This window comes from Salinilacihabitans rarus (assembly GCF_024296665.1).
Taxonomy (GTDB): Archaea; Halobacteriota; Halobacteria; order Halobacteriales; family Natrialbaceae; genus Salinilacihabitans; species Salinilacihabitans rarus.
The window spans coordinates 3,480,736-3,536,321 of record NZ_CP100762.1; the positions used below are offsets into that span (position 1 = coordinate 3,480,736).

Annotated in this window: 53 protein-coding genes, 1 tRNA gene and 1 pseudogene (1 of these 55 running past the window's edge); 26 read left to right on the top strand and 29 right to left on the bottom strand. The window is 66.1% G+C overall.

The genetic code is table 11. The features are described 5' to 3' along the window. Window positions 1-14: 14 nt before the first annotated feature. Window positions 15-512: a Mov34/MPN/PAD-1 family protein gene (locus NKG98_RS18235; protein WP_254767552.1), complete on the bottom strand. Its 498-nt coding sequence runs from the start codon at window positions 510-512 to the stop codon at window positions 15-17. Between the two features lie 153 nt (window positions 513-665). On the opposite strand from NKG98_RS18235, the gene NKG98_RS18240 reads away from it, so the two are divergent. Both NKG98_RS18240 and han read left to right on the top strand, forming a co-directional pair. Next, complete coding sequence (locus NKG98_RS18240; RefSeq protein WP_254767553.1) at window positions 666-1,775, top strand: glycolaldehyde reductase; 1,110 nt, start codon at window positions 666-668, stop codon at window positions 1,773-1,775. An 80-nt stretch (window positions 1,776-1,855) separates the two neighbouring features. Next, window positions 1,856-3,763 carry a Hef-associated nuclease gene (han, locus tag NKG98_RS18245; RefSeq protein ID WP_254767554.1) on the top strand — a complete coding sequence of 636 codons (1,908 nt, stop codon included), beginning with the start codon at window positions 1,856-1,858 and terminating at the stop codon, window positions 3,761-3,763. Here the strand turns inward: han and NKG98_RS18250 are convergent. From NKG98_RS18250 to NKG98_RS18260, 3 genes are all read right to left on the bottom strand, one after another. Then, on the bottom strand, window positions 3,684-5,495 hold the full coding sequence (locus NKG98_RS18250) for a phospholipase D-like domain-containing protein (protein WP_254767555.1): 1,812 nt from the start codon (window positions 5,493-5,495) through the stop codon (window positions 3,684-3,686). The two genes, han and NKG98_RS18250, sit on opposite strands and share 80 nt — an antisense overlap. A gap of 31 nt (window positions 5,496-5,526) precedes the next feature. Then, window positions 5,527-7,014, bottom strand: a complete 1,488-nt coding sequence (locus tag NKG98_RS18255; RefSeq protein WP_254767556.1) for a HEAT repeat domain-containing protein — start codon at window positions 7,012-7,014, stop codon at window positions 5,527-5,529. 108 nt (window positions 7,015-7,122) lie between these two features. Next, entirely contained in the window at window positions 7,123-7,884 is a 762-nt protein-coding gene (locus NKG98_RS18260; protein WP_254767557.1) for a protein sorting system archaetidylserine synthase, read from the bottom strand. A 128-nt stretch (window positions 7,885-8,012) separates the two neighbouring features. Between NKG98_RS18260 and NKG98_RS18265 the strand changes: the two genes are divergently transcribed. After that, complete coding sequence (locus tag NKG98_RS18265; protein ID WP_254767558.1) at window positions 8,013-8,453, top strand: cupredoxin domain-containing protein; 441 nt, start codon at window positions 8,013-8,015, stop codon at window positions 8,451-8,453. Window positions 8,454-8,492: 39 nt separating this feature from the next. Here NKG98_RS18265 and NKG98_RS18270 read toward each other — a convergent pair whose 3' ends face one another. The 5 genes from NKG98_RS18270 to NKG98_RS18290 form a co-directional block, all read right to left on the bottom strand. Next, window positions 8,493-9,134 (bottom strand): 30S ribosomal protein S3ae, encoded by a 642-nt coding sequence (locus tag NKG98_RS18270; protein ID WP_254767559.1) that lies wholly within the window; start codon window positions 9,132-9,134, stop codon window positions 8,493-8,495. Beyond that, entirely contained in the window at window positions 9,127-9,402 is a 276-nt protein-coding gene (locus NKG98_RS18275; RefSeq protein ID WP_254767560.1) for a KEOPS complex subunit Pcc1, read from the bottom strand. Before NKG98_RS18275 ends, NKG98_RS18270 begins: the two co-directional genes overlap by 8 nt. Next, window positions 9,399-10,553, bottom strand: a complete 1,155-nt coding sequence (locus NKG98_RS18280) for an exonuclease (protein WP_254767561.1) — start codon at window positions 10,551-10,553, stop codon at window positions 9,399-9,401. Before NKG98_RS18280 ends, NKG98_RS18275 begins: the two co-directional genes overlap by 4 nt. Beyond that, window positions 10,554-11,021 (bottom strand): 30S ribosomal protein S15, encoded by a 468-nt coding sequence (locus tag NKG98_RS18285; RefSeq protein ID WP_254767562.1) that lies wholly within the window; start codon window positions 11,019-11,021, stop codon window positions 10,554-10,556. Window positions 11,022-11,419: 398 nt separating this feature from the next. Continuing rightward, window positions 11,420-13,018, bottom strand: a complete 1,599-nt coding sequence (locus NKG98_RS18290; RefSeq protein WP_254769500.1) for a long-chain-fatty-acid--CoA ligase — start codon at window positions 13,016-13,018, stop codon at window positions 11,420-11,422. A 281-nt stretch (window positions 13,019-13,299) separates the two neighbouring features. Here NKG98_RS18290 and NKG98_RS18295 point away from each other — a divergent pair. Continuing rightward, a tRNA-Ala gene (locus NKG98_RS18295) sits at window positions 13,300-13,371 on the top strand. 268 nt (window positions 13,372-13,639) lie between these two features. On the opposite strand, the gene NKG98_RS18300 is transcribed toward NKG98_RS18295, so the two are convergent. After that, window positions 13,640-14,416, bottom strand: coding sequence for a hypothetical protein (locus NKG98_RS18300; RefSeq protein ID WP_254767563.1), 777 nt, complete (start codon window positions 14,414-14,416; stop codon window positions 13,640-13,642). Between the two features lie 107 nt (window positions 14,417-14,523). Between NKG98_RS18300 and NKG98_RS18305 the strand changes: the two genes are divergently transcribed. The 4 genes from NKG98_RS18305 to NKG98_RS18320 are packed head-to-tail and all read left to right on the top strand — an operon-like array spanning window position 14,524 to window position 21,069. Continuing rightward, the gene (locus tag NKG98_RS18305) at window positions 14,524-16,026 is read left to right on the top strand and encodes a type I restriction-modification system subunit M (RefSeq protein ID WP_425504418.1); all 1,503 of its coding nucleotides are present in this window, start codon (window positions 14,524-14,526) and stop codon (window positions 16,024-16,026) included. Next, window positions 16,019-17,404, top strand: coding sequence for a restriction endonuclease subunit S (locus NKG98_RS18310; protein WP_254767565.1), 1,386 nt, complete (start codon window positions 16,019-16,021; stop codon window positions 17,402-17,404). The genes NKG98_RS18305 and NKG98_RS18310 overlap by 8 nt, the downstream gene beginning before the upstream one ends. After that, window positions 17,397-20,354, top strand: a complete 2,958-nt coding sequence (locus NKG98_RS18315) for a type I restriction endonuclease subunit R (protein ID WP_254767566.1) — start codon at window positions 17,397-17,399, stop codon at window positions 20,352-20,354. Before NKG98_RS18310 ends, NKG98_RS18315 begins: the two co-directional genes overlap by 8 nt. Beyond that, the gene (locus NKG98_RS18320; protein WP_254767567.1) at window positions 20,347-21,069 is read left to right on the top strand and encodes a M48 family metallopeptidase; all 723 of its coding nucleotides are present in this window, start codon (window positions 20,347-20,349) and stop codon (window positions 21,067-21,069) included. Before NKG98_RS18315 ends, NKG98_RS18320 begins: the two co-directional genes overlap by 8 nt. A 22-nt stretch (window positions 21,070-21,091) precedes the next feature. Here the strand turns inward: NKG98_RS18320 and NKG98_RS18325 are convergent, their stop codons facing one another. Next, window positions 21,092-21,541 (bottom strand): SWIM zinc finger family protein, encoded by a 450-nt coding sequence (locus tag NKG98_RS18325; RefSeq protein ID WP_254767568.1) that lies wholly within the window; start codon window positions 21,539-21,541, stop codon window positions 21,092-21,094. Between the two features lie 263 nt (window positions 21,542-21,804). Here NKG98_RS18325 and NKG98_RS18330 point away from each other — a divergent pair, with 263 nt between their 5' ends. Then, entirely contained in the window at window positions 21,805-22,041 is a 237-nt protein-coding gene (locus NKG98_RS18330; protein WP_254767569.1) for a helix-turn-helix domain-containing protein, read from the top strand. A 379-nt stretch (window positions 22,042-22,420) separates the two neighbouring features. On the opposite strand, the gene NKG98_RS18335 is transcribed toward NKG98_RS18330, so the two are convergent. Further along, window positions 22,421-24,274 (bottom strand): hypothetical protein, encoded by a 1,854-nt coding sequence (locus tag NKG98_RS18335; protein ID WP_254767570.1) that lies wholly within the window; start codon window positions 24,272-24,274, stop codon window positions 22,421-22,423. A 249-nt stretch (window positions 24,275-24,523) separates the two neighbouring features. After that, on the bottom strand, window positions 24,524-25,531 hold the full coding sequence (locus tag NKG98_RS18340) for a tyrosine-type recombinase/integrase (RefSeq protein ID WP_254767571.1): 1,008 nt from the start codon (window positions 25,529-25,531) through the stop codon (window positions 24,524-24,526). A gap of 386 nt (window positions 25,532-25,917) precedes the next feature. Here NKG98_RS18340 and NKG98_RS18345 point away from each other — a divergent pair, with 386 nt between their 5' ends. After that, on the top strand, window positions 25,918-26,340 hold the full coding sequence (locus tag NKG98_RS18345; protein WP_254767572.1) for an SRA domain-containing endonuclease: 423 nt from the start codon (window positions 25,918-25,920) through the stop codon (window positions 26,338-26,340). Here NKG98_RS18345 and NKG98_RS18350 read toward each other — a convergent pair. From NKG98_RS18350 to NKG98_RS18365, 4 genes are all read right to left on the bottom strand, one after another. Further along, complete coding sequence (locus tag NKG98_RS18350; protein WP_254767573.1) at window positions 26,337-26,600, bottom strand: hypothetical protein; 264 nt, start codon at window positions 26,598-26,600, stop codon at window positions 26,337-26,339. The two genes, NKG98_RS18345 and NKG98_RS18350, sit on opposite strands and share 4 nt — an antisense overlap. 497 nt (window positions 26,601-27,097) lie before the next feature. After that, window positions 27,098-27,406, bottom strand: coding sequence for a hypothetical protein (locus NKG98_RS18355; protein ID WP_254767574.1), 309 nt, complete (start codon window positions 27,404-27,406; stop codon window positions 27,098-27,100). Between the two features lie 342 nt (window positions 27,407-27,748). Then, window positions 27,749-27,901: a hypothetical protein gene (locus tag NKG98_RS18360; RefSeq protein ID WP_254767575.1), complete on the bottom strand. Its 153-nt coding sequence runs from the start codon at window positions 27,899-27,901 to the stop codon at window positions 27,749-27,751. Window positions 27,902-28,157: 256 nt separating this feature from the next. Beyond that, the gene (locus NKG98_RS18365) at window positions 28,158-28,508 is read right to left on the bottom strand and encodes a DUF7344 domain-containing protein (RefSeq protein WP_254767576.1); all 351 of its coding nucleotides are present in this window, start codon (window positions 28,506-28,508) and stop codon (window positions 28,158-28,160) included. 233 nt (window positions 28,509-28,741) lie between these two features. Here NKG98_RS18365 and NKG98_RS18370 point away from each other — a divergent pair, with 233 nt between their 5' ends. Further along, window positions 28,742-32,083 carry a PAS domain-containing protein gene (locus NKG98_RS18370; RefSeq protein ID WP_254767577.1) on the top strand — a complete coding sequence of 1,114 codons (3,342 nt, stop codon included), beginning with the start codon at window positions 28,742-28,744 and terminating at the stop codon, window positions 32,081-32,083. Between the two features lie 89 nt (window positions 32,084-32,172). Here the strand turns inward: NKG98_RS18370 and NKG98_RS18375 are convergent, their stop codons facing one another. From NKG98_RS18375 to NKG98_RS18390, 4 genes are all read right to left on the bottom strand, one after another. After that, a complete protein-coding gene (locus NKG98_RS18375; RefSeq protein ID WP_254767578.1) occupies window positions 32,173-32,568 on the bottom strand; it encodes a helix-turn-helix transcriptional regulator in 396 nt (131 codons plus the stop codon). 269 nt (window positions 32,569-32,837) lie between these two features. Then, a complete protein-coding gene (gene surE / locus NKG98_RS18380; RefSeq protein WP_254767579.1) occupies window positions 32,838-33,644 on the bottom strand; it encodes a 5'/3'-nucleotidase SurE in 807 nt (268 codons plus the stop codon). Between the two features lie 86 nt (window positions 33,645-33,730). After that, on the bottom strand, window positions 33,731-35,233 hold the full coding sequence (locus NKG98_RS18385) for a small ribosomal subunit Rsm22 family protein (RefSeq protein ID WP_254767580.1): 1,503 nt from the start codon (window positions 35,231-35,233) through the stop codon (window positions 33,731-33,733). Continuing rightward, window positions 35,230-36,048: a prephenate dehydrogenase gene (locus tag NKG98_RS18390; protein WP_254767581.1), complete on the bottom strand. Its 819-nt coding sequence runs from the start codon at window positions 36,046-36,048 to the stop codon at window positions 35,230-35,232. The genes NKG98_RS18385 and NKG98_RS18390 overlap by 4 nt, the downstream gene beginning before the upstream one ends. A gap of 117 nt (window positions 36,049-36,165) precedes the next feature. On the opposite strand from NKG98_RS18390, the gene NKG98_RS18395 reads away from it, so the two are divergent. Further along, entirely contained in the window at window positions 36,166-37,212 is a 1,047-nt protein-coding gene (locus tag NKG98_RS18395; protein ID WP_254767582.1) for an NAD(P)/FAD-dependent oxidoreductase, read from the top strand. 11 nt (window positions 37,213-37,223) lie between these two features. Here NKG98_RS18395 and NKG98_RS18400 read toward each other — a convergent pair whose 3' ends face one another. The 4 genes from NKG98_RS18400 to NKG98_RS18415 all read right to left on the bottom strand — a co-directional run bounded on the left by NKG98_RS18400 (window position 37,224) and on the right by NKG98_RS18415 (window position 39,345). Next, window positions 37,224-37,466, bottom strand: coding sequence for a hypothetical protein (locus tag NKG98_RS18400; protein ID WP_254767583.1), 243 nt, complete (start codon window positions 37,464-37,466; stop codon window positions 37,224-37,226). A 55-nt stretch (window positions 37,467-37,521) separates the two neighbouring features. Beyond that, entirely contained in the window at window positions 37,522-38,703 is a 1,182-nt protein-coding gene (locus tag NKG98_RS18405; RefSeq protein ID WP_254767584.1) for a M24 family metallopeptidase, read from the bottom strand. Window positions 38,704-38,806: 103 nt separating this feature from the next. Then, the gene (locus NKG98_RS18410; RefSeq protein WP_254767585.1) at window positions 38,807-39,034 is read right to left on the bottom strand and encodes a hypothetical protein; all 228 of its coding nucleotides are present in this window, start codon (window positions 39,032-39,034) and stop codon (window positions 38,807-38,809) included. Between the two features lie 68 nt (window positions 39,035-39,102). After that, the gene (locus NKG98_RS18415; RefSeq protein WP_254767586.1) at window positions 39,103-39,345 is read right to left on the bottom strand and encodes a hypothetical protein; all 243 of its coding nucleotides are present in this window, start codon (window positions 39,343-39,345) and stop codon (window positions 39,103-39,105) included. Window positions 39,346-39,438: 93 nt separating this feature from the next. Between NKG98_RS18415 and NKG98_RS18420 the strand changes: the two genes are divergently transcribed. Beyond that, window positions 39,439-39,975, top strand: a complete 537-nt coding sequence (locus tag NKG98_RS18420) for an NUDIX hydrolase (RefSeq protein WP_254767587.1) — start codon at window positions 39,439-39,441, stop codon at window positions 39,973-39,975. A 182-nt stretch (window positions 39,976-40,157) separates the two neighbouring features. Here the strand turns inward: NKG98_RS18420 and NKG98_RS18425 are convergent, their stop codons facing one another. After that, window positions 40,158-40,340, bottom strand: coding sequence for a hypothetical protein (locus tag NKG98_RS18425; protein WP_254769501.1), 183 nt, complete (start codon window positions 40,338-40,340; stop codon window positions 40,158-40,160). A gap of 215 nt (window positions 40,341-40,555) precedes the next feature. Here NKG98_RS18425 and NKG98_RS18430 point away from each other — a divergent pair, with 215 nt between their 5' ends. The 6 genes from NKG98_RS18430 (at window position 40,556) to NKG98_RS18455 (ending at window position 46,238) form a co-directional block, all read left to right on the top strand. Then, window positions 40,556-40,888 (top strand): hypothetical protein, encoded by a 333-nt coding sequence (locus NKG98_RS18430; RefSeq protein ID WP_254767588.1) that lies wholly within the window; start codon window positions 40,556-40,558, stop codon window positions 40,886-40,888. Then, entirely contained in the window at window positions 40,881-41,744 is an 864-nt protein-coding gene (locus NKG98_RS18435; protein ID WP_254767589.1) for a hypothetical protein, read from the top strand. Before NKG98_RS18430 ends, NKG98_RS18435 begins: the two co-directional genes overlap by 8 nt. Next, window positions 41,745-42,524 (top strand): DUF8168 family protein, encoded by a 780-nt coding sequence (locus NKG98_RS18440; protein WP_254767590.1) that lies wholly within the window; start codon window positions 41,745-41,747, stop codon window positions 42,522-42,524. Further along, window positions 42,524-43,459: a hypothetical protein gene (locus tag NKG98_RS18445; RefSeq protein WP_254767591.1), complete on the top strand. Its 936-nt coding sequence runs from the start codon at window positions 42,524-42,526 to the stop codon at window positions 43,457-43,459. Before NKG98_RS18440 ends, NKG98_RS18445 begins: the two co-directional genes overlap by 1 nt. A 163-nt stretch (window positions 43,460-43,622) precedes the next feature. Beyond that, window positions 43,623-44,915 carry a 3-phosphoshikimate 1-carboxyvinyltransferase gene (gene aroA / locus NKG98_RS18450; protein ID WP_254767592.1) on the top strand — a complete coding sequence of 431 codons (1,293 nt, stop codon included), beginning with the start codon at window positions 43,623-43,625 and terminating at the stop codon, window positions 44,913-44,915. 57 nt (window positions 44,916-44,972) lie between these two features. Further along, entirely contained in the window at window positions 44,973-46,238 is a 1,266-nt protein-coding gene (locus NKG98_RS18455; protein ID WP_254767593.1) for an alkaline phosphatase family protein, read from the top strand. A gap of 124 nt (window positions 46,239-46,362) precedes the next feature. Here NKG98_RS18455 and NKG98_RS18460 read toward each other — a convergent pair whose 3' ends face one another. Beyond that, window positions 46,363-48,093, bottom strand: coding sequence for a vWA domain-containing protein (locus NKG98_RS18460; protein ID WP_254767594.1), 1,731 nt, complete (start codon window positions 48,091-48,093; stop codon window positions 46,363-46,365). Between the two features lie 158 nt (window positions 48,094-48,251). Here NKG98_RS18460 and aroC point away from each other — a divergent pair, with 158 nt between their 5' ends. From aroC to NKG98_RS18475, 3 genes are all read left to right on the top strand, one after another. Further along, window positions 48,252-49,406 (top strand): chorismate synthase, encoded by a 1,155-nt coding sequence (aroC, locus tag NKG98_RS18465; protein ID WP_254767595.1) that lies wholly within the window; start codon window positions 48,252-48,254, stop codon window positions 49,404-49,406. Window positions 49,407-49,613: 207 nt separating this feature from the next. Further along, complete coding sequence (locus NKG98_RS18470) at window positions 49,614-51,515, top strand: 2-oxoacid:acceptor oxidoreductase subunit alpha (protein ID WP_254767596.1); 1,902 nt, start codon at window positions 49,614-49,616, stop codon at window positions 51,513-51,515. Window positions 51,516-51,517: 2 nt separating this feature from the next. Then, window positions 51,518-52,453: a thiamine pyrophosphate-dependent enzyme gene (locus tag NKG98_RS18475; protein ID WP_254767597.1), complete on the top strand. Its 936-nt coding sequence runs from the start codon at window positions 51,518-51,520 to the stop codon at window positions 52,451-52,453. Between the two features lie 31 nt (window positions 52,454-52,484). Here NKG98_RS18475 and NKG98_RS18480 read toward each other — a convergent pair whose 3' ends face one another. After that, window positions 52,485-52,832, bottom strand: coding sequence for a hypothetical protein (locus tag NKG98_RS18480; protein ID WP_254767598.1), 348 nt, complete (start codon window positions 52,830-52,832; stop codon window positions 52,485-52,487). 143 nt (window positions 52,833-52,975) lie between these two features. On the opposite strand from NKG98_RS18480, the gene lrpA1 reads away from it, so the two are divergent. From lrpA1 to NKG98_RS18495, 3 genes are read left to right on the top strand one after another with little or no spacing between them, the layout of a single operon-like run. Continuing rightward, window positions 52,976-53,404 carry an HTH-type transcriptional regulator LrpA1 gene (gene lrpA1, locus NKG98_RS18485; RefSeq protein WP_254767599.1) on the top strand — a complete coding sequence of 143 codons (429 nt, stop codon included), beginning with the start codon at window positions 52,976-52,978 and terminating at the stop codon, window positions 53,402-53,404. 58 nt (window positions 53,405-53,462) lie between these two features. Beyond that, the gene (locus tag NKG98_RS18490; protein ID WP_254767600.1) at window positions 53,463-53,954 is read left to right on the top strand and encodes an SRPBCC family protein; all 492 of its coding nucleotides are present in this window, start codon (window positions 53,463-53,465) and stop codon (window positions 53,952-53,954) included. A gap of 48 nt (window positions 53,955-54,002) precedes the next feature. Further along, window positions 54,003-54,620 carry a nitrous oxide reductase accessory protein NosL gene (locus NKG98_RS18495; RefSeq protein WP_254767601.1) on the top strand — a complete coding sequence of 206 codons (618 nt, stop codon included), beginning with the start codon at window positions 54,003-54,005 and terminating at the stop codon, window positions 54,618-54,620. Between the two features lie 71 nt (window positions 54,621-54,691). Here the strand turns inward: NKG98_RS18495 and NKG98_RS18500 are convergent, their stop codons facing one another. After that, window positions 54,692-54,835 carry a hypothetical protein gene (locus NKG98_RS18500; RefSeq protein WP_254767602.1) on the bottom strand — a complete coding sequence of 48 codons (144 nt, stop codon included), beginning with the start codon at window positions 54,833-54,835 and terminating at the stop codon, window positions 54,692-54,694. 50 nt (window positions 54,836-54,885) lie between these two features. Between NKG98_RS18500 and NKG98_RS18505 the strand changes: the two are divergent. Beyond that, window positions 54,886-55,586, top strand: a pseudogene (locus tag NKG98_RS18505) (RNA-guided endonuclease InsQ/TnpB family protein) (it continues 597 nt past the right edge of the window).

Consider the following 55,586-nt stretch of genomic DNA (forward strand, 5'->3'; position numbering starts at 1 on the left):
AACGGTTGGCCCTTTCATCCGCGTAACTCCTCGTCGATGTCAGCCTGCGTGAAGTCGAAGAACTCCTCCGTGTCGGGCAGGTCGACGTCGAGGACGGTCAGGTTCGTCGGCCGTCCCTGCGAGTCGAACGCCTTCCAGTCGCCTCGCCGGTAGGGCGCGCCGACGATGACGTGGACGCTCCCGCGGCCGAACGTCCCGAGATCCGCGTCGCTCGGCCGGAGCACGCCGTTCGGGTGCGAGTGGATGCTCCCGAGCGCGTTCACGTCGTTCGGAATCGCGCTCGACCTGACCGTCGCGCTCACGCTGTTGGTCTCGGTCCCGGGGACGACGAGCACGTCCGTGATCACCAGTCCGTCCCGGTCGAGCCCCAAGTCCCGCGCGTCGGTCCCCCGGAGGAAGCCCATGTACTCGTCCGGGTGGCTCGCCTCGGCGGACTCAAGCGCGAACTCGAGCGTCTCCTCGGCGATGCCGAGGATCTCGCTCGAGCGAAACAGCGCGTCGAGCAGCCCCATATCACCGTCTCCGGGCTTGTGGTTGCTAAACGTTCCGGAAGGCGCGTCGGATATCGATTCCGCCGCCGCCGGGCGGTTTCTTGCCACAGGACCACTCTATATGACCCCTGCCGTCGTAGCTTCTTCCGGGGGACCACTCCTCCAGTTACTACCATGGCAACTTTCAGACAATTCGTCTCGCCGCCAACGTACGTACAGGGACGCGGCGTCCTCGACGAACTCGGAGACCACGTCGCACCGTTGGGGGACACGGCACTGTTGCTCGCCGACGAGGTCGTCCTCGGGATCATCGAGGACCGCGCGGTCGAGAGCCTCGAAGCGGCCGGCGTCGACGTCGCCGTCGAGGAGTTCCGCGGCGAGGCTTCGGCCGTCGAGATCGACCGCATCGCCGACGTCGCCCGCGACGAGGGGGCGGACGTCGTGATCGGCGCCGGCGGCGGGAAGGCCCTCGACACCGGGAAGGCCGTCCGCGAGGCCGTCGGCGGCGCGGCGGTCTCGCTGCCGACGGTCGCCTCGACCGACGCGCCCACCAGCGCGCTCTCGGTCGTCTACACGGAGGCCGGGGAGTTCGAGGAGTACCGCTTCTACGACGACCACCCCGACCTCGTGCTCGTCGACACGGCGGTCGTCGCGGCCGGTCCCACGCGGCTGTTCCGGTCGGGCGTCGCCGACGCGCTCGCGACGTGGTTCGAGGCCGACGCCGTCGCCACCTCCGGGTCGGAAAACGTCGTCGGCGGGGGGCCGACCGACGCCGCCCTCGCGCTCGCGAACCTCGCCTACGAGACGCTCCGGGCGCGGGCGGTCTCGGCCGTCACGGCGGTCGAGGCGGGCGCGGTCACCGAGAACGTCGAGTCGGTCGTCGAGGCGAACACGCTGCTGAGCGGCCTGGGCTTCGAGAGCGGCGGCCTCGCGGCGGCCCACTCGATCCACAACGGGCTGACCCAGTTAGAGGAGACCCACGACGCCACCCACGGCGAGAAGGTCAACGTCGGGACGATCAGCCAGCTCGTCCTCGAAGGGCGCGAAGACGCGTTCGTCGAGGACGTCGTCGAGTTCTCGATCGAGGTCGGCCTCCCGGTGACTCTCGAGGAGATCGGGCTCGCGGACCCGACCGACGACCAGCTACGGACGGTCGCCGAGGCCGCCTGCGCGGAGGCTGAAACCATCCACAACGAGCCGTTCGCGGTCTCGCCGTCGATGGTCGCGGACGCGATCGAGACGGCCGACGCGATCGGTCGCCGCGTCCGTGAGCGCCAGCACTGAGCGGGACGAGGCCGTCACCCCGCCCTCGCGGCAGTTCTTGGCAAGGGTTATACGCGCCCACCTCAAACGTCGGCCCAACGATGACAGATGAGTCCGCCGGAGGATCCGGCGAAGACGGAGGTGTTTCCGTCGTCTACGATCTCGACGCCGACTGTACCGTAGAGGACGTCGACGCCGGTCGGCCGTACCTCGCGGAAATCAACGGTATCGTCGACTACGGGGTGTTCGTCGACCTCTCCGACTCGGTCTCGGGGCTCGTCCACGAGTCCGTCCTCGAAGGGACCTACCGCGTCGGCCAGGAACTGGTCGTCGAACTCGAAAACGTCCGCGACAACGGCGACATGGCGTTCGAACCCGTCGACGTCGGCGAGGAGTACGCGGTCGAACCCGTCTCCCACGACTACACCCTGACCGGCACCGACCGCCTCGAAGCGAACGTCGCAGACCAGATCCACCTCGAAGGCGAGGTCGTTCAGGTCAAACAGACCGGCGGCCCGACGGTCTTCCACGTCGCCGACGAGCACGGGGTCGTCCCCTGTGCCGCCTTCGAGGACGCCGGCGTCCGCGCGTACCCCTCGATCGAAGTCGGCGATCTCGTGCGCGTGACCGGCACCCCCGAGCACCGCGAAGGGACGATTCAGGTCGAGGTCGACGGCCTCTCCGCGCTCGACGGCGAGGCCGAGGCCGACGCCCGCGAGCGCCTCGAGACCGCCCTCGAAGCCCGCGCCGAGCCCCACGACGTCGAACCGCTGATCGACTGGCCCGCCTTCGAGACGCTGCGGCCCGACCTGCGCGAGGTCGCGCGACTGCTGCGCCGGACCGTCCTCGAAGGGCGGCCGATCCGCGTGCGCCACCACGCCGACGGCGACGGGATGTGCGCCGCCGTCCCCGTCCAACTGGCGCTCGAACGGTTCATCGCCGACGTCCACGAGGACCCCGACGCGCCGCGGCACCTCGTCAAGCGCCTGCCCGCGAAGGCGCCGTTCTACGAGATGGAAGACGCCACCCGCGACCTCAACTTCGCGCTCGAAGACCGGGCGAAACACGGCCAGCAACTGCCGCTCCTCCTGATGCTCGACAACGGCTCGACGGCCGAGGACGTCCCGGCCTACGAGACGCTGGCCCACTACGACATCCCCATCGTCGCCGTCGACCACCACCACCCCGACCCCGAGGCCGTCGACGGCCTGCTCGACGCCCACGTCAACCCGTACCTCCACGGCGAGGACTACCGCATCACGACCGGGATGCTCTGTGTCGAACTCGCGCGGATGATCGACCCCGACCTCGGCGAGGACCTGCGGCACGTGCCGGCGGTCGCCGGCCTCGCCGACCGCTCGAAGGCCGACGCGATGGACGACTACCTCGACCTCGCCGCCGAGCAGGGCTACGACGAGGACCGCCTGCGGGACGTCAGCGAGGCGCTCGACTACGCCGCGTTCTGGCTGCGGTACAACTCCGGCGACCGGCTGATCCGGGACCTGCTCGAACTCGGCGACGCCGACGAGGAGCGCCACCGCGCCCTCGTCTCCTTCTTCGCCCGGCGCGCCCGCGAGGAGGTCGACGAGCAACTCGACGCCGCGATGTCCCACCTCGAACACGAACCCCTCGACAACGGCGCACACCTCTACCGGATCGACGTCGAGAACTACGCCCACCGCTTTACCTACCCCGCGCCGGGCAAGACCACCGGCGAGATCCACGACCGCAAGATCGAGGAGACCGGCGACCCCGTCATCACCGTCGGCTACGGGCCGGACTTCGCGGTCCTGCGCAGCGACGGCGTCCGTCTGGACATCCCCACGATGGTCTCGGAACTCGAAGCGGAGATTCCCGGCGGCGGCGTCTCCGGCGGCGGCCACCTCGTCGTCGGTTCGATCAAGTTCGTCAAGGGCAAACGCGAGGCAGTCATCGACGCCCTCGTCGAGAAGATGGCCGACGCCGACATCGACGAGGCCCTCTCGAGCGCGACCCCGCTCGACGACTGACCGCGACGCCCGCCTTCTCCCGACCGACGAGCGCGGCGAGCGCAAGCGCCGCGAGGACGACGAGCGCGAGTTCGACGGGCAGGGTCCACGTCCGCCCGTTCCAGTCGGCCTCGAAGACGGCCGCGTAGAACGACGCCGCCTCCGCCCCGCGGAGCACGAGCAGCACCTCGCGGTTGGTCTCGACGGCGCCGTCGTTCCAGTTCGCGCTGCCGACGACGGCGACCTCGTCGTCGATCACGACCCCCTTGGCGTGGATCTTCTCGAAGCGGTCGCCCGGTTCGACGAGCGCGACGTCGAGCGGGAGGTCCTCGTCCGCGGCGGCCGCTTCGAGCGACGCGGCGAGGGCCTCGTTCTCGTCGGCGACGTACCACGAGGAATCGAGCAGGATCCGGACCTCGACGCCGCGCTCGGCCGCCGCCACCGCCGCCGCGAGCAGCGAGGCGTCCGGGGCGACGCTCGGCTGTTCGATCAGCAGCGACTCCTCCGCGCCCGCGACGAGGTCGAGCAGTCGGGCCTCGGCGTTGTCGGGCGCGACCACCAGTTCGACCGCGTCGACGGAGACGGTCGCCGGCCCGTGTTCGGTCGGGTACTCGCCCGAGCGCGACCCCTCGTCGACGAACGTCGCGCGCTCGCGGTGGACGCTCCACGGTTCGACGTCCGGGCCGCCCGCGTCCGCGGCGAACACCGCCGCGAGGTCGTCCGCGAGCGCGCCGTCCTCGACGCGGACGCCCCAGCCGCGACTCGACGCGCCGCCGACGCCCGCGGGCTTCCAGTTCTCGCTGGTAACGACGACGGCGTCGTCGACGACCGCGTACTTGGGGTGGTGATACCGGTAGCGCGACCCCTCGCCGCCGAGGGCGCGGACGTCGACGCCCCGCGCTTCGAGGCCGGCGAGCAGCGGGTCCGACGCGGCGGGCGTGCCGCCGGCGGGACCGGCCTCGACGAGCACCCGGACGTCGACGCCGCGGTCGGCGGCGGCCGCCAGTTCGGCCGTGACCGCCTCGGAGGTGAACGTGTAGCCAGCCAGCAGGAGCCTGTCGTCGGCGTCACGGAGGGTTTCGAGCGGGACCTCGGGCGAGTCCGGCAGGACGAACGCCGTCGCCTCGCCGGGGTCGTACGCGGTGGCGGGCCGGCAACTCGCCTCCCGGGGCCACCACTCGCCGCGCGCGTTCTTCCCCGGGGAATCGTCGCGGTACCAGACCTCGGCCTCGGGGGCCCGGTCGTACGACGCCGCGTCGACCGTCCGGTTCCCGGCGCGAATTTCGAGGGCGTCGCCGTCGGCGGCGAGTCGGAGGTTCCCGTCGAGTTCGACGACCGGGTGGTCGGTGACCGCCGCGGCGATTTCGGGGTCGGGGCTCGCCGCGACGCGACCGGCGGCGGTCTCGTTCGGGAGCGACGCCGTCGCGTACCCGTCGGTCACCGTCAGGTTTCCGAGGGCGGTCCCCGACGGAACCGCGAGGACGAGGTACTCGCCGGCGTTCCCGTGGGTCGTCGGGTTGGGGTAGAGTTCGACGAGGCGAGGTTCGTCGACGGCCGCCTCGCGGTTCGGGGTCGCCGCGCGGGCGGGACACGACCGGGCGTCGAGCGGGTCGCCTTCGAGGTCGGTTGCCGTCGCCCCGGCGGGCGTCGCGTTACCGGGGCCGGGAGATGTCGCCGCCGGAGCGGCGGTCGCGACCGACGCGGCCGCTACGAGACAACAGAGCGCGACGAGTACGACCGGGGCGGCGTGCACGGGCGGTCTGGCCGCCCGATCGTACTTAAACTCAGGCCGCGGGTTCGAGGTCCGCCCTCTCGGCTTCCGCCTGGACGAGGTAGGCGGCGTCGTCGACGTAGTCGGCGAGGGGTTCGAGCGCCTCCTCGGTGCCGATCTGGTTGAGCGCCCACGCGGCGCTCGCACGGACGGTGTCTTCCCCGTCGTCCGCGAGGACGTCCGTCAGGGGCGCGATGGCGCGCGTGTCGCCGAGCAGGCCGAGCGCGCGGGCGGCGCTGCTGCGGACGTCGGCGTTCTCGGCGACGAGTTGCTGGGCGATCGGTTCGACGGCCTCCTCGGCGCCGATCTCGCCGAGCGCGCGGAACGTGGTCTGCTGGAGCAGGGGGTCGTTCGTCGCGTCGACGTAGTCGACCAGCGTCTCGACGACGTTCTCGTCGGCGACGCCGATCTTCCCGAGGATCGAGATGGCCGTCTTGTCGCGACGGTTGGCCTGCTGGAGCATCGGCTCGATGGCCTCCTCGGGCCCCATCCGTTCGAGGGCTTCGAGGCAGTGTTCCTCCATGAACCCGGAGTCGAGTTTCTCGTAGGCCAGCAGGATCATGTCGACGTCGCCGCGCTTCTCGTGGATCTTGAGCGCGTGCCACTCCGGCGGGTAGTCCTTGACGTGGTCGAGGACGTCGTAGAACCCCTCCCGGCGGAGCTGTTCGCGCACGGAGAGGTCGGTCCACGCGGTGGCGTCGTCGACGTCCGACTGGAGGTCGTCGGTCGCCTCCAGCAGGGCGGCGATCGTCTCGGCGTCCTCGTCGGGGTCGAGGTCGGCCGCCTCGACCGCCGCGGTAACCTCTTCGAGGGTCGCCGCGAGCCGGTCGGGGACGTCGCCCTCGTCGTCCGCGTTCTCGCCGAGTTCCGCGCCGCTTGCGGGCTGGAGGTCGCCGGGGGTCGACACGTCGCTGCCGAGCAGGTCGTTGACGTCCGCGAGGAACGAATCGACGGCCGCGATCAGTTCGTCGTCGCCCTCGACGGTCCAGCGCGTGGTCGTGATCGTACTGCTGGCGCTCTCGACCTCCGAGACGACATCCTCGGCGTAGGGGCCGCGCTGGTCCTCGACGCCCGACTCGACGTCGTCGACGCCGTCCTCGAGGTCGCCGATCCCGGAGTCGACCTCGTCGAACGACTCCTCGACGGCCTCGCGCTCGGCCCTGATGTCGGCGAACGGGTCCTCCGGTTCCTCGTCCTCCTCGTCGGCCGCCGGCGGCTCCGGGAGTTCGATCTCGTCGAGTTCCGCCCGGCGCTCGTCGAACGCCTCGCGGACGTCCTCGACGTCCTCGCGCACCGGTTCGAGGGCCGCCTCGACCTCGTCGAGGTCGTCCTCGGTCTCGGCGGCGTCGAGTCGGTCCTCGACGGCCGCGAGGTCCTCGCGGATCGGCCCGAGCCGTTCGCGGACCGGCTTCAGGCCCGCCTCGAGCCCCCCGAGGCGCTCGCTCGTGGCCTCGACGTCGACCGCCTCCGAGCCGCTCTCGTCGGTCTCCTCGTCGCTCATCGAACCACCCGGCGGACCGTCGCCGACGCGTGACTCGTGGCCGTGTGCATACGGTTTTCTCGTGTCAGGACGCTCCTAAGCGTTTCCATCTCCGGACGGTCGGAGCGGTCAGTGACCACCGCTCTCGCCGGACCCCGCACCTCGCGCCCCCTCGCCGGCGGGCGCCTCGCTCGGGGCGGCGGGGTCCTCGCGCCAGTAGAACCACGGGGAGAGCGTCATGTAGGCGATGCCCAGCGTGAGCAGGGCGTACGGGAACGTCCGGCCGGCAAATTCCGGGACGAGGATCGCCAGCGCGTGGACGACGCCCATGATGAGCGCGTCGCGCGCGAGGAGGTCGGGGTAGCGGATCCGCGAGACCATCAGGTAACAGAACGCGGCGGTGACCCCGAGGACGAGCACCGGCCCGGCGGCGTTCGCGAGGATCGCCGCGCCGAGGATGGTCGCCGCGAGCGTCGTCTGGATCCCCTCGGTGTGGGCGCCACCGGTGTCGTAGGCGGTGTACATCCCGAGGCGGGCGACGGCCATCGCGACGTACAGCGAGCAGACGGCCGTGACCAGCAGCAACTCGGCCGTGACGGCCCCGAAGCCGACGCCGAGGCCGTCGGCGACGACGACGAACGCGAGGATCGCCGGGGCGATGGCGAAGGAGGCGACGTCGGCCAGCGAGTCGAGGTACGGCCCGACGTCGGTGCCGCCGTACCGCCGCGCGAGGATCCCGTCCAGTCCGTCGGCGATCGCCGCCAGCAGGACGAGGCGGGCGGCGAGTTCGATGTCGGCGAACGCGGCGACGACCGCGACGAAGCCCAGCGCGGCGTTGGCGATCGTCATCGCGTCCGCGACCCCGAGGCGACCGACGAACCGGGGGAGCATACTCGCGGATTCGACGGGCCGCCACCTTACGTGTTTTCGTTCGCGCCTCGCGCGGCCGCGCGCCCGCGAGACGGCCACGTCGGCGGGCAACCGCGGGCGTTATATCACACCTCTCCCAACGCTCGACTATGAACCGGCGCGTCTACCTCGCCGCCCTCGGAAGCGCCGCGACCGCCGGCCTCGCGGGCTGTTCCGCGCTCGGCGACATCGGGGGCGGGAACGGCCCCTGCGACGGTCACGACTGTGACGTCGGCATGAACCGCAACTCGTTTCTCCCCGACCGGTACGAGGTGCGCGTCGGCGAGACGGTCGTCTGGAAGAACACGAGCGAGGCCGACCACACGATCACGGCCTACGAGGACGCCATCCCGGACGGCGCCGCGTACTTCGCCACCGGCGGCTTCGAGGACGAGCAGTCCGCCCGCGAGGCCTGGCACGGCGAACGGGGCGGCCGCCTCGGGACCCGCGAGACGTTCGAGCACACGTTCGAGATCCCCGGCACCTACAACTACGCCTGCATCCCCCACGAGATCGGCGGGATGACCGGCCAGATCGTCGTCAGCGAGTAGGCGGAGCTTCTACCGCAAAAATCGCGTCGGCCGTCGGCCTCAGTCGTCGACCGCGACGTCTTCCTCGTCGACGGTGACGGAGGTCGCCTCCTCCTCGGCGACTTCCTCGGGGTGGGCCTCGAGGGTCGCCTTCTGGATCTCGACGCGGCGCAGCGGGTAGATCGTCTTCGCCTCGCCGTAGATCGCCGAGGAGAGCCGTCCCTGGACGATGCTGTCGATGAGGTCCTCGAAGTCGCGTTCGGCGGCGGCGTCCTCGACCATGCGGACCATCGTCTCGCGGATGGCCTGCTCCTGGCTCGCGTCGGCCTTCTTCGTCGTGAACGCGACGGGCTGGACCTGTACGCGGTAGTCGTCGGTCGTCAGTACCGTCACGTACGCCTCGACTTTCGAGGCGCCGCGGCGGACCAGCGAGCGCAGGTAGTCCCGTGTCAGCGAGTGCGCCTTGAACTCCGTGTAGGCGGCGTCGCTGCCGACGTCGGTCACCTGGAAGGTGAGCTTCGTGTTGTTCTCGCTGGCGTTGTTCGTCAGATCGCCGAGCGTCGTCTCGATGGTTCGGTCGTAGACCTGTTCGGGTTCGTCGGCGGGGGTCTCGCCGAGCTCCTGCCGGTCGAACTGCTCCGGCGCGAGCACGGTGTACCACCGCTTCTCCTGTCGTGCGCGTGAAACTGATCGTTCACTCATCGTCGTTCTTGGATTCGTCTATCGGGTCGGACGCGTTTGCGTCCATCGGTTCGTTCGCGTGCTGTGCTACGTCGGTGGCGACGTCGAGGTTGACCACGTAGTCGTCGACCGTCGAGTGCAGTCCGCCGGTCGTCCTGCGTTCGATCCGCGTGACGACGGCGCCGTCCTCGACTCGGGTCTCCATCTCGTCGGTGTTGTCGGGGGCGATGGCCGCGGCGATCCGCGCCGGGTCGTCGTGGCTCGTCCGGATCGTCGCGCGCCGCGTCATAGCGCCCCCCTCACCGCTTCGATGACCGTCGCGTCCTCCGTCCGGGGGTCGTACCTGAGGCTGGCGCGCCGCCGGCCCGCGTCGTAGTCGGCCCCGAGGTCCCGCGCGACGGCCTCGGCGAGGGGGCCGAGCGCGGCCGGTTCGAGCGCCGCGATCGCGGCCTGCCCGTCCCCGACCGCCAGGACCCGCGGTTCGGGCGAGCGGTAGGCCGCGGCGAGGCGGGCGACCGTCTCGACCGGGCCGTCGTCGATCCCGACGACGAACAGGCCGTCGTACCGGCCCGTCGAGGCGCCGTCGAGCGCCGCGTGCGCGCGCTTCCCGTGGGTCCGCCACGCGTCGAGGGCCGCCTCGCGGGCGCCGCGTCCCATCGCGAGCGCGACGCCCGTCCCGGGTTCGGTCCGGGCGGTCGCCTCCAAGACGTCGGCGTAGCCGCCGACCGTCTCGAACGGGGCCTGCGGCGTCGCGTGCGGGCGCAGGAGCCGACCGATCGACTCCGCCGCGCGGTCGGTCGCGTCCCCGTCGCCGACGACGTCGAGGGCGACCAGCGAGGCGACCCGCTTGCGGGCGTCCGCGTCGAGGTCGCCCGCGAGGTCGACCCCGTCGAGCGCCTCGCGCGTGGCGGCGAGTTCGCCGGACCACGGCGCGTAACACCGCGTCGAGTGGGCCAGCCCGTCGACCGGGTCGGCCGTCGGGACGGCGACGCCGGGGCGGCGCTCGACGAGGCCGCGTTCGACCGCACCCTCGAGGAGCCGCTCCGTCTCGCCGGCGCCGGGGTCGACGCCCGCGGCGGCCGCCCCCGCGAGCGCGAGGACGGGGTCGGGCGTCGCGCCGAGGTCGCCCGCGAGGTCGCAGGCCTCGAGCGTCGCGGGGCGGTCCCCGGCTTCGAGGCGGGCGACGTCGGCGTCGCAGGCGCCGACGGCGAGCGTCGTCGCGTCGTCGTCGCGGTCGTCGCCGTCGGTCGCCCGCGCGGTCCGCTCGGCGACCGTCTCGGCGACGGTCACCTGGAACGGCGTGGCGCGCTCCGAGAGCGCCCGCGCGAGGATGCCGCTCGCGGCGAGCGCGTCGCCGTCGGCCCGCGTGACGACGCGGACGAACGCGGCGCGCTCGAGCGGGGCGGTCGCGGCCTCGGCGGAACGACCCTCGGTCGACATCTAGTCCTCGAGGAGGTCCTTCGCGACGTCGTAGGAGTACCGGAACTCGGGGTCGAGTTCGTCCCCGCGGTAGTAGTTGGCCAGCCGGCGCACCTTCGACTCGGTGTTCTGCAGGGCGCGCTTGTTCTGGTAGTCCTGCGGGTTGTCCCGGACGTGCTCGCGCAGGCCCACGGCACGCTCCATCAGGTTCCGCAGGTCCTCGGGGAGGTCCGGCTTCGCGTCGTTCTCCTCCAGGATCTCGGTGATCTTCTTGCCGGTCGCCAGCTTGACGTCCGGCACGGGGGTCCCGGTGACGCCCTCGTCGCGCAGTTTGAGGCCGATCTGACTCGGATCGTGCCCCTGTTCGGCCAGTTCGACGACCCGTTCCTCGACGCGGTCGGGGTCGACGTCGCTCCACGCCGGAGTCTCGTCTGCCGCCGGCTTGTCCGAACCGGACGTGCCACGGCGGCGGGTGTGCATTCGTGCCATTGGTGAGGATAGGAACCGCACTGACCGCCTCCGTACGCGACGGCCGAGTCACTCGGCTGTCGGTGCACTTCCGCAATCCCAAGCTACCCCGAATAGCGGGTAGCAGAGTCAGATTTGCGGCCGTGCGCTTCCCGCTGGAGCCTTCCGGTCGAACGGACTAAAGGGTTTCTAGACCGCCCCCGCGGCGATCGGACGCTGTGCTGGCTCCGCGCCGATCGGACTCTACGCCGACCCCGCGGCGATCGGACGCTATGCTGGCTCCGCGCCGATCGGACTCTACGCCGACCCCGCGGCGATCGGACGCTATGCTGGCTCCGCGCCGATCGGACTCTACGCCGACCCCGCGGCGATGACGCGATCGACGTCCATCGGCCGGACCGGTCGTCCCGTCGTGCCGACTACTGCTGGCCGACCCGCGTCTCCTCTTCCTCCCAGTACCTCTCGCGCAGTTCGTACTTCTGGACCTTGCCGGTGGCCGTCTCGGGCAGGTCGTCGACGAAGTCGACGCTCGTCGGTTTCTTGTAGCCGGCCAGCCGTTCGCCGACGAAGTCGACGATCCCGTCTTCCGTCGGATCGGCGTCCGATCTCGGGACGACCAGCGCCTTGGGCGTCTCGCCCCACTCCTCGCTGGGGACGGGGATAACGGCGGCCTTCAGGACGGCCGGATGGTCGTAGAGGACGTCCTCGACCTCGATGCTCGAGATGTTCTCCCCGCCGGAGATGATGATGTCTTTCTTCCGGTCCTGGATCGCGACCATCCCGTCCGCGTCGATCGTCGCGAGATCGCCGGTGTGGAAGTAGCCCTCGACGCGCTCGTTGAACGCCTCCTCGGTGATCGCCGGCTTGTTCAGGTAGCGGTCCATCACCTGATTGCCCCGGACGACGATCTCGCCGATCGTCTCCCCGTCGCGGGGCACGTCGTTGCCGTCCTCGTCGACGACCCTGACGTCGGTACACAGCGTCTCGGCGCCCTGCTTGACCTTGAGGTCGCGGCCCCGCTGGGCGAGTCGCCGGGGCGAGTTGCTCGTCGTGACGATCGGCGCGGTCTCGGTGAGGCCGTAGATGTGGATGATCCGCCAGCCGAACTCGTCTTCGACGGTCTCGATGGTGGCCGTCGCGGGCGCGCTCCCCGCGGTCGCGATCCGGACGTCGCGATCGCCCGTCGTCGCGACGTCGTCGTGGCTCTCGTAGTGGGCGACGAGGTTGTTGAGTACCGTCGGCGCGCCACACAGGAACGAGACATCGTACTCACGGACGCGCCCGAAGACCCCTTCGGCGTCGAAGGTGCGCTGGCAGACGTGGGTGCCGCCGGTCCCCGTGATGGCGTAGGTGTGCCCCCAGCCGTTGCAGTGAAACATCGGCAGCGTCCAGAGGTACGTGTCGTCGTCCCGGATCTCCATGTGCTGGTCGAGCACCAGCGCGTGCCAGTGTTCGGTGCGGTGGGTCCGGACCACGCCCTTCGGGTCGCCCGTCGTCCCGGAGGTGTAGTTGATGCTGGCGTCGTCGTCCTCGCCGATCGCCGGCCGATCGGGCTCTTCGGCCGGCTGCCCGTCGAGGAACGCCTCGTAGTCGATCCACTCCCCCTCGATCTCGTCCGCCCGATACCCCACGAACGTCTCCGCCGGAATCTCGTCCCGGATCGGTTCGACCTTCCCGGCGTAGTCGTAGTCCGCGATCAGCGTCCCCGCCTCGCAGTCGTTCAGGATGTACTCGTACTCGCCGGTGGCCAGCCGGTAGTTCAGCGGCACGAACACGGCCCCGAGTTTGTTCGTCGCGTACAGCGTCTCGATGAAGTAGTGCGTGTTCGGCGCGAGCAACGCGACCCGATCGCCCTGCTCGACCCCGCTCTCTGCCAGCGCGTGGGCCAGCCGATTGACCCGATCGTTCACCTCCGCGTACGTGTATTCGGTGCCGTCGTGCGCGACGACCCCCGTGACGTCGTCGTACAGGTCGACCGCCCGGTCGAGGAAGTCCGTCGTGAGCATCTCCCGTTTCATGGTTGCCACACAGTCACAGCCGACGACAATCTCGCCCTAATTCTTTCCCGTTCACATATCATTTCTGTCAGCTAAACCGGCACGGCCGGACCCTGCGCCGGCGTCCCTCGGCCGAAACCGGTGCGTTTGCCGATCCGCTCGACGGCCTGTGTGCCGATGACGGACTGCGTGTGCGATCGTCCTGTGGCACGTGACCGATCCCCACGACAGCCGTTCCCGCCGCCGTCGCCGGATATCGAGGGGTTTATACTCGCGTGTGTGAAAGCAGTGAGTGCGAACGCGGGCTCGTAGATCAGCGGTAGATCACTCCCTTGGCATGGGAGAGGCCCCGGGTTCAAATCCCGGCGAGTCCATCGCTGACCGCTCCGTGAACAATCGACGTACGGCGCGGCTTCTTCATAAAGATACCTACTGCTTAGAGGGAAAATTTGCCGGTTTTAGGCCCCTGAGATGTCCCTTGTAGCCTACCACCGTCACCTCTCCTACCCTTCACTGCCACGGAATTTTCCACAATAGGCTATTTTTCGGAAGTGACGCTAAAGGTGTGTATTGAGAGTGTTCCGAAAGAAGCGATTGAACGCATCGAGGCGTCGTGGGTAGAACGGGTATGAGAGTTCAACACTACCGGAGACGACGGAAAAGACGACGACCCGCTTCAATCGTCCCGTCGGCCTCATACAGCACTTCGATGTTCTCCGTGATCAGATTCACAACGTAACCCACCGGGTCGTCGAACCACCTCTCAATCACGGGGAGCTTCGAGAGAGAATCGAGCAGGAAGAAGATCGCGACGAGAAGCAATCCCGACTGGCCGAGAAGCGAACGGTTCCACACCCCATAGCCAACTATCTGTGACCGCCGACGCGTTTGCACTCTCGCCGGGCCAGCACGAAGCTCCTCACCTAATGTCTGATGCGCACGCGTGTCTGCGTGCAAGAACCAGATATAGACGATACTAACAGCGATGAACGACAGAGGAAGCAAGCCCTCGATGCCTTCGATCACATCAAGGCCGCCTGTCCCGAGAGTGCGCAACCAATTTGCCGACAACAATGACCCAACCACGGCAATAACGGTTGACAGTTTCTTGAACCAGCCCATTAGCTTCGCCGGGAACGACAGCAACCTCGTGACCGTCTCGTGTGGGTCGTACTCTGGAATCCGAGCGTGCGGTTTGACCGCCCACTCTCGTAGCTGTGGATTGCTCTTTTCAGCGAAGGACTCTCGAACCTCGTCAACCTCTGAATAGACCTCTCCGTACAGGCTGACGATCTCCCTTCGTGCGTCCTTGAAATCGTCCAGAGGGGCGGCTGAGAGAATTAGACGGTTCCACAAGCCGCTCGATGTGACCGACCTCAGGATGTGAGCCGGGTATGTTTCGAGGAGGTGGCTCGGCATACTGTAAATAATACGACTGAAAACAAAAAGTCTTCTCCATAGATAGGAATGTGATTCCACCGCGCCTCACCACAGGAGATATAATGTTCGGATGGCACACTCCTCTTATGCCCATTTCATTGAACAAACTCGAATCTCACCTCTTCAAATGCGCCGACATAATCCGGGACGCCGTTGACCCGACTGACTACAAGGAATACATTCTCCCACTCGTTTACTACAAGTCGATCTCCGACGAGTTCGAGGTGCAGTACGAACAGAACCTCGAAGAATACGGCGAGGACTTCGCCCGCCGGGAGAACCTCTACGACATTCCCATCGTTCCCGAGGGCTACCTGTGGGACGACCTCCGCGCTGTCAGCGACAACGTTGACCAAACTCTGAACGAAGCCTTTGACGCACTCGTTGAGGAGAACCCCGAGCTTCAGGGCGTCTTTCGCGCCGACTACATCGAAGCCGACGCCCTCGATGATGATCGGCTTGGGCGGCTGGTCGAACACCTCTCACAGTACGACCTTGACCGCGACAGCGTTCCCCCGGACATGCTCGGAGAGGCGTATATGGACTTGGTGCGTCACTTCGCAGAGGAAGAAGGCAAGTCCGGCGGGCAGTTCTTCACGCCGCCCCACATCGTCAACCTCTGCGTTCGACTCGTCGATAACTTCGAGGACAGCGAGACGTTCCACGACCCGACTGTTGGTTCCGGGGGTATGCTCATCGAGGCGGCGCGGTACTACCGCAAGGAACAGGGCGGCGACCCCTCGAAGCTGACGTTCACCGGCCAAGAGATCAACCCCGACATCGCGGCGATTGCGAAGATGAACCTCTCCATCCACGGCCTTGATGGGGAGATTCGTCGCGAAGACTCCCTCTCGAAGCCTGCGTTCACGAACGACGCGGAGAACGAACTCACGCGCTTCGACCGTGTCCTCGCAAACTTCCCATTCTCCGCTGACTGGGCGAAAGACGACCTCCAGGACGACCCGTATGGGCGCTTCGACTGGCACGAGAAACTGCCGCGTGCTGACCGGGGCGACTACGCCTTCATCATGCACATGGCGAAGCAGTTGAAACGCCCCGATAAAGACGGGACGGGCGGGAAGGCCGCCATCGTCATTCCTCACGGCGTGCTGTTCCGGAAGCACGAGCAACGCTACCGGAAGCCGATGCTGGAGAACGACATGGTCGAAGCTATAGTCGGCCTCCCCGAGAACCTGTTCCAGAACAACTCAATTCCCTCCGCCGTCCTCGTGTTGAATACTGACAAGCCTGAGGAGCGCGAAGACGAGGTGCAGTTCATCCACGCCGCTGACGAAGCGTTCTACGAGGAGCTGTCGAACCAGAACGAACTCACAGAGAACGGCCTCGATCACATCGTCAAGAACTTCCGCGAGTGGGCGACCGAGGAGCGCGTCAGTCGGACGGTGTCGCTTGACGAGATTCGAGAGAACGACTACAACCTCAACATCGCACTCTACGTTGATACTACTGAGCCAGAGGAGGAGATTGATGTAGAGAAGGAATTGGCGGAATTACGGGAATTGCAGGCCGAGCGCAACGAGATTGAGGCAACAATGGACGAGCATATGGAGGCACTGAACTATGAGTGAGGAGGCAACACTTGATGAGTTCAGGGAGAACTCCGAACAAGATGGGGCATCTGAGGAATTGGAGCAAGAACAGTTCGGCCCGTTCACTCTATCCACCCCTGGTGATTGGACAGCAAAGCGCCTTAGAGATATTAAAGAGCTGATAACACGGGGGAAACAGCCTACATACGCCGACGACGGCATACCAGTAATCAATCAGGAATGTATCTACTGGGACGGTTGGCACTTTGAGAACCTTCGTTATCTAGACGAGGAAGTCGCGAGCGAGTGGAAGGAGAAGTATTTCCCCGAAGGTGGTGATGTGATACTGAACTCAACGGGGCAAGGGACTCTCGGCCGCGCACAGGTCTATCCGGGGGACATACGGAGAGCAATCGATTCGCACGTGACTCTCCTACGCACTAACGAGGAGCTGAATCCGTACTTCCACCGCTACTTTTTGGAGAGCCGGCTCGGTCAAGCATTACTCTATTCGATGTGTGTAAATGGTTCCACGGGGCAGATCGAACTCTCCAAAACGAGACTTGATTTGCTTCCGGTTCCGCTTCCACCGCTAGAGGAACAGCGAAAAATCGCCGCTGTCCTCCACCATGTTGACCGAGCGATAAGGCACGCAGAGAAGGTAATCGAGAAATCGGCTACAGTCAGGCGTGGCGTGACTCGAAACCTTCTCTCTGAGGGCGTTGCGGAACACGATTCATTCTCCGAAACCAAATCAGGTCAAATCCCCGAATCATGGGATACTGTTCGGTTTGAGGAGATAATCGAGGATACACGCTATGGAACAGACACGAAGTCAAACACGGATGGACGCGGATACCCTACGCTTCGCATCCCTAATGTTGTAGATAAGCGTCTTACCTTCGATGATTTGAAGCACACCGAACTTGGCGACGACGAGTTGGAGCGACTGAAGCTATCTGAGGGAGACATTCTGGTCATTCGAACTAACGGAAATCCGGATTATGTTGGTCAATGCGTAACGTTCTCAGAACAGGACGAGCCTTTTGTTTTCGCCTCCTACCTCATTCGTATTCGCGTCGATGAATCTCGCGTACGTCCCAAGTACGTTCGAGAATTCCTAAATTCGAAACGTGGCCGTTCGGAAATGGCCGGATGGATTCGTAGCTCTGCTGGGAATTACAATCTAAGTGTTGGAGCGATGGAGAAATTCCAGATTCCAGTGCCTTCACTTTCTGAGCAAGACGAAATCGTTGCCCGGATAGAGGACGCAGAACAGACCATTGAGTCGAACCGGCGTTACCGCGACAAGCTAAAGCGACTCAAGCAAGGCCTCATGCAAGACCTCCTCTCGGGAACAGTCAGAACGACCGACACTAACATAGAGGTTCCCGAGGAAATCACACAACATGGTTAGTACCCCATCCGAATACGGCGTCGAACGCTCGCTTCTCTCATGGCTCGACGGCGTCGGATGGGAAACCCACGGACAAGATGGTAACCGTGGCGCGAACGTCCTCGATGACGCTTTCGAGCGCGACAGCCACGAAGTCATCTACTGGAACCTCCTTGCTGAGCAGGTAGTCGCACTCAACGACGCTGTCACCCAGGACAACGTCGAGAAGTTCATCTCCTCGCTGAAGCGCGACCTCGATGCGGAGAACCTCATGGACGGCAACCGGGCGTTCCACCAACTGCTCACCAAAGGCAAGACCTTCTCCATCCAGCGTGAGGACGGAACGACCGAGACGATTTACGTTGACCTGGTCGACTACGGGAATCCCGAGAACAACCGCTTCCACGCCGTCAATCAGTTCTCCGTCTCCCGTGAGACGACCATCCGCCCGGACGTTTCCCTGTTCGTCAATGGGATTCCGCTGGTGACGATGGAACTCAAGAGCCAGGCGCAGGACAACGACTGGCACGACGCAGTCAGCGACCTGTTGGCCTATCAGGACGACGTCCCCCGGCTGTTCGTCCCCGGCTTGTTCAACGTCGCCGCCGACACGATGGAACTCCGCTATGGTGCAGTCGGCGCTCCCCGTGAGTTCTACGAACCGTGGAACGACGCCCCCGCGAAGTACGAGGACGACAACGAGATGCGGCAGGCGGTGAAGGCGCTGTGCAACCCCAGCACCCTCCTCGATCTGGTGAAGAATTTCGTCTTCTACGAACGACGAGCTGGCGGAGATGCGAAGATCGTCCCGCGCTACATGCAGTACTACGCGGTAAACCAAATTCTTGACCGCGTCCGTCGCGGCGAACACAAGCGCGGCCTCATCTGGCACACCCAAGGGTCGGGGAAGTCCTTCACGATGCTGTACGCCGCCGAGAACCTGTTGAAGCGCGACGTGGCCCGGAACCCGCAGGTGTTCATCATCGTCGATACGGACAAGCTCAACAGCCAGATGCGCGACCAACTGGCGAACCTCTCGCTGGAACAATGGACGGAAGCCGAGAGCATCAACCACCTGCAAGAACTCATCGAGCGGGGGCAGAGCGAGCTTGTGCTGACGACAATCCAGAAATTCGAGAGTGTTGACCCCGACGTACAGGGCAACGACGAGGTCATCGTCATGTCCGACGAGGCCCACCGCTTCATGGAAGCCGACCTCGGAAGCCGCCTCGATGCGGCCTTACCCGACTGCTACCATTTCGGGTTCACCGGGACGCCCGTTCGAGAGGGGGAACGCCACGAAGACCGGAACACGTTCCGCGAGTTCTCCCCCGAGGGCGAGGACTACCTGCACCGCTACTCCGTGAAGCAAGGCATCGAGGACGGCCTGATTCTGCCCGTGTACTTCACGCTCCGCCACGAAATGGAGTGGGAGATTGACGAGGCAGGGTTGGACGAGGAGTTTGAGGCGGAGTTCCGCGGCATGACGACGGACGAGAAGCTGGAGTTTATCCGTGACAACGTGAACGCGACAACACTCGCGGAGATCGAACCACGGGTTGACCGCGCCGTCGATGAGATTGACCACCACTACGACGAACACGTTGCGCCGAACGGCTGGAAGGGAATGGTCGTTACGCCGAGTCGTCGGTCGGCGGCGATGTACGGGGAACGCCTCATTGAGCGGCGTGACGAGGACGAGGTAGAAGTTCTCTACACTTCGACTAAGAACGACCCCGAACTGATTCAGCAGTTCCACACGGACAATGAGGAGCGCGATCAGATCGTCCAAGACTTCAAACGAGAAGACGACCCGAAACTCCTTGTGGTTCACAATATGCTGTTGACGGGCTTTGACGCGCCCGTACTGAAGACGATGTATCTCGACCGGAACCTGAAGAACCACAACCTCATGCAGGCCATCGCCCGAACGAACCGGCCCGCACCGGGTAAGGAGAATGGGGAGATCGTGGACTTCCAGGGCGTGTTCGAGAACATCGACGAGGCGCTGGACTATGACGCCGAGACGAAAGCCTACGCCGCCCGCGACAAAGACGAGCTGTTCGACGACCTCGAAGAGCAGTTAGAGTCCGTGATGGGGATTTTCGACGGGATTCCGAAGACTGACAGCCAAGAAGCGACCTACGAGGCCGTCAATCGAGTCAGTACCCATCCCGAAAGACGCGAGTTCAAGCAAGGCTTCCGTCGCCTCCAGAATCTCTACGAGGCCGTCGCACCGGATGGCCGTCTCGTGAGCGAGGGCATCGAGCAAAAGTACAAGTGGCTGAGTCGGATTCACGTCGCGTTCAAGCGCACGACCTCAGGGAAGGACGACCCCGAAGAGGACATGCGGGAGAAGACGCGGGACATTATCAGCAACAACGTCGAAATCACGGAAATCAAGCGTGACTTCCCGACCTACAAGCTCGGGGAGGAATACCTCGAAGACGTAGAGGGACTCGACAACCCCGGCGTAAAGGCATCGCAGATCGCCCACGCGACCCGAGAACACCTCCACCCGAGAGAGAACCAGAATCCTCGGTACAAGCGACTGAGCGAGCGGGTGACGGACATAGTCGAACGCTGGCAAGGGGACGAGATTAGCGACCCCGAGGCAGTTGAAGCCCTCAAGTCCGTTGAGGAGGAGGTTCTGGAAGTCGAGGAGGAAGCTGAGGAGCAGGGGATGGATGACGCCGAGTTCGCCATCTATACCCACCTCACGGAGGAGACGTTGGACGCGATTGAGTCGGAGGAACAAGCGGAAGAAGTAGCCGAGGAAATCGTCACACAGTTCCGTGACCGAGTTGACCGAGGATACGCGGGCTGGAAGACGAACCAGCAAACTATCGCTGAAATCGAGCGTATCCTGTTGGACGTGCTTGTCGTCGAATACGACCTCGGCAATCTGATTCGAGACGACGACGGATTCGTTGACGCCATCCGAAGCTACCTGATTCAGAACAATGGCTAAGGCCCAACTCCGCGAGATCGACCTATTGGGCGACACCATTGAGTATGAGGTACGCCACAGCACAGACGCCACGAAACCTCGAATCGACGTAGACATTCACGGCGTCACGGTCGTCCTGCCTGAACCTGAGTGGACAGAGCCGACGGAACTCCTCAGGGAGAACGCGGCATGGGTTGTCGAGAAGACGCGGAAGTACGACAAGTATCGTGAACAGGCCCCGGAACGCACTTTCGAGGAAGGAGAATGCTTCCCGTACCTCGGACAGCCACACGAGGTCGTCGTGGAACAACGGCCATCATCGAGTGTCATTGATGGCAAACTCCGGCTTGCGCAATACCACGTTACAGAAACGTCGATAAAGCGGGTCTTGGAGACGCTCTACCGACGAAATGCACGGCAACGATTCGAACGGCGAGCCAATCACTTTGCGGATGAGATGGACGTCGAGTACGACTGCATCGAAATTCGGAACCAACGGACGCGATGGGGAAGCTGTTCGACGAATGGAACGCTCGGATTGAACTGGCGGTTGATGATGGCTCCGCCCGAAATCATCGACTACATCATCATCCACGAACTCGCCCACCTCAGAGAGGCGAACCACGACCCTGAGTTTTGGTCGCTGGTTGCAGAGTACGACCCGAAATACGAATCACACGCCGAGTGGTTACAAGAGAATAGTGCGCGGTTGATCTTCTCGGACGACGATTTGTGAAGCCGTCCCCCGAGGGGGGAGACTATTCTGGTAGTTCCCGTTTCCCGTCTCTTACGCACGGCCAGCAGGGGAAGTCGTCAGAGAGTTCCGCACAGTCACATTCCTCGGGTTCCACCGCATCGAGGGGTTCAGACCCACCACCGATCTCCTCGGTCGCTATCCCACCGTCTGCCCGAAACTTCTCCGAAAGTGTCGATGCGTTCGATTGCCCCGGGTTCCCCCTCGGCGTCGGGAAGTTCACGGACGCTTCGAGGACAACCGGGCCGCCGACCGTGGCGAGTGCGACCTTGTGCTTGCAGTCGTACTCCTCGTTGTACTTGTCTGCCGGGCACTCACACTCCGCCGGAACGAGGACGGCGTCGCGGTCTTCGACGCCGACGAGGTAGGAGTGATCGGCTTTCTCGGAGCCGTAGGAGCGTTGGTGACACGGACGAGATGCGGGGATTTGACGGTGAACTCCCACGATTCCCACGAAACGCGCTTCGACGTTTTCGCTCCGAAGTTCAGGTAGTCAATAGCGTTGCGCTTATCTGCCGCAGAGTCGTTGTTCGACATGGCTTTCTGGTATCCACCGAAGGCCACCGTCCGAGTGTTCCAGCACTCGGGCATTCTGACGAGACGAACGCCCCGGGGACGGCCACCTTCTACCAATAACCACGTAGTAACTGGTATTAAACGTCCCCCTATTACTTCGTGGTCATAGGATTGATGCACCAGCGCCTCGAAGTCCGAGATATGGAACGGGAACGCGACAATTCCGGGCAATACGTCGAACAAGTGACCCTCGATGCGGTACTCCACATCTTTGAGGGAGCCGACGTACCCGTACTGACTGCGAGTGAGGTAGCTGACGATCTCGACTGTTCCCGCCCGGCGGCCTACAACAAGCTGGAGAAACTGGTCGAACAGAAAGAACTCCAGAAAAAGAAGGTCGGGGCGCGAGCTGTAGTGTATATTCGACTCAATGAGTAGAAGATAGCCGGGTAAACATCTGTTAGAACAAACGACTCGATGCAGTAGAACACAGAGTAGCCACAGGAGGGGAGGGGGTTAGAACATTGACCGAGTGCGCCTGCGCAGTATTTGGTAAGTCGCCCCGAGAATTTTCACCTCTGAGGTCAGGAAATAGGGTAGCTCAAAGCGACGAAATTGGTCGTGTTGAGTATCGTGAAACGGGGAGTATGGAGGCCTCGTAATTGCATCCCTCGCTCGATGGTGCTAATCACGGTCGGTTGAACACGGCGGGTCGCTTCGCTCCCCGCCAAGGTTCAGTCGAGACACCACGCTCAATGCGTTCAAACGCTTTTTCGGAACTGCCGCTATACTACTCATTAGCGACTGTTCCGAAAAACTACGCGGAGAACTCAACGTGTCCGAATTGTCCTGCATCTTCGAGGCAGATATTCGAGTAGTGCTTCGGCGTCCCCCGACCCCATTTACCCTCGAACTCGATGTAACCCTCCTCAGTGAGGTCTTCGAGACAATCCCTCACTCGACGGTCTGAGATCGATGTTCGGTCGTAGAGGTCGGTTGCCTTCCAAATCCCATCCTCCCACCCCTCAAGCGAGCGAATGGCTTCAATTGTGTCTCTCATGCCGTTCTTCTCGGTCAACCACGAGTGGATACCTGCGATCTGTTTCTCGACAGGCAACCAGCCGGGGAGTGCCGAGGTGTGGAGGTATACCGTGGCTCCTCGAATTTCATCTTCCCGCTCACGTCCGAAGCGCATCGCCGCCTGCAACACCTCGTCGTGAACCAGCGTATGCATCACCTCGTTTCCGAACGGCCCGTAGTCGGTGTCGTTCCCTGTGAGTTTCTCCCCGTTAGCGTCTTCCCTGCGTTCCGCCGATTCGCCAGCAAGTGCGGCCCACTTCTCGATCTCGTCGTCACCGGGATGTGGATTCCCCAATACGACGCCCAATCGCTCAGTCCCGAATCTGTTCATCCCCTTGAGGTTGCTGTAGTGTTCAACGGTGTCCGTGATCTCTCTCAGCCCCCGCGCTTCATACTGCTGAATCGCCTTCTGCGAACTGATGAGGGCGGGTGTATTCCCCTCTCTCCTCGCTATCCCTTCAAGGAGAGCCAAGTCCTTCGGTGGGGATGCACCATCACCGCTCTGGATTGCCTTCCAGCGTGGGGTCGTCTGGATGAAGCGGTAGCCGAGAACGTCCCGCAGGTACACCTTGCGTTCGTCTTCATTGAGGAGAGGGAACGTTCGAAGTTCCTCGTTGAGAGTGAATCCCCAAAGGGTTGGGTTAGGGGTTCCGTCAAGCGCAACGGTGCTCTCGGCGCTACTCAGGTCAGGAGGGAGAAGAAACGTCCACTTGTCCGATCTCGGGTTTCGGACGGCGATGCGACCCCGTTGGAGGTCAGCGTAGCCCCATCCGTTGTCGAGTGTCTGCATCTCAAACTCAGCGAGTGTCGCTATGGGGGCCAAAGCGTGCGCCGCCGAACTCGGACTATGTCGCGCGTGACTGTAATCGTAAGACCACGAGCGGATGCTATCCTTCCACTCTGCGATGGCATCCTGTACGTCCGATTTGTCCTTCCGCCTGAGCAGATCGTGATAGTCTCTAAACGGAAGCTCGTCTTTGTCTTCGAGATAGGCCGAGATAACGGGAGCAATCCCGTCCTCGAACTCCCTCAGATACGCATCGCCAGGGAACTCATCGAACGCGACGTAACGCCCCTCCATCCACGTTAGTCGGTACGCGTGCCTGTACGTCCCGAGGAGAACGTCGTACTCGTCAGGGGCGAAATTCCGATTCGCAACGAAGGGACACTCACCTTCCGTTTGGCAGAGGAGTCCGGAGTGTTCCCTGTGGAGTTCGACGCCGCTCCTTCCACTCTGATAGTCTCGCTTCAGTTCTTTAGCGGCGTGATCTACCGGGTTTCCTTTCTCATCGAAGCTGTCACAGTCCCGGAAGAAAGAGGGCAATCGCTGGAACGAAAGCCCCCATCTATTACAGCGGCTCTCGTACTCGTCGAGGAGGTCGTGACGTTGTGCGAATACAGTCAGGTGTTCCCCGGTCTGTCTTGCCCACTTGACCACGCCGTAGCTCTTTCCGGAGACGGGTAGCGCCTCGATAAGCGCAGTCTCGGATAGTTCAAAGCCGCGCTGAATCAGGTAGTCGCGGCGACGATGCACTTCATCGAGCGTGAGGTTGTTGGGTGAACCGGATGATATAGATATTTCTACTGACATAATGAATCATTCCCGCAAATGCCGGAAGCTTTGCTCTCGAAAATCGAGGTGTGCGAGAGACGAAAGTAACTCGCAGGTATAGTTGCGGGAGAAGTCCTCACTCTAATAGACGGCATTCAACCAGAAATAACTACCGAATTTCGAGGGACGGCGCCGGATTACTCCACGGGAGATTCAAAATCTAAAAGGTAGTGTTCGACGGTCGAACCCCCGGAGTGACAGGCCCGAAGTGAGCCTAAAGCATCTCCGTTAGCAATCGGGCATCGTTTGGCGAAGCTTCTCGGACTTCTCGGTCTTCGAGCGTTTGTCGTAGTAGTGCTTGATCGTGTCGTAGCCGGAGTTCACGAGATCGGACACGTCCTCAATGGACACGTCGTTATCGAGCAGGTACATGATACGCCCTTTGCGGATGGAGTGGGGGCTGATACTCGATGGACATTTGCTGGCCGTGTTGTACGAATTGGCTTCGCACTCGTCCGGGTCGCGGTCGTGGGGACACTCTTGCCCGTAGTGGCAGGGGCGCGTGAGCGTGTACACGTTCCGCTGAATCGTGGTCTTCTGACACCGAGTGTTCCGGCCCATCAATAGGGGAGTGCGGCCCTCGTCGTCCGTCTCGCCGGGATGGTTCATCTCGATGTAGTCCTTGACGACTTCGACGTCCTCCTTCGAGAGAGGGACGTTCCGCTCCCCGCGCTTCTTGTTCTTGAGTGGGGTTCCCTCGTCGGGGCGATGCCGGATTTTCAGCATCGGCGGGTCTTCAACGAGATCGTCAACATCGAGCGCGTGGAGGCTCGACTGACGCATGGCCGTTCGCCACAGTAGAAGGAACGTGACGTGACGGAGAGAGGCGTACTCGTACTTCCGTAGGTAGTCAAGCAGGGCTTCGGCCCGCTCCGCCTCAATGAACTCGTCCCGCGAGTCGTCCCCGTTTTTGGCGGGAATCAGACTCTCGACCTTCATGGGCAGTCCGTAGGGAACGGCCTCGATTGTCTCGCAGTAGCGCATGAACTTCTTCAGCGTCCACATCTGGTTGCGGAGCGTCGTGGTTTGCACCTGCTGGCCCCGCCACCGCTTGAACTCCTTGAGACGACGTCCGGTTAGGTCGTTGAGATTTTCGACGTTGTTCTCGTGACACCAGTCCACGAAGGGATTGAGCGCGTACTTGTAATTCTGCACGGTGTTCTTTGCCTGTCCATCCTGCTGGTCTTCGAGGAAGTCCGTGACGGCTTCCTGCGGCGCGTATGGTTCGAGTGCCATTGTCATCCATCACGGAGCGGGCGGGTATGGAGATCAGCACGCGATCACCGCTCAGATGGCATCACTCCCCGCGCGGAGTGAGCGTAGCGAGCGTGAGCGCAGGCCCCGGGTTCAAATCCCGGCGAGTCCACTGCCTTCTGTGCGTTCACCCAATTGGACAGACAGTGGCGAGTCTTCTTAAGCCGCCGAGCCGGGTTTCGGGTGAGTTCCATCGCAAAACCGGCAATCGCGTCCGGGGTGATTTGAACCCTTCTTCGCAGTCTCCCCCGAGCCATGCGTCGGTTTCACGCAGGGAGTTGCGTTCGATGACATTAACAGTTCTCTCCACCCCCGGCCTCATCGGATAGACACACAAATTGATACGACTGGGGTGTGGTGGGGATGACATGCGCTCACCTCCCCCGGGTATCAACATCGGTGAACGTTACACACAAGATGACATCGAGGAAGCCTTCGATACCGGTTTTGGCTACCAGATTTCTGGAATCAACCCACGTCGAGACAGCCAAGATAGACGCTATGTACTGCTGTTCGCCAACGAAGATGGGCCGTATGACGACTCTGTAACGAGAGGGAGGTTCGAGTACGACGGAGAGGGGCTCTCGGGAGACCAAAGTGAATCTTCTCCGGGGAACTCTGTCCTGATTGACGCCATTTCGGCGGGAACACCGGTCCACTTCTTCTATCAAGATTCAGGCGATGGTGAGTGGGAGTATCAGGGATTAGTAGATGTCCTCGGCTATCGGTTCGAGCAAAAAGGTGGTCGACAGGTGTTGGTGTTCGAGATGGAACACCAAGGGACGGGCTAAAACCAGTTACTTCCTATCGAGGAAATCCCGCTGAAGACTTGTTCGTACCCGTACGTGTCCTCGACGGTCGAGATGAACTCGCTCGCGGAGCCGAAACCTCCGTCCTCGGAGTCGACGGTGGTCGCCCACGGCGACGGGCCGTACCAGTAGTCGCCGTTCTCCCCGGCCTGTTCCCCGAACGAGTCGGCGAGGTTGGTACCCGGCGCCCACGCCATATCGACGTCGACGTTCTCGCTCGCCAGTTGTTCGGCCGCGATCACCGCGTCCTCCTGATAGCCGTTCAGGAAGAGGGTAACGGAGCGCGAGGGGGCTCTTTTTCATCACGCGGCTGTGGCCGTCGAACCCCTCGCCGGACTCGCGCTTCTGGAGGGGTGACCGGTCGAGGGCGTCCCCGGGGCCCGGCGTGACGTGCCGCGATTTCTGTCCGGATCGCGGGCCAGCCGTCGTGGGAGTAGTAGCCGACGTCCCTCGGTCCGCAGGCCATCGCGACGACGGTCACGACACCGATCGCGAGCAGGGTCCGATCGTGGTACGCCCGACCGATGCGTTTCTCGGCGCATCGTCGGGCGATCGGTGTCGCACCGTGGTACGTGTTCTGGGCGGGTAGATAGCTCTCGCCCTCGCGGAATCACGGCGATTCGACGATAGACGAACGGCGGCCGCCCACGACCGTCACGGCGCGAGTCGCCACGTCGAACGCACGAGGCGTATCCGTCCTCCCTGCCGCCGAGTCCCGGCCGACCCTCGATGATCTCCGTCAGATCACCGTCCCGAGCAGGAACGCGCCGGTGTAGCTGACCGTGAAGTACCACGGTTCGTGTTTGATCGTCTTCCGGCCGATCGTCGTCTGTTTGTCGTGCGGGAGCGATCGGAGCGGGGGCCGCCCGAAGATCGCGTACAGCGGGAGCAGGGGGCCCAGCAGGGGGAGGGCGTAGCCGACGACGAGGCCGGAGACGCCGAGGACCAGCGCGTGGAGTTCGTTGATCGTCACGGGGTGGCCGAACGGCTCCACGAGGGGGTCGTCGCTCGCGTGAATCCGTTCCCGGGGGTCCTGCGGTTGGCTCATACTTCGAAATCGATCGATCCGTCCGGAGCGCTCGGTCGACTGCGACCCTCCGTCGTCCGCGTCGTCATGGGTACTGTGAGCGAATAGCTGCTCGTATTTGGTTTTGGTGATCGTCCACGTCGTTCGAAGCCCGTTCGACCCGCCGGACCGACCCCGATTTAGGCGCTGTACACGTGCACCCGCCCGCATAACCGGGCGCGATCCGTACCGGCGGCCGAATGCTGGAGTCGGTCCCCGCCTACGTCGAGACGCTGATCTACGGCTACTTCCTCACGGTCGGCACGGTCGGGCTGTACGTCTCGACGAAAATCTGGCTCACGGGTCGCACCGAGGGCTGACGGCTCACCCGAGCTGGCGGAGCTCTCCCTCGCCGCAGGGGCAGTCCGCGACGCCGATCGGCCGAACCGAGCCGTCGGGGGAGACTTCGACGGCGAACATCGATCCGCAGGCGTCACAGACCGCGACGCCCTTCGAGACCGCATCGGACTGGCTCATGGGGTCGAGTGGACGGGTCGGCCGGGGTTCACCGTTGTGCCAAGGTATTTTGGCCCGGCCGGTGGGGGGTGCGGTACCGGACCGCGGACGCGGCGCCGTGCGCACGCGTCCGTGCCGTGTCCCGTTCCCTGTCGCCACGTCGCGTGGCATCTCACAGGAGTCTCCGCGACGGACATATAACTACGGTCAAACTGTTTAGGAACCCACCCGTCACGGCGGGACGGCCGGACCCGACGGCGCCGCCCGCGGGGACCGGCTACCGGCGGTCGTCGACCGGACCGAGCGAATCGAGGGTGACGCCGGTCGGATCGACCCGTCCGGACGCGGGGTCGTAGTCGACGATGCCGAGGTCGTCCATCTTGGGCAGGTGGACGTGGTGGAGGTCGATCGCCACGCGCTCGACGGCCGACTCGTCGGCGTCGATACCGTCCTCCCGCGCGGCGATTCCGGCGGCCAGTTCGTCGAGATCGACCGGAGCGGTGTTCCCTTCGAGGACGTCGAGCGTCAGACGGCGCCGCTCCGCCGCGAGCAGGTGGTAGCGGGTGCTCGCGGTCAGGTCGATCCTGTCCGGGTCCGCTCCCGTCGTGTCGTTCGAGGGCTGTGGCATGGTGACTCCGGTGTGACAGCGTCTGTCAGCGTACCTGTACCCCCATGCCCGTAAGCGCGGTCTAGAAGTGATTAGGCTAGAACCGGATCGGATTGCCGGGAGGGGGTGTCGTCCGGACGGAGCGCGTCAGCGACCCGCTCGCCCACGGCCCCGCCGCCCGCGCCGAACTGACGCGCCCGGAGTCGGACTCCGTCGACGGAACATTAATGGGCGAACCCGCGGTACCCGGGGCAATGGAATCGAGAGCGCTGACCGAGAGCCTCCGGGAGACGCTCGCCGTCTTCGACGGCGTCGGGGAGCCCCGGACGACGCCCGAGGTGGCAGCGCGCCTCGACCTCGGCCGCCGGAGCACCTACGCCCGACTGGAGCGTCTCGTCGAACGGGATCGGCTCGAAACCAAGAAGGTCGGGGCGAACGCCCGCGTGTGGTGGCGCCCGCGCGACCGCGGCGACGCGACGGACGCCGACTGGCCGGCCGCCCCACAGTCGCTCGTCGACGGGGTCCTCGACGCCGTCGACGTGGCCGTCCTCGTCCTCGACGGGGACGACCGCGTCGTCCGGGTCAACGCCGCCGCGGAGCGGTACTTCGGCGTGGACCGCGAGCGTGTCGTCGGCCGCGACGAGCGCGCGCTCGTCGACGAGCACCTCGCGCCGGCCGTCGAGGACGCCGCGGCGTTCACGGAGGCGGTCCTCGGGACGGACGACGCCGACGACGACCGCTTCGAGTGTCGCGTGACGCCGGGCGAGGGCCGCGAGGAACGCTGGCTCGAACGCCGGAGCGACCCCGTCCGGACCGGCGCGTACGCCGGCGGCCGCGTCGAACGCTACGACGACGTCACCGACCGGAAGCGCTCCGAGCACGACCACCGCGAGCGCTTCGAGTCGCTGGTCGAGGCGGTCGAGGAGTACGCCATCTTCACCCTCGACGCCGACGGCTACGTGCGGACCTGGAACCCCGGCGTCGAGCGGATCAAAGGCTACGGGGCCGACGAGATCCTCGGCGAGCACTTCTCGACGTTCTACACCGACGCGGACCGCGAGGCCGGCGTCCCCGAGCGGAACCTCCGGGACGCGGCCGAACGCGGTTCGGTGCGGGACGAAGGGTGGCGCGTCCGCGCGGACGGGTCGCGCTTCTGGGCGAGCGTCACCATCACGGCCATCCGCGACGAGGACGGGACGCTGGCGGGCTACGCGAAGGTCACCCGCGACATGACCGAGCGCCGCGAGCGGGAACGGCAACTCCGGCGCGAGCGCGACCTCACCGAGCGGCTCCTGGAGACCGCGCCGGTACGGCTCTCGATCTTCCGGCCCGACGGCTCGATCGAGCGGATCAACTCCCGGGCGAGACGACTGCTCGGGATCGACGAGTCGGCGGTCCCGGAGTTCGGCGTCGAGGATCTGGACCTCCACGACGCCGACGGGGACCCGATCCCGCCGGCGGACCATCCCGTCTCGCGCGCGATCGAGACGGGAGAGTCCGTCTCCGACCGACTCGTCCGCCACGACGGGCCGGACGGGGGCCACCGGTGGGTGTCGATCACGGCCGCGCCGCTGTTCGACGACGACGGCGCCATCGAGCGGATCGTGGCCGCCGGCAAGGACGTGACCGACCTCAAGCGCACCCAGCGGCAACTCGAACGCCAGCGCGACGAGTTGCAGGCCGAACTCGGCGGGGTGTTCGACCGGATCGACGACGCCGTCCACGGCCTCGACGAGGACCTGCGGTTTACCTACCTCAACGACCGCGCCGAGCGACTGCTCGGGCGGTCCGAGGAGGAACTCGTCGGCTCGTCGGCCCGCGAGACCGTCCCCGACGTCCTCGGCCGCGCGTTCGAGGAGCGCTACGAGCGCGCGATGGAGACCCAGGAGCCGGTCGTCTTCGAGGAGTACGCCGACGCGGCCGACGCCTGGCTGGAGGTGGCGGCTTACCCCTCCGAGAGCGGTCTCTCGGTCTACGCCCGCGACGTCACCGACCGCGTCGAGCGCGAGCGCGCCCTCGAGGAGTTCAGACGTCGCTACCGGACCCTCGTCGAGCACTTCCCCAACGGCGCCGTCGCCCTCGTCGACGCGGACCTCCGCTACGTCACCTTCGGCGGCACGGTGGAGGGCGACGCGGACCTGACGCGGGAGGAACTGGAGGGCCGCGCCGTCCGCGACGTGCTGCCCCAGGAACTCGCGGACGTGGTCGTCCCGCGCTACGAGGCCGCGCTCGACGGCGAGACGTCCACGTTCGAGGAGACGGTCGACGACGAGGTCTACCGGTTCCACTTCGTTCCCGTCCGCGACGACGACGGCGCGGTCTTCGCCGCCATGGCGACGTCCCAGGAGATCACCGAGCGCACGGAGCGCGAGCGGGAACTCGAGCGCCGGCGCGAGCAACTCGCGGCGCTGAACAGCCTCAACCGCGTCGTCAGGGAGATCACGGACGCCGTCATCACCCAGTCCACCCGCGAGGAGATCGAGGAGACGGTCTGCGAGCGCCTCGCCGCCTCCGACTCCTACCTGTTCGCCTGGATCGGCGACGTCGACCCCGCCACCCGGACGGTGTCGGTACGGACCGAGGCCGGCGTCGAGGGCTACCTCGACGGGATCACGATTTCGGTCGACCCCGACGACGACCGAAGCGAGGGGCCCACCGGCAGGGCCTTCCGGACGGGCGAGATCCAGACGACCCAGGACATCGAGGTCGACCCCCGCCACGACCCCTGGCGGGACCACGTCGAACGCTACGGCTTCCGGTCGTCCGCGGCGATCCCGATCGTCCACGAGGACGCCGTCTACGGCGTGTTGAACGTCTACGCCGAGCGCCCGAACGCGTTCGAGGGCAGGGAGGGCGAGCTAATCGCCCAGATCGGCGAGATCATCGGCCACGCCATCGGGGCCGCCGAGCGAAAGCAGGCGCTGATGAGCGACGACCTCGTCGAACTCGAGTTCCAGATGCAGGACGTCTTCGCGGCCCTCGACACCCCCGTCGAGACCGACGGGACGATCACGCTCGACCGCGCGGTGCAGGTCGCCGACGACGAGTTCCTCGTCTACGGCACCGCGACGCGCGACGCCGTCGACACCGTTCGCGGGATCGTCGAGACGCTCCCCCACTGGGAGGCGGTCGACTTCCGCGCGCGTTCGGCGGGGAGCCCCGTCGGCTTCGAACTCCGGCTGACCGACCCGCCGGTGCTCTCGGTCGTCGCCGCCCGCGGCGGCCTCGTCGAGCGGGCCGTCATCGAGGACGGCGACTACCGAATGACGATCCACCTCGCGCCGGGCGCCGACGTTCGTCGCGTCGTCGACGCCGTCGAGTCGGCCTACCCGCAGGCCGAGATGCTCCGCCGCCGGCAGATCACCCGGCCCCACGACGACCCCCAGCGCATCCGGCGGCGCCTCCTGTCGGATCTCACCCCCCGGCAGCGCACCGCCCTCGACGCCGCCTACCACGCGGGCTTCTTCGAGTGGCCCCGCGAGGCCTCCGGCGAGGAGGTCGCCGAATCCATCGGCGTCGCCGGGACGACGTTCCACCAGCACCTGCGGAAGGCCGAGCGGAAGGTGTTCGACGCCCTGTTCTCGGCGCCGGTCTGAATCGCGGGGACGTCACGCGGCGGCCGTCGGTCGCGGTCGCGTTCCCGGAACGTTCGAAGGAGTCGACGCGACCGCCCGCCCTCGTCCGCTCACTCGTTCAGGTGCGACCGGTAGCCCTTCGGCTCGAACCCCCGTCGACAGACGACGCGCTTGCGCCCGACCGTGATCGCGCTGACCTGGTCGTCGTCTTCCATCCCGGAGATCACCTCCCGGAGGCGCTCCTCGGACCAGCCGGTCTCGTCGGCGATGGTCGACTCGTCGACGCGCCCGCCGCGCTTGACGAGGAGGCGGAGGATCCTGTCCTCGTCGCGCAGTTCCCGTTCGTCGACGCCGTACTCCACCTGCTCGGCGTAGCTCAGCGTCTCGTCGTCGGAGCCGGTCTCGTCCGTCTCGGCCGACTCGACGTCGCCCGGCCCCCGGTCCCGTTCGGCCGAGTCGGACCGCCAGAGCGACGACACGCGCGCCCAGAGTGTATCGAATCCCATCTTGTGATCACCGTCCTCGGAGTTGTCGTCGATTGAACGTACTCGTACCTTGCTCTTATGCTCGCGCTACTGTACGTCTGCACGCCCTAGTATAAGGCTGTACTGCCAATCGACGACTACGTTCGTTCGGGCTGACGGTCGCGGTGGTCAATAGTACCGACCTTGCACCCCGCAAGGTCGTCGACACAGGGCGGAATGTGCCGGCCGCTCGCCGGCCGCGACGCGCCGGCCGGCCGATCTGGCCGTCCGCGACACTGTCGCAGACGCTGTCACGCCCGGTCCGCGGGCGCCGCGTCGAGGTAGGCCTCCGCGAGCGCGTCGAGCGCCTCGTGGTTGTTGGTCGTGTGCGGGGCCGCGAGCGCGGAGACGCTGATCCGCCCTTCGGCGACCGCCCGCCGGTCCGTTCCCTCGGGGTCGGGGAGCGACTCGGGGTCCATCTCCTCCCAGACGCGGTCGTGGAGCAGGACCGCGTCGCCGTGCCGGGAGGCGTCCATCTCGTACCGCTTGGAGGGGCGGGTGATCTCGATCGGTGCGGGGTCGCCGTCGGGCAGCGGGGCGTTGACGTTCAGGTAGGTGCCGGGGTCGAAGACGCCGGCGTCGAGGGCGTGCTCGACGAGGAAGGACGTCGCGCGGACGGCCTCGGCGTAGTCCTCGGGCGCGGTCGCCACCTCCTCGAAGGAGCGGTCGTCGACGGGGACGTACAGCGAGGTCGCGATGGCGGGCACGTCGAAGAACGCGGCCTCGACGGCGGCGCTGATCGTCCCCGAGCGCCCGAGGACGTACTCGCCGAGGTTCGCGCCCTTGTTACAGCCCGAGACGACGAGGTCCGGGAACGGCCCGAGTTCGGCCAGTCCGGCGACGACGCAGTCCGCGGGCGTCCCCTCGACGGCGTAACCGAGTTCGTGCTCGTAGACGTCCACCTCGTGCGAGAGCGCCCGCCCCACCGCGCTCTGGTCGGTCGCCGGCGCGACGACGGTGACGTTGCCCACCGACGAGAGGGCGTCGTGCAGCGCCCGGATCCCGGGGCTGTCGATCCCGTCGTCGTTCGTCAGCAGGATCTCGAGGGAGTCGCTCATGTTCGTTCCGTTGACCGCGCGCGCGAAAAGCCCACCGCTTTCGGCACTTCCGGCGACCCGCGTCGCGGCGCGCGGCCACGTCCGCCCTAGGCGACCGGGTCGACGATCGTCTCCTCGTCGACGACGAGGTTGTACGCCCCCTCGTCGTCGTTCCAGAGCGCGAGCACCCGCTCGAACGCGAGCACGTCGCCGTAGTCGGCTTCGAGCAGCGGCCGGTTGAGCGCCGTCTCCGTCGTGACGACGGCGTAGTGGTCGATCGACTCGCTGCCGTCGGTGATCTTGAACAGGGGGTTCGCCCCGCCCGAGCGGCCGTCGCCGTCACCCCCGCTGAGCGACCGGCTGAACTTCGCCGCGACGAGGTCGATCCGCTCGGTGACGTGCCGTTCCATCTCGGCCATCTTCGCCCACCGGCTCCCGTCGAGTCGGAGGTCGACCCGCCGGCGGCCGTCGCGCCTGAGGATCGAGTAGGTAAACTGGACGTCGGCGTTGACGAACTCGCCGGGGTCGTGTTCCTCGTCGCTTGCGGCCTCGTCGAGGCGGCGCTGGAACGCCGGCGTCTCGAGGTCCGGCCGGACGTCGAACGACCAGCCGCGATCCGAGGGCGTCTCGCCGGGCCACAGCCGGACCGCGGGGGAGTAGACGGTGACCCGGCCGCTTCCGTCGTCCTCGCCGCCGTCTCCACCCCCGTCCTCGCCTCCGCGCTCCCACAGCCACTCGCCCTCGACTGCCCGCTCCAGTTCGCGTAGCTGGATGCTCGTGTGCTTGTCCGCGGGCGCCATCGCCAGCAGCGCGCCGTCGGGCGCGAGCGCCCCGAGGTACGACCGGAGGACGCTCTCGGGATCGCCGAGTTCGCTGAGGACGTTCGCGAGGAGGACGAGGTCGAACTCCTCGCCGCCGTCGACCGACGTCGGCTCGAACGCCTCCGCGGTCGTCCGGTGGACCGTCGCGTGGACGTTCCGGTCGGCCGCCGCGAGCAGCGCGTCGAGGACGTCGGCGGCGGCACTGGGCTCGACGGCGTGGTAGTCGACGAGCGCGTCCTCGGGCAGGTAGTCGAACAGGCCGAGCGCGGGGCCGCCGACGCCGGCGCCGACGTCGAGCACCCGGAGCCGCCGGCCGAGCAGCCCCCGCTCCGCGAGGTCGTCGAGGGCGTACTGGACGGCCGCGTAGTACGCCGGCAGGTGGTAGAGCGCGTAGCCCGCGGCGACGTCCTCGTCGTACTCGACGGGCCGGCGGTCGAGGTAGCTGGCCTTGAACCGGCGGATCGTCGACCGCAGGAGGTCGCCCGAGACGCCTTCGTGCCAGTTCGGTCCGTACCGGTCGGCGAGCAGGTCCTCGACCCGGCGGGCTACGCCCGCCGGGAACCGCTCGACGGGGCCGCGCCGCGGCGGGACGGGGTCGTCGTCGACGGGGACGAACGTGCCGTCCTCGCGCTCGACCAGCCCGAGGTCGACGGCCTCCTCCCGGAGGATCTGGCGGACGACAGCGGGGTGGGGCTCCCCCGTGACGTACTCGTGGATCTCCTCGGGGTCGATCGGCCGGACGTTCCGCAGGTACTTCGCGTTCGAGCGGACGGCCTCGCGGTCGGTCACGCGCCGTCACCCCCGTTCGCGTCGCCCGCGTCGTCGGCGCCGCGGTCGCCGTCTGCCGCGTCGTCCCGCCACTTCTCGGCCGCCTCCCGGTAGCGGCGCGCGAACTCGTCGTCGTCGGCCGCCGCGAGCGCGGCCGCGGCCTCGGCGACGTCCGCGGCCCCCTCGAACGTCCGCTGTACGTCCGCGTACACGCGCGGGGTGCCGTCGGTCACGACCTCGACCAGTTCTCGGAGCTCCTCGTAGACCGGCGTCTCGAACCCCTCCGGGACGGGGTCGGCCGCGAGCGCGAACGCGAGGACGGCCGCGTGGGCCGCCGCCTGCACCGACTCCATCGCCTCGTCGTGTTCGGCCGCGGTCGTCTCGACGAGGTCGTTGCCCCGCGCTTCGAGGTCGGCGAGGAGGGCGTCGGTCACCGGTCCCGCGCGGTCGCGGACGACCGCGATCGACCCCGGGGCGCGCTCGGGCGCGAACAGGGGGTGGAGGCTGACCCGCTCGCGGTCGGGCGCGCGCTCGGCCATCGCCGACAGCGGCGGTGCCATAGCCCCCGAGACGTCGACGAGCGCGCGCTCGGCCCGGTCGGCGTGTGCCTCGATCGCTCGCTCGACGGCCCCCATCGGCACCGCGAGGCAGACGGCGTCGTAGCGGCCCTCGCCGTCGCCCGCGAGCGAGTCGACGTCCCCGCCGACGGCCCCGCCGACGGCCTCGGCGGCGGCCGCCGCGGCGTCGGGGTCGACGTCGGCGAACGTGACCGAGGCGTCGACCGCGCGCCCGAACCACGTCCCCATCGACCCCGCGCCGACGATCAGTACGTCCATCGGGCCACCGTACCCGCCGGCGTCGCAAAAGCCGTTCGATCCGGCGGGTTTCGCGGTCGGCGAGGGAGCGCCCGACCCCCGGCCGACTACTTACCGCCGCGGCCCTAACGACGACACATGAGAGTCGGCATCGTCGGCGCCGGCGCGGCCGCGGCGGCCGCGACGGTCGCCCTCTCGACGGAACGCCCCGACGCCGAGGTGACGGTCCTCGAGAAGTCCGGCGGCGTCGGCGGCCGGGCCGCGACCCGGCGCCGCGACGGCGTCGTCTACGACTACGGCGCGAACTACGTGAAGTCGGACGATCCGCGGGTCGTCGACCTGCTCACGGACGCCCTCGGGACCGACGGCCTCGTCGACGTCGCCGAACCGGTCTGGACGTTCGACCGGGACGGGACCGTCGCCGAGGGCCGGGACGACGACGCGCACAAGTGGACCTGCCGGGAGGGGCTGACGCAGGTCGCGAAGCGACTGTTCGCCCGGACCGACGCGACGATCCGTCGGGAGACGCGCGTCGAGACGGTCCGGCGAGGGGGAAGCGACGAGGACGACGCGTGGACCCTCGTCGACGCCGACGGGCGCGAGCGGGGGCCGTTCGACGCCGTCCTGCTGACCCCGCCGGCACCCCAGACGGCGACCCTCCTGGGCGACGCGGAGTGGGCCGACGACCGCCGCGCGGAACTCGCCGACGCGGCCGCCCTCGTCCCGTACCGGACGGTCTGGACCGGCGTCCTCCACTACCCGTTCGAACTCGACCGCCCCTACTACGCGCTCGTCGACGTCGACAGGACCCACGAGGTCGGCTGGATCGCCCGCGAGGAGTGCAAGCCCGGCCACGTCCCGGACGGCGAGTCGCTGCTCGTCGTTCAGGCGAGCCACGAGTGGTCCGTCGCGCGCTACGACGAGCCACCCGCGGAGAACCTCGCGGAACTCGCCGGCCACGCGGCCGCCCTCCTCGGCGACGACCGCCTCCGCGACCCCGACTGGACGGACCACCAGGGGTGGCGCTACGCGCTCCCGGAGGCCGGCGTCGACGACGGGCCGATCGACCGCGCGGCGTCGGCGGGGCTGTACGTCGCGGGCGACTGGGTCGCCGGCGAAGGGCGGGTCCACGCCGCGCTCCGGAACGGGCTCGACGTCGGCGACCGGATCGCACGCGAGCGGTGAGGTCGCCGTCGTTACTCGTCGAGTTCGTCCAGCCGGCGTTCGATCCGGGCGGTCGTCTCGTTCAGCCGCTCGACCGCCTCGACGAGCCGCCACAGCAGGTAGAGCGCGAGCACCGCGACGAGCGGGACGAGCAGCATTCCGAACCCGGTCTCCGGGAACACGATCAGGAGCAGGGCCGAGACCGCGACGGACAGCACGATGGCCGCGACGGTCGAACCGTCGTCGGCGATCGGCGGGCTGGAGTCGGTCGCCATCGGCCGACGTGAACGGCCCCGATCACGTAAGCGTTGCTGAACGTTCGTCGCGTCCTCACCGCTCGACTGGCTCGATCGAGACGGGGTAGTCGGTGAGGTTCTCGTAGCCGTCCTCGGTGACGACGACGAGGTCCTCGATCCGTACCCCGCCGACGTCGGGGTCGTAGAGTCCGGGCTCGATCGTGATCGCGTGGCCGGGTTCGAGTTCCTCCCCGACCGGCGACACGCTCGGAGGCTCGTGGACTTCGAGGCCGACGCCGTGGCCCGTGCTGTGGATGAACCCCGTCTCCGCGTCGGGGTCGCTGCGCAGGGTGTCGTAGCCGGCGTCCTCGATCACGTCGCAGGCGGCGTCGTGGACGGCCGCGCCGGTGACCCCCGCCTCGACGGCTTCGAGGGCGGCCTCGAACGCCTCCCGCGTGACCTCGTAGCGCCGTTTCACCTCCTCGCCTGGCTCCCCGCGGACGAACGTCCGGGTCATGTCGCCGAAGTACTTCGTCTCCTTGTCCCGCGGGAAGATGTCGATCACGATCGGCGAGTTCGGTTCGAGCGGTCCGCTACCGCGGTCGTGGGGGTCGGCGGCGTCGGCCCCGCAGGCGACGATGGTCTCGTCGAGCGCACAGCCGTGCCGGAGGAGTTCGATCTCTATCTCCGTTTTCACCCGCTCGCTCGTCAGCGGTTCGCCGTCGCGGACGAGGACGCCGTCCTCGACGTCCGCGCCCGCGATCAGCCCCTCGGCGACGGCCATCGCGGCCTCGTTGGCCGCCTGCGTCTCGCGGATCCACGCGACCTCCTCGTCGGTCTTGACCGCGCGCACGTCGGCGACGATTCCCTCCGGTTCGACGGTCACGGCGACCCCCTGCTCGCGGAGGCCGTCCGCGGTCCCCGTCGGGAACGTCCGCGGCACCGCGACCGAGTCGACGCCGTGGTCGTCGAGGAAGGCCGCGAGGCCGCGTGCCTTCGCCTCGTAGGGGCCGTACTCCTCGCGCAGTTCCTGGAAGTCGTACGCCGACGTCCGGGTCACGGTGTCGGCGTCGGCCTCCTTCGTCGCCCGGCCGTACTCGAGGCCCGACACCAGCAGGTGGACGCCGTCGTCGGTCACCAGCGTCTGGTAGGGGTCGGGCGCCGAGAAGCCCGAGACGTACCGCTGGTCGGCGTCCGAGGCGTCGTCGTCGATGAGATAGCCGTCCAGTCCCTCCGCGTCGAGGAACTCGCGCAGGGGCGAGAGGTCGACGTCCATGGCCGGCAGTGTGGCCGGGCGGCACATAACAGTTGTTGGCAATGTGGGTGATGTTATTCAGTTTGAGGGTGCCGCCGGGACGACCTCTTTCAGACGCTGAACTTCAGGTAAAATCCTTCCAAATTATCTCACTGAATTCTGATAATTCTCCCTCAGGAACTTCCCCGATTTCGAGTAAACCCGAGTCGTCAATCATGTTACTCAGGAATACGATGGCCTTCCAGTATTCCCCGTCCTCACTGAGGTCGTGATCGTCGTCTCGGTCGGCACCAATCGCGTTCGCCACCGTCCACATGTTGTACAGCAGCACCGCGTAGCCGAACAGGAACATTCGGTGTTCGATCTGACTCGATCCGGACTGTGGCAGAAACCGATTCTTGATCACTCGATATGAGGTCTCTACCCCCATCTGCCACGGAATTTCTCAGCCAGTACCTCCGCGCCGTTTCGCTCCTTGGTGGCGAATTCTCGCGGGTCGCGGTTGGTGTAGAACTGCGTCAGCGCGTCGGTCGGGTCGTCGAAGTCCTCTTTCTGGAGGCGTGACTTCTTCTCTTCCGGTAGCACAAACATGTAGTCGCGTCCGTCCTTGACGTCGCCGACACCCCATCGGAAGTCATCCCACTCCTTGTCTTCTTCCAGCATCTCCGCTTGAGTGATGCCTCTGAATTGCCATCTTGAACCTTCATCTAGAAGTGGGACCATTCAATTACGTTGCACAATTATCGAGTAGCACAGATGGATATCTCCGAGCGAAGTATACACAAAGTAGAGTCTCACCTTCAGGCTCTCAGTGCAGAGTATGGTGATTTTGAGCGAATTGAGAAGACGTGGAACGTCTCATTATCAACGTACCGAGGCATCGTTGAACGGTTTGAGCAAGGGGGCTTTGGGGGTGCAGGTGTATGGATCACGAATGAACCAGGGGCGGTTTTACTGGTACGTAACGAAGGGGATGAAGGCTGGTCTGACCCTGGGGGGAAAGTAGAGGGTGGTGAATCCTTCGAAGAGGGCGCAAAACGAGAAGTCCGGGAAGAAACAGGTGTCCAGTGCCGACTGACGGGCCTTTGCGAGGTACATATCATAACGCACCGACCTGACAACACAGACGTGCCCCCTATCCACGCACCAATCGTGATCTTCCACGGGGAGTACGTGTCTGGAGACCCACGGCCTCGTGAAGGCGAAATCGAAGAAGTTGGGTGGTTTCGAGAGCCGCCAGCGAATGTGCTATACGAGGAAGTGCGAACAAGACCGTACCCGGCTTGCGATTAATTCAACAGTTGTTGACGTAGCTGGTTCGAACGAGCCAGCTATATCGTCTGCTGCATACGCGTCTTGTATCCATCACGGCGTATTCTGACTGGAAATAGAAACGACCGCCTTCTTCCTCGAATAAGAGTCTACGGTTAATACTGTAAGCTGATGTTTCGCCCAAGTCGTTACTTCGTAATCAGTCACCCCTCGTCACAGACAACGTTCCGTAGCTCTTCGAGGAGTTCTGGGTGATGTTCCGCGAGAACATCGACATCTGTCTCCAACTCTTCGATTCTGCTACGCACACGATGGATTGCCTGGTATCGTTTTTCATCAGATACAGTAACCTCACCGGTAATTCTCTCACGGTCAGTCGTTGTCATAATGGCTCGGTATTTGCTCACGTACCGTGATTCAGAGACCATCTACTTCTACGTTAGCACCATAGCAACCTGACTTTGCATCATAGCAAATAGTTTGCTATAATGCTAAGTTCTAAGTTGATGGCCAATAGAGATGTGGCTGAGAAGCGCGGGATGGTTGAAAACGAGGCCGGTGTTGAAGGCACCGACCCCGCGCTTCGTGGAGCACACGAAGCATGAAGAACTCGACTCCAAAACCAGATGAAGGCATCGGGCTGAAGCTGTTAGACGAGATAGCGCAGATGGATATCCTGCTGCTGTCCGACGACAGTGAACCGCTCTATCGGGAACTGCTTGGAGCCAACGCGAAGACAAAACCGGAGGAGGTGGAACACCCCTGCGAGAAGATCACTGGTGAATACCGGGACGGTGGTGGGAACGAACGACCTGATCCGCCAGCAGCACATGGGTGGCGGCGCATACGGCTCTCTCGACGCGCTGAAGAACGCACTCGGTACTCGCTGACCCTTAAATGTGATAAGGTCTCGAAACCGGGTTACCATGATTGAAGACATCGACCGGGACGTGTTCGTGCGAATCCGGACAGACCTGCTGGTGGTCGGTGACAGCATCATGACCGACAGACACCACGCCTCGAACGGCAACTACGAGGACGACGACCCGCAGAACCAGATTGGCGGTATCATCCCCGCCTTTCCGCTCTCGGGCTGGCTTCGCCATGGGATGGAGCGCGTCGTTCACGAGTACGACGGCACCGCCTGCCATCCTGGAGAGGCCAACGCGAACTTCATGAAAGAAGAGGTCTACGACCGCGATCTCGCCGACGGCTACCACGAGAAAGGCGCGTGCGTCGATGACCCCAAAGAAGACAACGGCTGCGTGGTCTTCGACCTCTTCGGCGGCTTCGGCAACCAGCCGGGAAAGGTGATGCGTCGCCCGATCAAGTTTAACCCCGTCCGCTCCAGCGTGGACTACACACGTGGGCAGGCCGAAGGCCACTACCGCCGGCTGAACCGGAACGTCGTCTCCCGCAACCGGGAGGACAACCGAGAACCGCTACGGAACGCCGCAGTAGACGCCGTCGCCAATCTGGACGGCTGCTGGCATCTCTCGTTCCGGGAGACGAAGCCCGAGTTCATCGGTCTGCTCGCGGAGGGGATCGACTTCCTCGATGAGCACAAGACGAACTTCATGCACCAGCTCGGTGGCGCGCGCAACTTCGGCGCAGGGATCGTCGATTGCCACCTCATCAATCCGCTGTACGAGGAACGCGAACTGAAGCGCGTCTTCGACCGCGGGAAGGGCAACACGAACAAGATGAACGAGAAAGACGACCAGTGGGCTGAAGAGTACCGCCCAGCGTTCGTGGAGGCGCTGGAAGAGCGTATCGAAGAGGGGTCGTAGATGGGCGAGAGTGCTACCCTCAGCGACTTCCAGGGCGACGGCGGTCAGAACGTGATGGTCGCGGCCTACCGCCACGACGCTCACAAGCTCAACGGCGAGACGCACGACTACGCGCCGGACACCTTCCACGGCGTCCCGGTGAACCAGACCGTCCCACACGGCGCGGACGGCGACGCGTCGGCGCTCTCGCGTCCCAACGGGAAGCCCGAACAGACTGTGGACAACCACGAGACGCACTACCGGCTCTCGCTGCTGACGGGCGACTCTCACTACGACTCGGAGGAGTTCTCACGCCCCCATCTCTCTGAGGCCATCAGCGATCTGCTGACGGGCACCGACCCCGAGGCGATGCATCGGGCGTGGCTCACGTCGGACGTAGCGAGCGGCTTCAACGAGAGCATCTACTACCCGTACACGAGCTTGAAGTACCACACGCTGCTCGTGGCGGCACTCTTGGACAACTACCGCGCCGGTCACGAGTTCGCCGATCTTCTTCTGGTCGTGGACGATGCCGAGGAGATCGTGGCCCACCGGACGGTCTACGCGGGCGACCGCTTCGCGCTCCGAATCGACGAGGACGCCGACGGCCAGCCGTGGGCGCGCCTTGGAAGCCGCCCGTGGCGGTCGTGGGCGTCGGCGTGGAAGCGCCTCACCGCGCACCCGCTCGACGTCAATCACGACAAGCACGACATGGTTCTCGATGCGAACCTCCGGCGGATCTGGAGTTGGAGCACTGCACTCCAGTACATCGAGGATCTCGAAACCCGGAGGGAGAGCTAATGGCCCGCATTCAACGAGTTCATTGGGAACTCGACATGGACTACCTCGGGCATCCCTACTACGTCTCGGGGAACGCGATCTACCACGCGCTCGGGATGTTGCTGGAGCACGACGTCCACCAGCATATCAACGCCAGCCACGGGATGTTCGTGCCCGGCCAGTTCGGGACGTTCCCGAAAGAGTACTCGCAGAGCGGGATTCGACCGTACATGGGGTCGTCGCTCCCCGACGTGGAGAGCTACGACGACCTGTTCCTCTTCCGGCATCCCGACCACCCGTGGCTGCTCGATACTCGGCCCCGCGACGGGCTGAACGCCCACGACATCCGGTTCCAGAGCGGGATGCCCGCGCTGGCTCACGAGACGATCATGGGCCGGCCCGACGACGCTCGGAAACAGCAGCAGACCACGCGCTGGTACGTGAACGCCTACCTGCACGCCGATGACCTGGACGTTCTACCCCTCGGCGAGGACGTGCTTGACGGCCTCCAGTTCGGAGGCAAACGGAACTACGGCTACGGGACGACCACGCTGAAAGACACGCAGGTCGTTGACCTGGAGGTACTGGACTACTCGCGTCTCGAAGACGGCGAGGCGTTCATCCTCGAACTTGTGACGCCGTTCGTCCTCCAGTCGGAGTACCCGAAGGCGAACAACGTGGACGTTCCCTGGTGGTGGAGCGTAGACGACGAAGCGCAGCTGCGCCACCGCCTGGAGAAGGTCATCGAGGGCGGCGACGTATACGAGTTGGAGACGGTCGATCACGGCGTGGTCGTCGGCTACGATGGCGACCGTCCGGTGGAGACCGCGATGTCCGGACTCACCCGCGTCGGGAATCACTCGAAGTACGGCTTCGGAGAGCTTCGAGTGAAGCCAGTCACTCCAGATGAAACTAACGTCAAGAAACGGATAGAAAACCGGAAGTCGGAGCACTGACAAACGAACAATGACCGGCAAGGATTCCGCAGTGTCCCAGTCGGTCAGACTGAATAAAGTAGATCACATTGCCAACAACTGATAACTGCGCGGATTCCGGCGGATCGGACGGAATTCTACCCCCACCGGTACCGTATTACGTGGCCCCTGCGAGGCATCGACCATGGACGTCACCATCGAGCCCTCGCACGTTCGCGGGACGGCGCGGGCGCCGCCGTCGAAGAGCTACACCCACCGCGCGATCCTCGCGGCGGGCTACGCCGACGGCGCGACCGTCCGCGACCCCCTCTGGAGCGCCGACACGCGCGCGACCGCCCGCGCCGTCGACCTGTTCGGCGGCGACGTGACCCGGGCCGAGAACGGCACCCTCGCCGTCGACGGCTTCGGCGGCCGCCCCGGCGTCCCGGCGGACGTGATCGACTGCGACAACAGCGGGACGACGATGCGACTGGTCACCGCGACGGCGGCGCTGGCCGACGGCACGTCGGTCCTCACCGGCGACGAGTCGCTGCGCTCGCGGCCGCAGGGGCCGCTGCTCGAAGCCGTCGCGGACCTCGGCGGCGAGGCGTTCAGCACCCGCGGGAACGGGCAGGCCCCCCTCGTGGTCACCGGCCCCGTCTCCGGCGGCGCGACCTCGATCCCCGGCGACGTCTCCTCGCAGTACGTCTCGGCGCTGCTGATGGCCGGCGCCGTCACCGACGAGGGAATCGAGATCGACCTCGAAACGCCCCTCAAGTCCGCGCCGTACGTCGACGTGACGATCGAGGTGCTCGGGGCGTTCGGCGTCGACGCCAGCCACACCGACGCCGGGTTCGCGGTCGACGGCGGCCAGTCGTACGCGCCGACCGGCGGCGAGTACCGCGTCCCCGGCGACTTCTCGTCGATCTCCTACCTCGCGGCCGCGGGCGCCGTCGCGGGCGACGACGCGGTCCGCGTCGAGGGCGCCCGCCCGAGCGCGCAGGGCGACAGCGCCATCCTCGAAATCCTCGAACGGATGGGCGCCCACGTCGACTGGCGCCGCGACGAGGGCGTCGTCGACGTCGCCCGGAGCGCCCTCGACGGGATCGAGGTCTCGGTCGAGGACACGCCGGACCTGCTGCCGACGGTGGCGACCCTCGGCGCCGTCGCCGACGGCGACACCCGCATTACGAACGCCGAACACGTCCGCTTCAAGGAGACCGACCGCGTGAGCGCGATGGCCGCGGAACTCGGGAAGATGGGCGTCGAGACGACCGAGGAGCGCGACTCGCTGACGGTCCACGGGAGCGAGTCGTCGCTCTCGGGGGCGACCGTCGACGGCCGCGGCGACCACCGGATCGTCATGTCGCTCGCGGTCGCCGCGCTGGCGGCCGACGGCGCGACGACGATCCACGGGGCCGAGCACGTCGACGTCTCCTTCCCGGGCTTCTTCGACGTGCTGTACGACCTCGGCGCGAGCGTCGAGCGCGACGAGTGAGTGGATCGCGGACGACCCGGCCGTCGACTTTTCCGCCGCGAGCGCGTACGACGATCCATGTCGCGTGATCGCGTCGAGCGGTCGCTCGCCGAGCGCGCCGACGGCGACTACTGGTTTCCCGCCTACGAGGACTACTGCTTCTCGAACGTCCCCGAGACGGCGCTGTCGGTCCTCGACGACGCCTTCGAGCGACGCCTCCCCGCGGACGTCTTCGACGGCGTCGACCTCGGCGTCGACCACGTCGTCCTGTTCCTGCTCGACGGCTTCGGCTACGAGCGCTGGACGCGCCACCGGGACGAGCACGCTCTCCTCTCGTCGCTCGCCGACCGCGGGACGGTGACGCCGCTGACGTCGATCTACCCCTCCGAGACGGCCGCCGCGATCACGACGGTCCACACCGGCCTGTCGCCCGTCGAACACGGACTGCTCGGCTGGTTCCAGTACCTCGAGTCGGCGGGACGGATCGTCCAGACGCTCCCGTTCGCGACCCTCGACGGCGATCCGCTCGCGGCGGCGTCGCCGGCGTCCGAGGCGACGGAGCTGTTCGGGGGGACGCCGCTGTACGGCCGGGCGAACGACGCGGGGATCGACTCGTACGCGATCCAGCCCGCGAAATTCGTCGACTCGGGTTACACGCGGGCGACGACCGCCGGCGCGGAGCGGATCGGCTACGACACCGTCGCCGACCTCGCGCTGTCGATCCGGCGGACGCTCGAAGACGCGTCGGGAAAGACGTACGTCTACGCCTACGAGCCGACGATCGACGCGATCTCGCACGCAGAGGGGACGGGCGGCGAGCGGTACCGGGCGAACCTCGGGGCGATCCTCGACCGGCTTCGCCGCGAACTGGTCGACCGCCTCGATCCGGCGGTGGCCGAGCGGACGCTGCTGCTGGTGACGGCCGACCACGGCATCGTCGACACCGTGCCCGCGGAGAACGTCGACCTGACGGGGCTGGACGACTGGCCGGCCCTCCGGGGGACGTTCCGACGCGACGCGGCCGGCGAGCCGCGGCTGCCGACCGGGAGCCCGCGGAACGTCCACTTCCACGTGCGGCCCGACCGGCTGGCGGAGGCCCGCGGGATCGTCGAGGCGAACCTCGACGCGCGTACGTTCACCCGCGAGGAGGCGCTCGACCGCGGGCTGTTCGGGCCGGGGACGCCCTCGCCGCCGTTCGACCGTCGGTGTGGCGACCTGATCGCCGTCCACCGGAACCGCGGCGTCTGGTGGCGGGAGATGGCGTCGGTCGGGATGCACGGCGGGCTCACGCGCGAGGAGATGCTGGTGCCGTTCGCGGCGGCGCGGCTGGACGCGCTGCGGTAGGGCGGAGGCGACGCGAGCGGCGGTCCGACGCGGTGCGTCGCGCTGGGCGGGCCGCGCCGGGGCGACCGTCGGGGCACGCCGTGGTTGGCCGCGGTATCGGGGATAAACCCTCGGACGGTCGCGGCTACGCCGATTCGAGGATCGCGTCGAGCAGTTCGAGTTCCCGTTCGAGCGTCTCGTCGCCGACGGCCGACGCCTCCTCGTCGAAGTGGGCCCGGAAACGGTCGAACCGCGTCTCGTAGCGCTCGGAGACGGTCAACGGGTCGGACCGCTGTTCCCACCGCCCCAGTCCGTCGGGTTCGGGCGGTTCGATACCGTCCTCGGCGTCGCCCTCGCCCTCGCGCTCGTGGACGGCCCACTCCTTCAGCAGGTCGGCGTACCGGGCCAGCAGGATCGCCTTTCGGACGGCATCGTTGCCGTACGTCTCCTCGCCGTCGGGGAACGCGACGGTCTCGACGGTCGAGCCCCGCTCGCCGGCGCGGGTCTCCCAACTCGCCTCCAGTTCGAGCGTCTCGTCGGTCGGGTCGCCGGTCGGCTCGACCCCCACCAGCACGACGCCGCCTTTCGCCTCGCCGTCGGTTCGGGGCGAGGGGAACAGCGTGTGGACGCGCATGAGTTCCCCGGTCGTCTCGTCGGCGGCGGTGGTGCCGTACACCTGCGAAATCTCCCAGCCGTCGGCGTCGAGTTCCAGCGAGAGGTCGTAGACGAGCGGCGTCATCAGGTACTCGAACTCGTCGTCGAGGCGCCGCCGGAAGTCGGCCTCCGTGTAGACGCTGTAGTAGTTCGCGCCGCGGATCGACGTCAGCCGGTCGATCAGGTCGGCGTTGAAGTCGACGCCGATCCCGACGACCGTGGTGTGGTGGCCCCGCTCTGCGTTCTCCGTGAGCCCTCGCCCGAGTTCGTCGGCGTCCGTCTCGCCGGCGTTGATCTGGGCGTCGGTCAGCAGGATCGAGCGGTTCTCGTACTCCTCGCCGGCCTCGTGCTCGTACTCGGCCATCAGGGCCTCCGCTTCTTTCAGGCCGGCGGAGACGTTCGTGCCGCCGGCGGCGACGACGTCCTCCCGGATGTGGTCCCGGATGGCGTCCATGTCCGTCTTCCCGACCGTCCGGAGCGGCTTCGCGAGGTGGGCCTCCCGGTTGAACAGGACGACGCCGAGGCGGTCGTCGGGGCGCAGGTGTTCGGTCAGGGCGGCCAGCGCGTCCGTCGCGACGTCGATCTTCGGCCGCGGATCGTCCTCGTCGACCTCCACCTCGTTCCCGTGCTCGTCGTAGTAGTACTCGCTGAAACTGGCGCTCATCGACCCGGAGACGTCGAGGACGATCACGAGGTTGAGGGGTGGCCGCTCGAACGCCGACTGCGAGAGCCCCGAGTCGAGGCCGACCGAGAGGTAGCGTTCGGGCTCCCCGGAGAGGGGGTCGGGCGACACGGCGGGCGTGTACGCGGGACAGAACAGCGACGAGCAGGCGCCGTCGCCGCCGGTGTCGAAGTAGTACTCGTGGAACAGTCCCTCGTAGCTGACGCTCTCGGGGGTCGGCAGGTAGCCCTCACGGACGTTGCGCCGGAACGTCGAGACGTCGGCGGCGCCGCCGGCCGCGAGGCCGACGGCCTCGTGGCCGGACGCGCTGAACTCGGCGTCGACCGCGACGCCGTCCGCGGCGGTCTCCGGGCCGCCTCCCCCGCTCAGCGAGACGTTCCACCCGCCGCGCTCGAGGGCGTCGGGGTCGAACTGCCAGTCGTCGACCTTCTCGCCGCGCGCGAGGCCGGTCGTCCGCCCGGCCGGCGCGGCGCACCCGGCGAGGGACGCGCCGGCACCGGCCGCACAGAGCCCCAGGAACCGTCGTCGATTCGATCGCATGGTTCGATACACCGAGGGCGTCGGGTAAGCTGTACCCCAAGCTGAAAGCCGCGTTTTAGCTACGGCGGCGCCGTCGCGTCGCCGCCGATTTCGACGACTCGCGCCGGATCTTGCGCTATCCTGCACCCATAAGTGCTCCCGTCCCCGAGGGCGGGGTAATGAACGGCAACCGCTTCGGTCGCCTCTTTCAGGTGACCACGTTCGGCGAGAGCCACGGGGAGGCGATGGGGTGTACCGTCTCGGGGTGTCCGGCGGGTCTCGAACTCTCCGAGGAGGAGATTCAGGCGGACCTCGATCGCAGGAAGCCGGGCCAGTCGCAGATCACGACCAGCCGGGGGGAACCCGACGCGGTCTCGATCGAGTCGGGGATTCAGGACGGCTACACGACGGGGACGCCGATCGGAATGGTGATCGAGAACAAGGACGCCCGCTCGGGCAAGTACGAGCCGTTCGTCACCGCCCCTCGCCCCTCGCACGGCGACTTCACGTACTCGGCGAAGTTCGGCACCCGAAACTGGGGCGGCGGCGGGCGCTCCTCCGCGCGCGAGACGGTCAACTGGGTGGCCGCGGGCGCCATCGCGAAGAAGCTACTGGCGCTGGAGGGGGTCGAACTCAAGGCCCACGTCAACGGGATCGGCGACGTCGAGGCCCCCGACGTGTCCTTCGAGGCGCTCAAATCCCGCAGCGAGGAGAACGACGTTCGCTGTGCCCACCCCGAGACCGCAGAACGGATGCAGGAACTCGTCGAGGAGTACCAGCGGGAGGGCGACTCCATCGGCGGGTCGATCTACTTCGAGGCCCGCGGCGTCCCCGTCGGCCTCGGGGCGCCGCGGTTCGACTCGCTGTCCGCCCGACTCGGGCAGGCGATGATGGCGGTCCCCGCGGCGACGGCCTTCGAGTTCGGCCTCGGACGCGAGGCCCGCGAGTACGCGGGGTCCGAGCGCAACGACGACTGGGAGTTCGGCCCCGACGGCGACCCCAGACCCGCCGAGAACGACCACGGCGGCATTCAGGGCGGGATCTCCTCGGGCGAACCGATCTACGGCGAGGTGACCCTGCACGCGCCGACGTCGATCCCCAGAGAACAGCGGACGGTCGACTGGGAGACCGGCGAAGTGATCGAGGACGCACAGGTGATCGGCCGCCACGACCCGGTCCTGCCGCCGCGGGGGGTACCCGTCGTCGAGGCGATGCTCGCGCTGACGCTCGTCGACTTCATGTTGCTGTCCGGACGGATCAACCCCGACCGCGTCGACGGCCGGCCCGGCGAGTACGACACCGATTACCACCCGAGCAACCCCCGGGACGAGTAGCCGACGCTGCCATCGAACTGTCGTTTTGCCCGACACGTTCCGTACAATTCTCAACTGGTTTTTCGTACAATTGCGGCGCTCGCGACGTTCGAGCTGGCGAGGTCGTTCATTCTTCACGAAAGATTCTTGGTAATGTATAGCAAAGGCTTTAGGTCCGCTAGCGCAAAATTTCGGGTACCGCCGGCCAACGAGGCCGCCTACCCACCTATGAGCGACGATGAACTCATCTGGCGAATCGCAGGCGGTTCCGGCGACGGAATCGACTCGACGAGCCAGAACTTCGCGAAGGCCCTGATGCGTTCGGGTCTGGACGTCTTCACCCACCGGCACTATCCGTCGCGGATTCGCGGTGGCCACACGTACGTCGAGATCCGCGCGGCGGGCCACGAGGTACAGTCACGGGGCGACGGCTACAACTTCCTGCTGGCGCTGGGCGACTCGTTCGCCCGCAACCCACAGGAGGAGGCCTACTACGGCAACGAGGAGATCAAGCCGCTCTCGGAGAACCTCGACGAACTCCGCGAAGGCGGGGTCATCGTCTACGACTCCGGGCTCCTCGACGAGGAGGAGGTCGCCGACCTCGACCTCGAGGCGCGCGCCGAGGAGAACGGCTGGCACGTCTTCCCCGTCGACCTCCGCTCGCTGGCGAAAGAGCACGGCCGCGAGGTCATGCGCAACACCGCGGGCGTGGGGGTCACGGCGGCGCTGCTCGAGATGGACCTCGAGCACATCGAGAACCTGATGGAGGACGCGATGCCGGAGAAGATCCTCGAACCGAACCTCGAGATCCTCCACGACGCCTACGACCTCGTCGAGGAGGAGTTCGACACCGACCACGAACTCCGGATCCCCGGGGGCGAACACGACGAGGAGCAGGCGCTGCTGTCGGGGTCGAACGCCATCGCCTACGGCGCGATCGACGCCGGCTGTCGGTTCATCTCCGGCTACCCGATGACGCCGTGGACGGACGTGTTCACCATCCTCAGCCAGAACTTCCCCGACATGGGCGGCGTCGCCGAACAGGTCGAGGACGAGATCGCCGCGGCCGCGCTCGCCGTGGGCGCGAGCCACGCCGGCGCGAAGGCCATGTCCGGCTCCTCGGGCGGCGGGTTCGCGCTGATGAGCGAACCGCTCGGCCTCGCGGAGATGACCGAGACGCCGATCGTGCTCGTCGAGGCGATGCGGGCCGGCCCCTCGACGGGGATGCCGACCAAACCCGAGCAGGGCGACCTCGAACACGTCCTCTACACGAGTCAGGGCGACTCCTCGCGGGTCGTCTTCGCGCCCGGCACCGTCGCCGAGGCCTACGAGCAGACCCGCACCGCCTTCGAGATCGCCTACGACTACCAGATCCCGTCGATCGTCATCTACGACCAGAAGCTGTCGGGCGAGAACACGAACGTCCCGGTCAGCTTCTTCGACCGCGAGCCCGCCCCGGACCTCGGCTCGACGCTCTCCGAGGCGGAACTCAAGGAGGCCGCCCACGACGCCTCCGGCAAGTTCAAGCGCTTCAACTACGCCGACGCCGAGGACGGCGTCGCACCGCGCTCGCTGCCCGGCCAGAAGGGCGGGCGCTACCTCGCGACGGGTAACGAGCACAGCCCCGTCGGCCACATCAGCGAGGACCCGGACAACCGGGTCTACCAGATGGAACGCCGTCTCGAGAAGCTCGAACACATCCGCGAGGACCTCGACGAGCGCGAGTCGAACCAGACGTACTTCGGCGACGAGGGCGCCGACTTCGGCATCGTCACGTGGGGGACCTCACAGGGCGCCGTCGAGGAGGCCGTCGAGCGCTTGAACGCGCAGGGACACGCCGTAAAAGGCGTCGGCGTCTCCGACATGATGCCGTTCCCCGAGACCGAGATGGTCGAGTTCCTCGAGAGCGTCGACCAGGCGATGGTCGTCGAGATGAACGCCACCGCGCAGTTCCGCGGGCTGATCCAGAAGGAACTCGGCCGCTTCGGCGAGAAGCTGACCAGCCTGCTGAAGTACAACGGGAACCCGTTCGAACCCGCCGAGATCGTCGAAGGGTACGAGCTCAACGTCGAGGGTTCGGACGAGGAGCCGACCGCACAGGTGCGGATCGAACCCGCCGCAGGAGACTAACCATGAGTGCATTCAGTGCAATCGGAGAAGAACGCGACATCGACCGTGACGAGTTCACGCCCGGTGTCGAGCCCCAGCCGACCTGGTGTCCGGGCTGTGGCGACTTCGGCGTCCTCAAGGCGCTGAAGCAGGCCCTCCCGGAAGTCGGAAAGTCGCCGGAGGAAGTGCTGACGGTGACGGGCATCGGCTGTTCGGGCAAGCTGAACAGCTACCTCGACACGTACGGCTTCCACACCATCCACGGCCGCCCGCTGCCGGTCGCCCGCGCCGCGAAGCTGGCAAACCCCGAACTCGAGGTCGTCGCCGCCGGCGGCGACGGCGACGGCTACGGCATCGGCGGCAACCACTTCATCCACACGGCCCGGGAGAACCACGACGTCACCTACATCGTGTTCAACAACGAGGTCTTCGGCCTGACGAAAGGCCAGACCTCGCCGACGAGTCCGAAGGGCCACAAGTCGAAGACCCAGCCACAGGGCAGCGCGAAGTCGCCGATTCGCCCGCTGTCGCTGTCGCTGAACGCCGGCGCGACCTACGTCGCACGCACGGCCGCGGTCAACCCGAATCAGGCCAAAGAGATCATCAAGGAGGCCATCGAGCACGACGGCTTCGCCCACATCGACTTCCTCACCCAGTGTCCGACGTGGAACAAGGACGCCCGCCAGTACGTCCCGTACATCGACGTCCAGGAGTCCGACGACTACGACTTCGACGTCACCGACCGCCGGGAGGCCCAGGAGATGATGTTCGAGACCGAGAACGCCCTCTACGAGGGCGAGGTTCTCACGGGTCGTTACTACGTCGACGAGGAGAGCCCCTCCTACGAGGAGGAGAAGCTGGGACTGGGCGAACTGCCCGAGCAGCCCCTGGCCGAGCGCTACTTCGACGACGACGCCGAGTGGGAGCGTAGCTACGACCTGCTCGACCGCCACAAGTAACCGTCGCCGCTTTACTTTTTGGGTCGCGAACTCACGAGCGGTCACGCTCCGATCCGGAACGGCGGCCCCGGCCCGCGGGCCAGCCCCGGGCGAACAGCGTCGAGAGGTAGCTGCCGACGAGCAACGCGACGAGCAACCCGGTCAGCGCGGTCGCGTTCCAGCCGAACAGCGCCTCGCGGACGGCGTAGGCGACGACGAGCGTGCCCATCAGCAGGGCCGTGCCGCCGGCCCAGCGGGCGGCGTACGCGGGCTCGACCGACTCGTCGTAGTTCGCGTGGAGGTCGACCCGGCCGCGGACGGCGATGAGGTAACCGAGGTACCAGATCGCGAGCCCGCAGGCCAGCCAGACGGCGCCGCTGACGAGTTCGAGTCCGGCCATCGACGGGTGTCGGCCCGACGCGTGCATAAGTGCGACGGTCGGTTCGCCGTCCGCTAGCGCGGTGCCGCAACGACAGTTTCCGCGACGGTTCCGTCGTTTTCGGATACAAAAGATATTTTTCCGCCGGAGCAAAACAGTACGACATGAGCAGCCGTTCCACGCAGGATCGCATCCTCGAGGTGCTCGAAGAGGATGCGCAAGCCTCCTACGCCGAGATCGCGAGTCGGGCCGACGTCTCGAAACCCACGGTCCGCAAGTACATCAACAAACTCGAAGACGAGGGGGTCATCGTCGGCTACTCCGCCGACGTCGATCCGAAGAAGCTCTCCAGCCAGACCATCGCGCTCGTGGGGATCGACGTCGCCAGCGAGCGCTACGTCGAGGCGACGAAGGAACTCAAGGAACTCCCCGAGATCGAGGCGCTGTACAGCTCCAGTGGCGACCACATGCTGATGGCCGAGGTACGTGCCGCCGACGGCGACGAACTCGGCGAGATCATCTCGAACCGGATCCTCGAGATCGAAGGCGTCACCGCCGCCCACCCCTCGTTCCTCCAGGAGCGGCTCAAGTGACCGGCTCGCGACCGGCGTCGGCCCCCGGAGCTTTGGTCCGCCGGCACGTAGTTCGAGTATGCCGACCTACGAGCGCGTGACGACCGTCAGCGCCCCGCTCGAATCCGTCTGGGAGTTTCACTCGCGACTCTCGGGGCTGGAGGCGCTGACGCCCGCGTGGATGCGGCTGCGCGTCGAGGCGGCGGTCGGCCCCGACGGCGAGCGCGACCCCGACGTGCTCGCGGCCGGATCGGAGGTCGACCTCTCGGTCCGGCCGTTCGGGATCGGCCCGCGACAGGGGTGGACCTCGGTCATCACCGAGCGCGAGCGCGCCGACGGCGCGGCGTACTTCCGCGACGAGATGGTCTACGGCCCCTTCGATCGCTGGGAGCACACCCACGCCTTCTACGCCGACGGCGACCGGACGGTCGTCCGCGACCGCGTCGAGTACGAACTGCCCCTCGGCGGCCTCGGCGAGGCGGTCGGCCCGCTCGCCACGCTGGGGTTCGAGCCGATGTTTCGCCACCGCCACCGGGCCACGAGGGAGGCTCTCGAAGGCCCCGACGCCTGACCGGCGGGGACCAATCGCGTTTTACCCCCCGGGCCGCTATCGTCCCCCATGACCGGCACGGACAGGCGGCGGTTCGCGGCGGCGGTCGGCGCGACCGTCGCGGGCGCGCTCGCCGGGTGTTTCGGCGGCTCCGGGGGGACGGATTCGGACGGCCTCGACGGCTCCGACGACTCCGACGCCAAGCGACTCGAATCCGTCTTCTTCGAGTACCCGGGCGACGGCCCGGTCGAGGTCGGAGACAGCTACAACTGTCCGGTCTGTAGCATGACGGCGGCGGACTACCCCGACTGGAACGCGCAACTCGTCCACGGGGACGGCACCGGCGTCTTCTGTGACACCACCGGCTGCGCCTTCGCCTACTACGTCGCCCCGGCGTACTACGACGGCCCCGACGCGCCGATCGACCGCCTCTGGGTCACCGACTTCGAGACGGGCGACTTCGTCGACGGCGCCGAGGCGTCGTTCGTCCTCGTGCGCGACGGGGGCGTCCTCGACGACCCGATGCGGATCAACCCGCGCCCGTTCGCCGACCCCGAGACCGCTCGCGAGTACGCCGAGGGCTACGAGCACGAGGACCTCGACGAGGACGACGTCGTCGACCTCACGGACGTCGACTACGAGGTGGCCGCGATCTACCGCGGCCGCCGCCTCCCGCCGCGGGGGTGACACGTAGCGAGCGGAAACCCACCCCTGAAGGGGTGGGTGTAAGTGACAGCATGGCTCGGGCAATCCGCGCGCTACGACTCGTCTGGTTGTTCCACCGCTTCCAACCCTGCTTCGATAATCTCCCGATAGGCTTCTTCGAGGGTCACGTCCTGCTGTTCGGCGTAGTCTTTCACGCGCCCGTTCAACGTGTGCGAGATGTTGATGTTCGGTCGCATCGCCTGTGTCCAAAAGACATTCAGACGTAAAACTACAAATGTCTGTTGTCGTGAGGCGAACCAACACGTTCGCGGTGCGCCCGCTCTCCGAGCAGGACGAGCAACTGCTCCGCGACCTGTTGGACGCCTCCGCCAGCCTGTGGAACGAACTCACCTACGAACGTCGCCAGAACCTCTTCGACGGCGAGTCGGTGTGGGATACCGCCGACTACCGCAAGCAGTACGTCGGAGTCCTCGGCTCCGCCACCGCCCAACAGGTCGTCCGCAAGAACAGCGAGGCGTGGCGGTCGTTCTTCGCTGTCCGAGAGGACGGCGAGGACACCGCCCCGCCGGGCTACTGGGGCAACGAGGACGAGGGGCGGGAATTGCAGACGTACATCCGCAACGACCAGTACACCCTCGAAACCGGCGAACGGAGCCGACTCGAAATCCCCGTCGGCCAAGACCTCAAAGACGAGTACGGCCTTGGCTACCACGACCGACTGCGTCTCAAAGTCGCTGGCGACCCGAAGTGGGAGGGCAAACAGGGCCGGTTGGAACTGTACTACGACGAGGTGGACGACACGTTCAGGGCCATTCAACCCGTCACCGTGCCTGATTCTCGACGGGATTCTCCATTAGCCGATGAATCGGCTGCCTTGGACGTGGGCGCGAACAACCTCGTCGCCTGTACAACGACGACCGGCCAGCAGTACCTCTACGAGGGTCGCGACCTGTTCGCCCGCTTCCGCGAAACCACCGAGGAGATCGC

Bases quoted from the DNA above. Each gene is read 5' to 3' on its own strand.
- NKG98_RS18235 (WP_254767552.1), bottom strand. From the start codon at position 512: ATGGGGCTGCTCGACGCGCTGTTTCGCTCGAGCGAGATCCTCGGCATC.
- NKG98_RS18240 (WP_254767553.1), top strand. From the start codon at position 666: ATGGCAACTTTCAGACAATTCGTCTCGCCGCCAACGTACGTACAGGGA.
- han (WP_254767554.1), top strand. From the start codon at position 1,856: ATGACAGATGAGTCCGCCGGAGGATCCGGCGAAGACGGAGGTGTTTCC.
- NKG98_RS18255 (WP_254767556.1), bottom strand. From the start codon at position 7,014: ATGAGCGACGAGGAGACCGACGAGAGCGGCTCGGAGGCGGTCGACGTC.
- NKG98_RS18260 (WP_254767557.1), bottom strand. From the start codon at position 7,884: ATGCTCCCCCGGTTCGTCGGTCGCCTCGGGGTCGCGGACGCGATGACG.
- NKG98_RS18265 (WP_254767558.1), top strand. From the start codon at position 8,013: ATGAACCGGCGCGTCTACCTCGCCGCCCTCGGAAGCGCCGCGACCGCC.
- NKG98_RS18270 (WP_254767559.1), bottom strand. From the start codon at position 9,134: ATGAGTGAACGATCAGTTTCACGCGCACGACAGGAGAAGCGGTGGTAC.
- NKG98_RS18275 (WP_254767560.1), bottom strand. From the start codon at position 9,402: ATGACGCGGCGCGCGACGATCCGGACGAGCCACGACGACCCGGCGCGG.
- NKG98_RS18280 (WP_254767561.1), bottom strand. From the start codon at position 10,553: ATGTCGACCGAGGGTCGTTCCGCCGAGGCCGCGACCGCCCCGCTCGAG.
- NKG98_RS18285 (WP_254767562.1), bottom strand. From the start codon at position 11,021: ATGGCACGAATGCACACCCGCCGCCGTGGCACGTCCGGTTCGGACAAG.
- NKG98_RS18290 (WP_254769500.1), bottom strand. From the start codon at position 13,018: ATGAAACGGGAGATGCTCACGACGGACTTCCTCGACCGGGCGGTCGAC.
- NKG98_RS18300 (WP_254767563.1), bottom strand. From the start codon at position 14,416: ATGCCGAGCCACCTCCTCGAAACATACCCGGCTCACATCCTGAGGTCG.
- NKG98_RS18305 (WP_425504418.1), top strand. From the start codon at position 14,524: ATGCCCATTTCATTGAACAAACTCGAATCTCACCTCTTCAAATGCGCC.
- NKG98_RS18310 (WP_254767565.1), top strand. From the start codon at position 16,019: ATGAGTGAGGAGGCAACACTTGATGAGTTCAGGGAGAACTCCGAACAA.
- NKG98_RS18315 (WP_254767566.1), top strand. From the start codon at position 17,397: ATGGTTAGTACCCCATCCGAATACGGCGTCGAACGCTCGCTTCTCTCA.
- NKG98_RS18320 (WP_254767567.1), top strand. From the start codon at position 20,347: ATGGCTAAGGCCCAACTCCGCGAGATCGACCTATTGGGCGACACCATT.
- NKG98_RS18330 (WP_254767569.1), top strand. From the start codon at position 21,805: ATGGAACGGGAACGCGACAATTCCGGGCAATACGTCGAACAAGTGACC.
- NKG98_RS18335 (WP_254767570.1), bottom strand. From the start codon at position 24,274: ATGTCAGTAGAAATATCTATATCATCCGGTTCACCCAACAACCTCACG.
- NKG98_RS18340 (WP_254767571.1), bottom strand. From the start codon at position 25,531: ATGGCACTCGAACCATACGCGCCGCAGGAAGCCGTCACGGACTTCCTC.
- NKG98_RS18345 (WP_254767572.1), top strand. From the start codon at position 25,918: ATGCGCTCACCTCCCCCGGGTATCAACATCGGTGAACGTTACACACAA.
- NKG98_RS18355 (WP_254767574.1), bottom strand. From the start codon at position 27,406: ATGAGCCAACCGCAGGACCCCCGGGAACGGATTCACGCGAGCGACGAC.
- NKG98_RS18360 (WP_254767575.1), bottom strand. From the start codon at position 27,901: ATGAGCCAGTCCGATGCGGTCTCGAAGGGCGTCGCGGTCTGTGACGCC.
- NKG98_RS18365 (WP_254767576.1), bottom strand. From the start codon at position 28,508: ATGCCACAGCCCTCGAACGACACGACGGGAGCGGACCCGGACAGGATC.
- NKG98_RS18370 (WP_254767577.1), top strand. From the start codon at position 28,742: ATGGAATCGAGAGCGCTGACCGAGAGCCTCCGGGAGACGCTCGCCGTC.
- NKG98_RS18375 (WP_254767578.1), bottom strand. From the start codon at position 32,568: ATGGGATTCGATACACTCTGGGCGCGCGTGTCGTCGCTCTGGCGGTCC.
- surE (WP_254767579.1), bottom strand. From the start codon at position 33,644: ATGAGCGACTCCCTCGAGATCCTGCTGACGAACGACGACGGGATCGAC.
- NKG98_RS18390 (WP_254767581.1), bottom strand. From the start codon at position 36,048: ATGGACGTACTGATCGTCGGCGCGGGGTCGATGGGGACGTGGTTCGGG.
- NKG98_RS18395 (WP_254767582.1), top strand. From the start codon at position 36,166: ATGAGAGTCGGCATCGTCGGCGCCGGCGCGGCCGCGGCGGCCGCGACG.
- NKG98_RS18400 (WP_254767583.1), bottom strand. From the start codon at position 37,466: ATGGCGACCGACTCCAGCCCGCCGATCGCCGACGACGGTTCGACCGTC.
- NKG98_RS18405 (WP_254767584.1), bottom strand. From the start codon at position 38,703: ATGGACGTCGACCTCTCGCCCCTGCGCGAGTTCCTCGACGCGGAGGGA.
- NKG98_RS18410 (WP_254767585.1), bottom strand. From the start codon at position 39,034: ATGTTCCTGTTCGGCTACGCGGTGCTGCTGTACAACATGTGGACGGTG.
- NKG98_RS18415 (WP_254767586.1), bottom strand. From the start codon at position 39,345: ATGCTGGAAGAAGACAAGGAGTGGGATGACTTCCGATGGGGTGTCGGC.
- NKG98_RS18420 (WP_254767587.1), top strand. From the start codon at position 39,439: ATGGATATCTCCGAGCGAAGTATACACAAAGTAGAGTCTCACCTTCAG.
- NKG98_RS18425 (WP_254769501.1), bottom strand. From the start codon at position 40,340: ATGACAACGACTGACCGTGAGAGAATTACCGGTGAGGTTACTGTATCT.
- NKG98_RS18430 (WP_254767588.1), top strand. From the start codon at position 40,556: ATGAAGAACTCGACTCCAAAACCAGATGAAGGCATCGGGCTGAAGCTG.
- NKG98_RS18435 (WP_254767589.1), top strand. From the start codon at position 40,881: ATGATTGAAGACATCGACCGGGACGTGTTCGTGCGAATCCGGACAGAC.
- NKG98_RS18440 (WP_254767590.1), top strand. From the start codon at position 41,745: ATGGGCGAGAGTGCTACCCTCAGCGACTTCCAGGGCGACGGCGGTCAG.
- NKG98_RS18445 (WP_254767591.1), top strand. From the start codon at position 42,524: ATGGCCCGCATTCAACGAGTTCATTGGGAACTCGACATGGACTACCTC.
- aroA (WP_254767592.1), top strand. From the start codon at position 43,623: ATGGACGTCACCATCGAGCCCTCGCACGTTCGCGGGACGGCGCGGGCG.
- NKG98_RS18455 (WP_254767593.1), top strand. From the start codon at position 44,973: ATGTCGCGTGATCGCGTCGAGCGGTCGCTCGCCGAGCGCGCCGACGGC.
- NKG98_RS18460 (WP_254767594.1), bottom strand. From the start codon at position 48,093: ATGCGATCGAATCGACGACGGTTCCTGGGGCTCTGTGCGGCCGGTGCC.
- aroC (WP_254767595.1), top strand. From the start codon at position 48,252: ATGAACGGCAACCGCTTCGGTCGCCTCTTTCAGGTGACCACGTTCGGC.
- NKG98_RS18470 (WP_254767596.1), top strand. From the start codon at position 49,614: ATGAGCGACGATGAACTCATCTGGCGAATCGCAGGCGGTTCCGGCGAC.
- NKG98_RS18475 (WP_254767597.1), top strand. From the start codon at position 51,518: ATGAGTGCATTCAGTGCAATCGGAGAAGAACGCGACATCGACCGTGAC.
- NKG98_RS18480 (WP_254767598.1), bottom strand. From the start codon at position 52,832: ATGGCCGGACTCGAACTCGTCAGCGGCGCCGTCTGGCTGGCCTGCGGG.
- lrpA1 (WP_254767599.1), top strand. From the start codon at position 52,976: ATGAGCAGCCGTTCCACGCAGGATCGCATCCTCGAGGTGCTCGAAGAG.
- NKG98_RS18490 (WP_254767600.1), top strand. From the start codon at position 53,463: ATGCCGACCTACGAGCGCGTGACGACCGTCAGCGCCCCGCTCGAATCC.
- NKG98_RS18495 (WP_254767601.1), top strand. From the start codon at position 54,003: ATGACCGGCACGGACAGGCGGCGGTTCGCGGCGGCGGTCGGCGCGACC.
- NKG98_RS18500 (WP_254767602.1), bottom strand. From the start codon at position 54,835: ATGCGACCGAACATCAACATCTCGCACACGTTGAACGGGCGCGTGAAA.